61 protein-coding genes and 1 pseudogene (1 of these 62 cut by a window edge) are annotated in these 57,671 nt (G+C 38.2%); 41 read left to right on the top strand and 21 right to left on the bottom strand.

The annotated features are described in order from the left end of the window. Positions 1–74: 74 nt before the first annotated feature. Together E2K98_RS05960 and E2K98_RS05955 are read left to right on the top strand one after the other, a co-directional pair. Positions 75–405: pseudogene (locus tag E2K98_RS05960) on the top strand (YybH family protein); the annotation flags it as partial. 236 nt (positions 406–641) lie between these two features. Continuing rightward, positions 642–1,643 carry an MBL fold metallo-hydrolase gene (locus E2K98_RS05955; RefSeq protein WP_133333349.1) on the top strand — a complete coding sequence of 334 codons (1,002 nt, stop codon included), beginning with the start codon at positions 642–644 and terminating at the stop codon, positions 1,641–1,643. Between the two features lie 101 nt (positions 1,644–1,744). On the opposite strand, the gene E2K98_RS05950 is transcribed toward E2K98_RS05955, so the two are convergent. From E2K98_RS05950 to E2K98_RS05940, 3 genes are all read right to left on the bottom strand, one after another. Further along, the gene (locus E2K98_RS05950; RefSeq protein WP_026575435.1) at positions 1,745–2,491 is read right to left on the bottom strand and encodes a LysM peptidoglycan-binding and 3D domain-containing protein; all 747 of its coding nucleotides are present in this window, start codon (positions 2,489–2,491) and stop codon (positions 1,745–1,747) included. Positions 2,492–2,820: 329 nt separating this feature from the next. After that, entirely contained in the window at positions 2,821–4,245 is a 1,425-nt protein-coding gene (locus E2K98_RS05945; protein WP_133333348.1) for a Na+/H+ antiporter NhaC family protein, read from the bottom strand. A gap of 205 nt (positions 4,246–4,450) precedes the next feature. Then, positions 4,451–5,419, bottom strand: a complete 969-nt coding sequence (locus E2K98_RS05940) for an NAD(P)-dependent alcohol dehydrogenase (RefSeq protein WP_133333347.1) — start codon at positions 5,417–5,419, stop codon at positions 4,451–4,453. Positions 5,420–5,736: 317 nt separating this feature from the next. On the opposite strand from E2K98_RS05940, the gene glnA reads away from it, so the two are divergent. Beyond that, positions 5,737–7,101, top strand: a complete 1,365-nt coding sequence (glnA, locus tag E2K98_RS05935) for a type I glutamate--ammonia ligase (protein WP_133333346.1) — start codon at positions 5,737–5,739, stop codon at positions 7,099–7,101. A gap of 99 nt (positions 7,102–7,200) precedes the next feature. Here glnA and E2K98_RS05930 read toward each other — a convergent pair whose 3' ends face one another. Further along, positions 7,201–7,428, bottom strand: coding sequence for a hypothetical protein (locus tag E2K98_RS05930; RefSeq protein WP_133333345.1), 228 nt, complete (start codon positions 7,426–7,428; stop codon positions 7,201–7,203). A gap of 730 nt (positions 7,429–8,158) precedes the next feature. Between E2K98_RS05930 and E2K98_RS05925 the strand changes: the two genes are divergently transcribed. From E2K98_RS05925 to narI, 13 genes are all read left to right on the top strand, one after another. Continuing rightward, positions 8,159–8,269 (top strand): YjcZ family sporulation protein, encoded by a 111-nt coding sequence (locus tag E2K98_RS05925; protein WP_081810792.1) that lies wholly within the window; start codon positions 8,159–8,161, stop codon positions 8,267–8,269. A 31-nt stretch (positions 8,270–8,300) separates the two neighbouring features. After that, the gene (locus E2K98_RS05920; protein ID WP_133333344.1) at positions 8,301–8,444 is read left to right on the top strand and encodes a YjcZ family sporulation protein; all 144 of its coding nucleotides are present in this window, start codon (positions 8,301–8,303) and stop codon (positions 8,442–8,444) included. Positions 8,445–8,901: 457 nt separating this feature from the next. Beyond that, on the top strand, positions 8,902–9,366 hold the full coding sequence (locus tag E2K98_RS05915) for a hypothetical protein (protein WP_133333343.1): 465 nt from the start codon (positions 8,902–8,904) through the stop codon (positions 9,364–9,366). Positions 9,367–9,473: 107 nt separating this feature from the next. Beyond that, complete coding sequence (locus E2K98_RS05910; RefSeq protein ID WP_235824732.1) at positions 9,474–10,169, top strand: DUF2294 domain-containing protein; 696 nt, start codon at positions 9,474–9,476, stop codon at positions 10,167–10,169. Positions 10,170–10,274: 105 nt separating this feature from the next. After that, the gene (locus E2K98_RS05905) at positions 10,275–12,128 is read left to right on the top strand and encodes a PAS domain S-box protein (RefSeq protein ID WP_133333342.1); all 1,854 of its coding nucleotides are present in this window, start codon (positions 10,275–10,277) and stop codon (positions 12,126–12,128) included. A gap of 121 nt (positions 12,129–12,249) precedes the next feature. After that, positions 12,250–12,630: a VOC family protein gene (locus tag E2K98_RS05900; RefSeq protein ID WP_133333341.1), complete on the top strand. Its 381-nt coding sequence runs from the start codon at positions 12,250–12,252 to the stop codon at positions 12,628–12,630. A gap of 152 nt (positions 12,631–12,782) precedes the next feature. Beyond that, positions 12,783–13,247 (top strand): hemerythrin domain-containing protein, encoded by a 465-nt coding sequence (locus E2K98_RS05895; protein ID WP_133333340.1) that lies wholly within the window; start codon positions 12,783–12,785, stop codon positions 13,245–13,247. Further along, the gene (locus E2K98_RS05890) at positions 13,231–13,536 is read left to right on the top strand and encodes a hypothetical protein (protein ID WP_133333339.1); all 306 of its coding nucleotides are present in this window, start codon (positions 13,231–13,233) and stop codon (positions 13,534–13,536) included. The genes E2K98_RS05895 and E2K98_RS05890 overlap by 17 nt, the downstream gene beginning before the upstream one ends. A gap of 15 nt (positions 13,537–13,551) precedes the next feature. Next, positions 13,552–13,842: a hypothetical protein gene (locus tag E2K98_RS05885; RefSeq protein WP_133333338.1), complete on the top strand. Its 291-nt coding sequence runs from the start codon at positions 13,552–13,554 to the stop codon at positions 13,840–13,842. Then, positions 13,829–17,494 carry a nitrate reductase subunit alpha gene (locus E2K98_RS05880; RefSeq protein WP_133333337.1) on the top strand — a complete coding sequence of 1,222 codons (3,666 nt, stop codon included), beginning with the start codon at positions 13,829–13,831 and terminating at the stop codon, positions 17,492–17,494. The genes E2K98_RS05885 and E2K98_RS05880 overlap by 14 nt, the downstream gene beginning before the upstream one ends. After that, positions 17,484–18,986, top strand: a complete 1,503-nt coding sequence (narH, locus tag E2K98_RS05875) for a nitrate reductase subunit beta (RefSeq protein ID WP_133333336.1) — start codon at positions 17,484–17,486, stop codon at positions 18,984–18,986. Before E2K98_RS05880 ends, narH begins: the two co-directional genes overlap by 11 nt. Then, positions 18,986–19,585: a nitrate reductase molybdenum cofactor assembly chaperone gene (gene narJ, locus E2K98_RS05870; protein ID WP_235824731.1), complete on the top strand. Its 600-nt coding sequence runs from the start codon at positions 18,986–18,988 to the stop codon at positions 19,583–19,585. Before narH ends, narJ begins: the two co-directional genes overlap by 1 nt. 12 nt (positions 19,586–19,597) lie before the next feature. Further along, a complete protein-coding gene (gene narI, locus E2K98_RS05865) occupies positions 19,598–20,287 on the top strand; it encodes a respiratory nitrate reductase subunit gamma (protein ID WP_133333335.1) in 690 nt (229 codons plus the stop codon). 55 nt (positions 20,288–20,342) lie between these two features. On the opposite strand, the gene E2K98_RS05860 is transcribed toward narI, so the two are convergent. From E2K98_RS05860 to E2K98_RS05850, 3 genes are all read right to left on the bottom strand, one after another. After that, on the bottom strand, positions 20,343–20,576 hold the full coding sequence (locus tag E2K98_RS05860) for an ABC transporter (RefSeq protein ID WP_133333334.1): 234 nt from the start codon (positions 20,574–20,576) through the stop codon (positions 20,343–20,345). Positions 20,577–20,717: 141 nt separating this feature from the next. Continuing rightward, the gene (locus E2K98_RS05855) at positions 20,718–21,254 is read right to left on the bottom strand and encodes an HXXEE domain-containing protein (RefSeq protein WP_133333333.1); all 537 of its coding nucleotides are present in this window, start codon (positions 21,252–21,254) and stop codon (positions 20,718–20,720) included. Positions 21,255–21,471: 217 nt separating this feature from the next. Beyond that, entirely contained in the window at positions 21,472–21,978 is a 507-nt protein-coding gene (locus tag E2K98_RS05850) for a hypothetical protein (protein WP_133333332.1), read from the bottom strand. A 250-nt stretch (positions 21,979–22,228) separates the two neighbouring features. Here E2K98_RS05850 and E2K98_RS05845 point away from each other — a divergent pair, with 250 nt between their 5' ends. The 6 genes from E2K98_RS05845 (at position 22,229) to E2K98_RS05820 (ending at position 29,864) form a co-directional block, all read left to right on the top strand. Beyond that, positions 22,229–23,710 (top strand): multicopper oxidase family protein, encoded by a 1,482-nt coding sequence (locus E2K98_RS05845; RefSeq protein WP_208025322.1) that lies wholly within the window; start codon positions 22,229–22,231, stop codon positions 23,708–23,710. A gap of 150 nt (positions 23,711–23,860) precedes the next feature. Continuing rightward, positions 23,861–25,993, top strand: a complete 2,133-nt coding sequence (locus E2K98_RS05840) for an outer membrane protein assembly factor BamB family protein (RefSeq protein ID WP_133333331.1) — start codon at positions 23,861–23,863, stop codon at positions 25,991–25,993. Positions 25,994–26,163: 170 nt separating this feature from the next. Next, positions 26,164–26,490 (top strand): antibiotic biosynthesis monooxygenase family protein, encoded by a 327-nt coding sequence (locus tag E2K98_RS05835; RefSeq protein ID WP_133333330.1) that lies wholly within the window; start codon positions 26,164–26,166, stop codon positions 26,488–26,490. A 33-nt stretch (positions 26,491–26,523) separates the two neighbouring features. Continuing rightward, positions 26,524–27,051, top strand: a complete 528-nt coding sequence (locus E2K98_RS05830; RefSeq protein ID WP_133333329.1) for a DinB family protein — start codon at positions 26,524–26,526, stop codon at positions 27,049–27,051. A 299-nt stretch (positions 27,052–27,350) separates the two neighbouring features. Next, entirely contained in the window at positions 27,351–29,093 is a 1,743-nt protein-coding gene (locus tag E2K98_RS05825; RefSeq protein ID WP_133333328.1) for a M6 family metalloprotease domain-containing protein, read from the top strand. 249 nt (positions 29,094–29,342) lie between these two features. Continuing rightward, positions 29,343–29,864: a ferric reductase-like transmembrane domain-containing protein gene (locus E2K98_RS05820; RefSeq protein ID WP_133333327.1), complete on the top strand. Its 522-nt coding sequence runs from the start codon at positions 29,343–29,345 to the stop codon at positions 29,862–29,864. 351 nt (positions 29,865–30,215) lie between these two features. Here E2K98_RS05820 and E2K98_RS32530 read toward each other — a convergent pair whose 3' ends face one another. Both E2K98_RS32530 and E2K98_RS32525 read right to left on the bottom strand, forming a co-directional pair. Beyond that, positions 30,216–30,992 carry a DMT family transporter gene (locus tag E2K98_RS32530; protein ID WP_268884046.1) on the bottom strand — a complete coding sequence of 259 codons (777 nt, stop codon included), beginning with the start codon at positions 30,990–30,992 and terminating at the stop codon, positions 30,216–30,218. Positions 30,993–31,004: 12 nt separating this feature from the next. Then, on the bottom strand, positions 31,005–31,139 hold the full coding sequence (locus tag E2K98_RS32525) for an EamA family transporter (protein WP_235824730.1): 135 nt from the start codon (positions 31,137–31,139) through the stop codon (positions 31,005–31,007). 157 nt (positions 31,140–31,296) lie between these two features. On the opposite strand from E2K98_RS32525, the gene E2K98_RS05810 reads away from it, so the two are divergent. Together E2K98_RS05810 and E2K98_RS05805 are read left to right on the top strand one after the other, a co-directional pair. After that, positions 31,297–31,749, top strand: coding sequence for a MarR family winged helix-turn-helix transcriptional regulator (locus E2K98_RS05810; RefSeq protein WP_133333326.1), 453 nt, complete (start codon positions 31,297–31,299; stop codon positions 31,747–31,749). 230 nt (positions 31,750–31,979) lie between these two features. Beyond that, on the top strand, positions 31,980–33,356 hold the full coding sequence (locus E2K98_RS05805) for an amino acid permease (protein WP_133333325.1): 1,377 nt from the start codon (positions 31,980–31,982) through the stop codon (positions 33,354–33,356). A gap of 44 nt (positions 33,357–33,400) precedes the next feature. Here the strand turns inward: E2K98_RS05805 and E2K98_RS05800 are convergent, their stop codons facing one another. After that, the gene (locus E2K98_RS05800; protein WP_133333324.1) at positions 33,401–34,033 is read right to left on the bottom strand and encodes a LysE family transporter; all 633 of its coding nucleotides are present in this window, start codon (positions 34,031–34,033) and stop codon (positions 33,401–33,403) included. Positions 34,034–34,224: 191 nt separating this feature from the next. Here E2K98_RS05800 and E2K98_RS05795 point away from each other — a divergent pair, with 191 nt between their 5' ends. Then, the gene (locus tag E2K98_RS05795) at positions 34,225–34,566 is read left to right on the top strand and encodes a hypothetical protein (protein WP_133333323.1); all 342 of its coding nucleotides are present in this window, start codon (positions 34,225–34,227) and stop codon (positions 34,564–34,566) included. A 98-nt stretch (positions 34,567–34,664) separates the two neighbouring features. Beyond that, entirely contained in the window at positions 34,665–35,177 is a 513-nt protein-coding gene (locus tag E2K98_RS05790; RefSeq protein ID WP_133333322.1) for a DUF3231 family protein, read from the top strand. 109 nt (positions 35,178–35,286) lie between these two features. Here E2K98_RS05790 and E2K98_RS05785 read toward each other — a convergent pair whose 3' ends face one another. Together E2K98_RS05785 and E2K98_RS05780 are read right to left on the bottom strand one after the other, a co-directional pair. Beyond that, a complete protein-coding gene (locus E2K98_RS05785; RefSeq protein ID WP_407921206.1) occupies positions 35,287–35,655 on the bottom strand; it encodes a carboxymuconolactone decarboxylase family protein in 369 nt (122 codons plus the stop codon). 41 nt (positions 35,656–35,696) lie between these two features. After that, positions 35,697–35,870: an asparagine synthase gene (locus tag E2K98_RS05780; protein ID WP_133333321.1), complete on the bottom strand. Its 174-nt coding sequence runs from the start codon at positions 35,868–35,870 to the stop codon at positions 35,697–35,699. A gap of 266 nt (positions 35,871–36,136) precedes the next feature. On the opposite strand from E2K98_RS05780, the gene E2K98_RS30805 reads away from it, so the two are divergent. Next, positions 36,137–36,307: a hypothetical protein gene (locus E2K98_RS30805; RefSeq protein WP_165976188.1), complete on the top strand. Its 171-nt coding sequence runs from the start codon at positions 36,137–36,139 to the stop codon at positions 36,305–36,307. A gap of 343 nt (positions 36,308–36,650) precedes the next feature. Then, entirely contained in the window at positions 36,651–37,616 is a 966-nt protein-coding gene (gene uvsE, locus E2K98_RS05775; protein WP_133333748.1) for a UV DNA damage repair endonuclease UvsE, read from the top strand. Between the two features lie 199 nt (positions 37,617–37,815). Here uvsE and E2K98_RS31585 read toward each other — a convergent pair whose 3' ends face one another. The 3 genes from E2K98_RS31585 to E2K98_RS05765 all read right to left on the bottom strand — a co-directional run bounded on the left by E2K98_RS31585 (position 37,816) and on the right by E2K98_RS05765 (position 39,587). Further along, on the bottom strand, positions 37,816–38,328 hold the full coding sequence (locus tag E2K98_RS31585) for an AEC family transporter (RefSeq protein ID WP_235824728.1): 513 nt from the start codon (positions 38,326–38,328) through the stop codon (positions 37,816–37,818). Then, positions 38,303–38,587: an AEC family transporter gene (locus tag E2K98_RS31580; RefSeq protein WP_235824727.1), complete on the bottom strand. Its 285-nt coding sequence runs from the start codon at positions 38,585–38,587 to the stop codon at positions 38,303–38,305. Before E2K98_RS31580 ends, E2K98_RS31585 begins: the two co-directional genes overlap by 26 nt. Before the next feature lie 127 nt (positions 38,588–38,714). Continuing rightward, entirely contained in the window at positions 38,715–39,587 is an 873-nt protein-coding gene (locus tag E2K98_RS05765) for an SDR family oxidoreductase (RefSeq protein ID WP_133333320.1), read from the bottom strand. Positions 39,588–39,814: 227 nt separating this feature from the next. On the opposite strand from E2K98_RS05765, the gene E2K98_RS05760 reads away from it, so the two are divergent. Further along, positions 39,815–40,885: a BMP family lipoprotein gene (locus E2K98_RS05760; protein ID WP_133333319.1), complete on the top strand. Its 1,071-nt coding sequence runs from the start codon at positions 39,815–39,817 to the stop codon at positions 40,883–40,885. Positions 40,886–41,173: 288 nt separating this feature from the next. Here E2K98_RS05760 and E2K98_RS05755 read toward each other — a convergent pair whose 3' ends face one another. Next, the gene (locus E2K98_RS05755) at positions 41,174–42,634 is read right to left on the bottom strand and encodes a flavin monoamine oxidase family protein (RefSeq protein ID WP_208025334.1); all 1,461 of its coding nucleotides are present in this window, start codon (positions 42,632–42,634) and stop codon (positions 41,174–41,176) included. A 213-nt stretch (positions 42,635–42,847) separates the two neighbouring features. Here E2K98_RS05755 and E2K98_RS05750 point away from each other — a divergent pair, with 213 nt between their 5' ends. Both E2K98_RS05750 and E2K98_RS05745 read left to right on the top strand, forming a co-directional pair. Beyond that, the gene (locus E2K98_RS05750) at positions 42,848–43,303 is read left to right on the top strand and encodes a C40 family peptidase (RefSeq protein ID WP_235824726.1); all 456 of its coding nucleotides are present in this window, start codon (positions 42,848–42,850) and stop codon (positions 43,301–43,303) included. 225 nt (positions 43,304–43,528) lie between these two features. Continuing rightward, complete coding sequence (locus E2K98_RS05745; RefSeq protein ID WP_133333317.1) at positions 43,529–43,897, top strand: Gp49 family protein; 369 nt, start codon at positions 43,529–43,531, stop codon at positions 43,895–43,897. A 55-nt stretch (positions 43,898–43,952) separates the two neighbouring features. Here E2K98_RS05745 and E2K98_RS05740 read toward each other — a convergent pair whose 3' ends face one another. Next, entirely contained in the window at positions 43,953–45,326 is a 1,374-nt protein-coding gene (locus E2K98_RS05740; RefSeq protein ID WP_133333316.1) for a dipeptidase, read from the bottom strand. A 190-nt stretch (positions 45,327–45,516) separates the two neighbouring features. On the opposite strand from E2K98_RS05740, the gene E2K98_RS05735 reads away from it, so the two are divergent. Then, positions 45,517–46,143, top strand: coding sequence for a fumarylacetoacetate hydrolase family protein (locus E2K98_RS05735; RefSeq protein WP_133333315.1), 627 nt, complete (start codon positions 45,517–45,519; stop codon positions 46,141–46,143). A 149-nt stretch (positions 46,144–46,292) separates the two neighbouring features. Here the strand turns inward: E2K98_RS05735 and E2K98_RS05730 are convergent, their stop codons facing one another. Continuing rightward, a complete protein-coding gene (locus tag E2K98_RS05730; RefSeq protein WP_133333314.1) occupies positions 46,293–46,859 on the bottom strand; it encodes an MOSC domain-containing protein in 567 nt (188 codons plus the stop codon). Positions 46,860–47,141: 282 nt separating this feature from the next. Here E2K98_RS05730 and E2K98_RS05725 point away from each other — a divergent pair, with 282 nt between their 5' ends. Both E2K98_RS05725 and E2K98_RS05720 read left to right on the top strand, forming a co-directional pair. Next, positions 47,142–48,251 carry an alpha/beta fold hydrolase gene (locus tag E2K98_RS05725; RefSeq protein ID WP_133333746.1) on the top strand — a complete coding sequence of 370 codons (1,110 nt, stop codon included), beginning with the start codon at positions 47,142–47,144 and terminating at the stop codon, positions 48,249–48,251. Between the two features lie 61 nt (positions 48,252–48,312). Then, positions 48,313–48,453, top strand: a complete 141-nt coding sequence (locus tag E2K98_RS05720) for a DUF3934 domain-containing protein (RefSeq protein ID WP_133333313.1) — start codon at positions 48,313–48,315, stop codon at positions 48,451–48,453. A gap of 178 nt (positions 48,454–48,631) precedes the next feature. Here the strand turns inward: E2K98_RS05720 and E2K98_RS05715 are convergent, their stop codons facing one another. Together E2K98_RS05715 and E2K98_RS05710 are read right to left on the bottom strand one after the other, a co-directional pair. Continuing rightward, positions 48,632–49,072 carry a YaiI/YqxD family protein gene (locus E2K98_RS05715; RefSeq protein WP_133333312.1) on the bottom strand — a complete coding sequence of 147 codons (441 nt, stop codon included), beginning with the start codon at positions 49,070–49,072 and terminating at the stop codon, positions 48,632–48,634. Between the two features lie 158 nt (positions 49,073–49,230). Beyond that, entirely contained in the window at positions 49,231–50,619 is a 1,389-nt protein-coding gene (locus E2K98_RS05710; RefSeq protein ID WP_133333311.1) for an aminotransferase-like domain-containing protein, read from the bottom strand. 260 nt (positions 50,620–50,879) lie between these two features. Here E2K98_RS05710 and azlC point away from each other — a divergent pair, with 260 nt between their 5' ends. The 3 genes from azlC (at position 50,880) to E2K98_RS05695 (ending at position 53,878) form a co-directional block, all read left to right on the top strand. Then, on the top strand, positions 50,880–51,593 hold the full coding sequence (gene azlC / locus E2K98_RS05705) for an azaleucine resistance protein AzlC (RefSeq protein WP_133333310.1): 714 nt from the start codon (positions 50,880–50,882) through the stop codon (positions 51,591–51,593). After that, positions 51,590–51,922, top strand: coding sequence for a branched-chain amino acid transporter permease (locus E2K98_RS05700; RefSeq protein ID WP_133333309.1), 333 nt, complete (start codon positions 51,590–51,592; stop codon positions 51,920–51,922). The genes azlC and E2K98_RS05700 overlap by 4 nt, the downstream gene beginning before the upstream one ends. Positions 51,923–52,195: 273 nt before the next feature. After that, positions 52,196–53,878: an Ig-like domain-containing protein gene (locus E2K98_RS05695; protein WP_133333308.1), complete on the top strand. Its 1,683-nt coding sequence runs from the start codon at positions 52,196–52,198 to the stop codon at positions 53,876–53,878. A 92-nt stretch (positions 53,879–53,970) separates the two neighbouring features. Here the strand turns inward: E2K98_RS05695 and E2K98_RS05690 are convergent, their stop codons facing one another. Further along, positions 53,971–54,273: a hypothetical protein gene (locus E2K98_RS05690; protein ID WP_133333307.1), complete on the bottom strand. Its 303-nt coding sequence runs from the start codon at positions 54,271–54,273 to the stop codon at positions 53,971–53,973. 395 nt (positions 54,274–54,668) lie between these two features. Here E2K98_RS05690 and E2K98_RS05685 point away from each other — a divergent pair, with 395 nt between their 5' ends. From E2K98_RS05685 to E2K98_RS05670, 4 genes are all read left to right on the top strand, one after another. After that, positions 54,669–54,803 carry a BA3454 family stress response protein gene (locus E2K98_RS05685; protein ID WP_133333306.1) on the top strand — a complete coding sequence of 45 codons (135 nt, stop codon included), beginning with the start codon at positions 54,669–54,671 and terminating at the stop codon, positions 54,801–54,803. Positions 54,804–55,082: 279 nt separating this feature from the next. Next, complete coding sequence (locus E2K98_RS05680) at positions 55,083–56,240, top strand: DUF4317 domain-containing protein (RefSeq protein ID WP_133333305.1); 1,158 nt, start codon at positions 55,083–55,085, stop codon at positions 56,238–56,240. Positions 56,241–56,458: 218 nt separating this feature from the next. Continuing rightward, entirely contained in the window at positions 56,459–56,734 is a 276-nt protein-coding gene (locus tag E2K98_RS05675; protein ID WP_133333304.1) for a hypothetical protein, read from the top strand. A 615-nt stretch (positions 56,735–57,349) separates the two neighbouring features. Continuing rightward, on the top strand, positions 57,350–57,671 hold the start of the coding sequence (locus tag E2K98_RS05670; RefSeq protein WP_165976187.1) for an aromatic acid exporter family protein. 641 nt of this gene lie beyond the right edge of the window; only the first 322 of its 963 coding nucleotides appear in the window; it begins with the start codon at positions 57,350–57,352; its stop codon lies beyond the right edge, outside the window.

The raw sequence follows: 57,671 nt of genomic DNA, 5'->3' as shown, positions 1-57,671 counted from the left end.
GTACATATATAAATATCGATCTCTGGGGAGGGAATAGAATGGAACATGAAATAAAAGAATTAATCAACAAATGAGATTTTGATACATCGATGAAATACTATATGGATGATGCTATTCTGGTTGTAAAACCTGGCATGATTGCACGAGGTAAAGAAGAAATCAAAAAAGCATTTATTGCCATATCAAAATACTTCAATAACAGCCTAGTACCAACTCAAGGTGAGATGATCATTTTAGAGGCAGGGGACTCTGCGTTAGTTATTTCCCAAACCCTGCTTGATGCCGATCAAAAAAATCGGAGTTTTCAATGGATAGAAGAGCAACCTATGTATTTAAGAAAAATACAAAGGGCTTTGGCTTTGTGCAATCGACAATTCCTATGGAACAGATCTAATTAAAAAGTAGAAAAGGATAAAGAAATAGATCCCTATTTAAAACCCGCAATTGCGGCTTTTTTTATTTGTGATAAAACTTCCAAAATGTAAATACCGTCAAAATATTCAGAATATAATCTTGACAGTGAAAATTTCCTCTTTTAAAATTGATTTATAGAATAAACCTAGTTTTATATATGAAACGCGGAAACTCTAAAGTACATCATGAACTTTCTTAAAATAAATACATAAGAATTGGGGGAAGAAATGTTGAAAAAGAAAAGGATCATCGGTTTACTCAGTATCTCTTTATCATTCCTTTTAGGTGTGGGCTTATTTTTATCACCACTACATTCAGCGGCTGATCAATCACAAAACAAAAAGGAAGAAGCTTCACAAGCGCAGATGACAAGTGATTTTAAGGTAACTCTTCTTGGAACTGGTTCTCCGCTATTAAGCATTGAGCGTTTCGGCCCATCCACATTAGTCGAGGTTGGAGAAGAAAAATTGTTATTTGATGCTGGTCGAGGGGCAGCCTTAAGGCTAAGTCAAGTGAATGTCATGCCAGGAAAAATTAACAAACTGTTTATTACCCATTTGCATTCTGATCATACAAATGGAATTCCTGATGTTTGGCTGACAGGATCATTGCCAACAGCCGGAAAGAGGGAAGTGCCTTTTGAGGTATGGGGTCCTAAAGGTACTAGGGATATGATGGATCACATGGGAGAAGCTTATGCCGCCGATATTCAAGGACGAAAAGAGACGCAGAACGAGAATCTCAAAGGACTAGATGCAATTGGTCATGATATTGACCAAGGAGTAGTTTATGAGAACAATGGTGTTCAGGTCATTGCTTTCTTGGTTGACCATGGTTCGATGAAACCAAGCTTCGGGTATAGAGTGAATTATAATGGGCATTCTGTTGTGATCTCAGGAGATACTCGATATAATAAAAACCTCATTCGCCATGCGAAGGGGACGGATTTACTAATACATGAAGTGGCTGCAGCTCGGCCAGAAGATGAAACACCGGCAATCCAAAAAATCCTTGATATCCATACCACACCTGAACAAGCTGGAAAAGTATTTAATAAGGTAAAGCCAAAACTAGCAGTTTATTCACATATAGTATTACTTGGTGGCTTAACAGATGCGGAAGCAAATTTGGCAATCAGAACGAATAAGACGTATAAAGGAAAAGTGGTCGTGGGAGAGGATCTCATGTCTTTTGAAATTGGTGATAAAATTAGAGTAATAGAGCCATAATTTATTTTAGAGAAATAGTATTTTATCTTATAAAACTTAACTTAATAGATATGTAAAAAAGCAAAGGGCTTCTCCAAAAAATGGAGAAGCCCTTTACATTGCTAGTTTAATATAGTTACTTTTAATTGTTTTACACCAAAATCAATAGCATCTGCTTCGGAAGGAATAAAGACATCAATCCGATTTCCTTTAATGGCACTTCCCGTATCGGCAGCTGTCGCTTCACCGAACCCCTCAACATAAACCTTACTACCCAAAGGGATAACATTTGGATCCACTGCGATGACTTTTGCATTCGGGTTTGCTTTAATGTTAACTCCAGTTTTTGTGATTCCAGAACATCCTTCACATGAAGCCGTATAAGCCGTGGCCTTCACGGTAATTTGCTTAGCAGCCTGTTTCTTAGGATGTGATGTTGCTTTATCTTTTGAATCCACTTGATCTTGTTTCGTCACTTCAGATGCTTCTTGCTTTTTTGATTTGGTTTCAGAAACATCCTCAAAGATGATTAAATCTAATCCAGGGTGGATAAGGTCCGAAATTAAATGGTTCCATTCTTTAATTTGTGAAACACTTACATGATGCCTTTTGGCAATATCCAATAAGGTTTCATCTTGTTTTACGATATAATGTTTTTCAGGTGCGATCTCTAATCTTTCACCTGGAAAAATAAGATCTGAAGTTAGATGATTCAACATTCGGATGTTTTCTACTTTTGTATGATTTACACTTGCTAGATTTGAAAGTGTATCTCCTTCTTGTACAGTAATCGTTGCAGCATGTACATTAGCACTCACAGTACCTGAGAGTACAACAGCTGCCATAAATGTTTTAATTTTGTTTAGCATTTTTTTACCCTCCGTGTTCTTTGTCCGCTAAGTTTTCATAAGCTTAACATGAATTTTGCTGATAAAAAGAACAGGAGGATGTTAAAACCATTACAAGCATGGCAAGTATATTGCGATAGTATTTCGAAATTGGCGGAATAATCTGAAATATAGTGTTTTTAAGGAATATTATCTAGAAAAAGCCCAATAGGATGTGCTTTAAATGCAACTTGTCATTATTACAGTAATGTTACAAGAATTTTGTCATATTTTTGTGAGATACTAACATTTTCCAACATAACCAACATTTTAAGCTAGCTAATTCCTTAAAATCTGCTCACAAAAACGGCTCAAGAAACAAAAAAGCCGCCAATCGTATATAAAACAATTGAAATGACTCCTCCAATGGCCGCCACCTTTAATTTAAAACGTGCATAGTCGATAAGTGACATATCTAAAATGGTAGCGGTTGTAATGGTGGTATCCCCTAGTGGTGAGGTTAGAGCGCCAAAAGCTCCACTTGCAAAAACAGCACCCACGGTTAATGGGATAGATGCACCGGTAGAAACCGCTAAGGACATTCCTAAAGGCATGAATAATCCCCATGTTCCCCAGGAGGAACCAATAAAGTAACCGACAATTGATCCCAGCACAAAGATCGTGACCGGGGTCAAAAAGGCGGGCAAGAAGGAACCCAAAGTAGAACTAATAAATTTTGAAAAACCAAGATCTTCCGCCAATAAGGTTAATGACCAGATGAGAACAAGCAACGTGACGGCCTCCATCATTTGGTTTCCACCATCAAAAAAATGGTACAAGATTTCGTCCAATTTCTGTCGTCTCACTATGTAAAAAACAAAGGATAAAACAAGGGTGATGAAAACGGCTAATAGCATTACAAAGGTCGCATCGGCCATCGAAAAAGCTTCAAAAATTGTATGAGCTCCTTTAGCTCTGCCATTTTGCCACAATAGAAATAATGATAATCCGAGAAGTAAAAAGACGGGGAAAATCAAATTCCAAGGTTGGGCTTTTACCATCGATAATTCTCTTTTAATACCACTCCGGTGTAGGTCATTCGCTTCTTCATCTAACTGCTTTTGATTTAGGTTAAGAAGAGAAGATTTGTCTGCTTTAGTCCAGAAGGTTAGGACAATCCCGATAACTAACATCACAATAGCAAAAAAATTAAACAAAATACTTAGCAAAAAAACATGGTAGGAGGACATACCTAAATGAAGTTTGCCTATACTGCTTTCAACTAATGACACCATGAATCCAACAAATGCCGTAGCAACCGGCAGAAGGACAATCACTGACTCTGTTGAAATATCCATCGTTAGTCCGACCTTTTGCTTTGGCAAATTCATTTTTTTAATCAAAGATTTAACAATCGGACCAATCATCATAATTCGAAACATCGGCATCATAAACGTAAAAAGGAGGGTAAACCAAATCAGTCCCAGCAGTCCGCGCTCTGTTTGAATTTTATTCCCAACCCACTCTGAAAAGCCCTTTATACCTCCAGAAATGTTCATCATCCCAACCAATCCGCCAAATAAATATAGAAATCCAATGATTTTAATATTATTTCCAGCGGTTAAAGTTGTCACAATATAGGATACCGTTTGATAGACTCCAGCTAATAAATCAGCTTTAAAAATCAATGACCCCACTAGTAAACCGAGGATAAGACCAGGCAGGATGTTTTTTAGCCAAATGGACATGGAAATGACGATAATAAATGGAAACAAAGAAAGCCAAGTATGATTCAAAGTATCTCCCCCAATCTGATCCTTATATATGAAGAACTTATTCCTTTATTATGACCACTCATTAGAAGAAAAATGAGGAACCGGAGAATTAGGTGGTCAAATAGGGGAAGGGTATCAACGCTTTGATAGTGCCTAGGTTAAAAACACAAAAACACTACAAATGAATTTGCAGTGTGAATTTTTTATAAATGAAACTACCTTTAATTTATACAGTAAGGACAATTTTTCCTTGAGCATGCCCTTCTGCAAAATACCTGAAAGCGTCATGCACATCATTTAATTTATAGCACCGATCAAGAACAGGTTTAACTTGGCCCGTTTCAAGAAGTTCTTTTAAATAAATCAAATCTTGTTGATTAGCCCTATGTAAGAAGGTACTCATTTTCTTTTTACCAAGCATTGAAATTAAAGGTCCCAGTACCATGGCTTGAAACATTTGAGCACCTGAACCACCTACATGTACAAAAATACCATTTGGAGTTAAGACTCGCTTATACGCAGTTATTGGATGAGATCCGTTCACACCCAAAATTAGGTCATAACGCTGATGGCTTTTGGTAAAATCCTCCTTCTTATAATCAATTGCATGGTCCGCCCCAAGCGAACGTAAAATCTCTAAGTTTTTCGTACTGCACACACCCGTAACCTCAGCCCCATATGCTTTGGCGAGCTGTACCGCGAAAGTTCCGACACCACCGGATGCGCCATTTATCAATACCTTTTGTCCTGATTGTATTTTACCTTTATTCCGTATGGCCTGAAGAGCTGTTACACCCGCCATTGGGACTGCAACAGCTTCTTCAAAGGACAAATTGGTTGGTTTTAATGCAATTGACTGCTCGGGGATCGCTGCATATTCTGCAAAGCCACCCCAGCCACAACCTGATAAGTCTCCGAATACATCATCACCAGGCTGAAAGTTCTTAACATTTTTTCCGACCGCTTCAATCCGCCCTGCTATGTCACCTCCAGGTATGGGGTATTTTGGTTTTAATAGCCCGAAGGCAAAGCGGGCTAAGAAAGGTTCGCCTTTTAAAAGAACCAAGTTTCCAAAATTAACAGATGTTGCATGAATTTTTACGAGTACCTCATTCTCCTTAGGAATTGGTATATCCACTTCCGTTACTTTAAGGACATCTGGCGGACCGTATTGGTCATAAACGATTGCCTTCATTGGAAACCCCCTTATTTTTTGAAATGATGATTACACAAAAATTGCGGAAAAAGAGTCCTTAAATAAGATATTACGAGTATGAGGAAATTAAGACTAAAATGATTTATATACGCGCGACTGTATATTTATTAAAATATTAATTGGAAACAAAGGTTGAAAATCCTTAATTAATCACTGTAGATGAAAACGCTTTCTAAAAAAATACTATAAATATTCAAAAAATATTCAAAAAAATATTGTCAAAGGATGATTTTTTCACTATAATCAAAAATATTAGATGTGAGGAAATATAACATGAGAATGAGGGGTAATGTGACATGACTGAAACGCTTATTTCAAAAACAACTGCTGCGGATACAACTCTTGAACAAATAAAAGAAACCATTTCAGAAAAATCTGTGGAACTATTACATTTACAATTTGTCGATATCGAAGGGATCTTAAAGCACGTAACCGTAACAACAGAACAACTCGAGGATGTAGTTGAAGGAAAAATGATGTTTGATGGATCTTCGATTAAAGGTTTTTCACCGATTAATAAATCCGACCTTTATCTTCAGCCAGATCTAAATACATTTGCAGTTCTTCCTTGGACAGTTGAAGAAGGGTATTCAGAAGCTCGTTTCTTATGCTCGGTAAAGAATCCAGATGGAACGCCTTATGAGGGAGATACAAGAAATGTTTTGAAGAAAACTGTTGATCGTGCAGCTGAAAAAGGGTACTCGATTTCAGTAGGACCGGAATTAGAATTTTTCCTTTTTAAAACAGATGAAAACGGATATGCTACCCAAGAGCTTGGGGATAAAGCAGGCTATTTTGAGCCATCTCCACACGATCTTGGCGAGCGCGTTCGTTTAGAAATCTACCGTGCTTTAAAAGCGATGGGCTTTACGATTGAAGCATCTCACCATGAAGTGGCGGAAGGGCAGCATGAAATCAATTTTAAATATGCAGATATTTTAACGGCTGCAGACCTTTCCACTACTTACAAATGGGTAGTCAAAACAGTGGCGAAGAAATTTGGTTTACACGCTACCTTTATGCCGAAACCAGTTTTTGGAATCAACGGTTCTGGAATGCATGTCAATATGTCCCTCTTCAATGAAAGCGGAAATGCCTTCTTTGATGAGACGGATGAGTTACAATTATCAGAAGAAGCATACCAATTTATTGCAGGTATTTTAGAAAACGTGAAGAGTTTTACTGCCGTGACTAACCCGCTTGTGAACTCCTACAAGCGCTTAGTTCCTGGTTATGAAGCACCTTGTTATATTGCCTGGTCTACTTCGAACCGTTCAGCATTGATTCGTATCCCAGCAAAAAGAGGTCTGGCCACACGGGTAGAACTGCGTTGTCCAGATCCATCTTCCAACCCTTACCTAACATTTGCGGTGATTGCTTCTGCAGGGTTAGACGGGGTAGAGAAGGAATTAGAAGTACCTGCTCCAATTAATGAAGATATTTTCCATATGGATGAAGAAACTAGAGCGTTCAAGGGAATTGACAGCCTTCCTGGCAGCTTGGCAGAAGCGGTCAGTGCATTAGAAGCTGGCGAAATTGCCGCTAATACCCTTGGTGAACATGTCTACAACGAATATGTCTCTATGAAAAAAGCCGAATGGGATAGCTACCGTACAGCAGTCCACACATGGGAAATCGAAAACTATCATACTAAATTTTAATGATTGATAAAGCGGGGATGCTCCCCGCTCAGGCTGTCGAAAATCTTTCGATAGCCTTTATTTTGTTTGCTCTCTTTAACAATTCACTGCGTTAATTAATTATAATGTTTTAACTGTGCCACAAGTCTGTTGATTTCCGCTCCAGGCACAAGCGGTTCGCGGGCGTGCCGGGGAGCCTCCTCGTCGCTTCGCTCCTGCGGGGTCTCCCCAGCCCCGTACTCCCGCAGGACATTGAATGCTCCTCGAAACCACCCACGCACGAAGGAAATGCGATAGCATTTCCGAGGAGTCTTCGTGCCTTCCGCTCCAATCAACAGGTGCATTCAATAAAGATTTAAACTCCTTAAGTGTCTAAAATAAGTGGATTTAATGTTTAAGCTAATATAGGTTACTCAAAGTGAGTATGAATTTGTAACTATGATGAATTAGTTTCAAATGACCCTCTTCTAGTCTTAATTGCAAATAATATTGATTTTTCGATTCTTCTTGAAAATGTTCATCCTTATTATAATGAGGATAATGGCCGCAACTAATCCCCTTTTTCTTTTTAAGATATGTATATTGGGTATCTTTTTGGGATATTTTTGATAGACAATATAGTTGGGTGACTTGTTTTATTTGCGGAATCAACCCATTTAAAAGCAAGCACAAATAAACAAAGTAAAGGTAGAGACTGGCGAATATATAGCAAATTAATAATTGATTTTGCCCCTCCTGTTGATTGGAGCGGAGGGCACTCGACTCCTGCGGGATAAAGAGGTCACTGGAGACCCCACAGGCGCAAGCGCCGAGGAGGCTTCAGGACCTCCCCGCGGAAAGCGAGTGACCTGAGCGGAAATCAACAGGCCCTTTTGTAGGGACTATCAATTAAAATTTGTATTTAGATCTAGCAAAAAATAAAATTGCCAAGAAAAATATCCTTTCTCGACAACCTAAGCGGGGATCCTCCCCGCTTTATTTCATTTTCAGCGAGAGATAAACACCAAAATAAACAAGCCCTGCCAAAATCATGACGTTTGCATAGTATATATGGAGTTAAAGAAGGGAGGTCTTAGTAATGGATGGTGCAGGTGCTGGTGGAGGTTTCGCATTGATCGTTGTATTGTTTATCCTTCTTATTATAATTGGAGCGTCGTTTATCGGCGGAGGATACGGCGGCTTTTATTAAAAAATAAAAATTAAAGAAAGGTGGAATAAATATGTTTGGATACGGTGGTTTCGGCGGTGGATTTGGAGGCTGCTGCGGTTATGGATATGGTGGGTTTGGAGCAGGCGGCGGCTTTGCTTTAATCGTTGTATTATTTATTCTTTTAATCATCATTGGAGCAGTTTGCTTTTATTAATTGAACACCCATAGATATTCAAATTAGAAAAAGGCCTGAATGGGCCTTTTTTTCTTGAATTGGATTTCACGTGCTTTTGGCGGAAGTTTGGCTGGACCTTCTGTTCCCCCATGTATGTAGCCCAAAGTTTCGCCATTCCAACTGTTGGTAAAGGGTGGGTCTCGTCGAGTTCGAATGTACTTAAATTTATTGGTATCATGCCATCCATTGGCTGTAAATCCATCAGGTATCCCCTTATTCCGTTTTTTGGTTTAGAATTATCATGAAAAATAATTTTATTCTCTTTGGATTTTAAGGAGAGTGACTCCCTCTATCGGTAAACATTATCCTTTATTTATTTACATATTTTAGGAGGTTGAGGGAGATAGTAATATCAAATAGTAATATCAAAAATGGCTGGCTTGAAAAACCACCTTTAGCACCAAATCGAAAAGAAATTGCAAGGGGTTAGAAGAATGTGGCGAATCCGAAAGAAGCGTTATTTTGGAGTATTGCCTTACCGGGCTTTGGGCAATTAATTAATGGCAAATACCTAAAAGGACTCCTTTTTATAGTTTTAGAATTTATCGTAAACGTAAAAGCTCATTTTAACGAAATTATTAGATTAAGTTTTCATGGTGACATCGAAAATGCAATTGCTCAAGCAGATTATCAATGGTTGTTGTTTTACCCCTGTCTGTACTTCTTTGCTATGTGGGATTCCTTTAGAGATGCTGGGGGAGGAACGGATAAACATTCGTTTTTCCCATTTGTAATGACAGCATATTTTGTAACGGTAGGGTGTATTTATTCCTCAAACTTTAAATTATTTGGAGAATTACTTGGGCCAGTTTGGTTACCTATACTATGTGTAATTCCTGGATTAATCGTGGGGATCGCATTAAGAGGTATATTGCAAAAAAGGGTTAGGTCGGAAATTTAAGATAGTTTATAGTAAATAAGTAGTATTGAACTTCAAGATTTGGAAATATAAAATAAAAATTAGGATAAAAGAAATAAAGCTTTTATCTTTATAAAGGATGAGCAGGTTTGGAAAACAAACAGGTACAAATGGAGTTGGCAAGTTATATTGGAAGATCTTTACGTGAAAATTTCGGAAAAGGACCTGAATCGGTATTTGTTTCCTATAATCAGTCGATATTGACGGTATATTTACGAAACTTCCTTACTCCATCTGAAAATGTTTTGTTAGCACAAGATCAGGAAGCGATTGTTCAAAAGACAAGAGATATGTTAATGCAAACACTCATTCCTGAGTTTAAGGCCTATATTAAAATTTTAACCGGGATGGAAATAAAGGAATTTTATTATGATTGGGGACTTCACAATAAAAGTGGTGTCTTCGTTGGCATAAATACTTCTTCAACAGAACCTGGTGAAACCATTAATGATTTATTTGTAGGAAAAGAGCTGCTTCACGAAGAAATTAAAAGAATCAGTCTTCAGGCTCAAAGAGAGCCAGAGGAAGTGGAATCGTTCCTTTTAAACCAAAGAACATTGGTGATCATACGAAAAGGGATACTCGTATCCATCGAAAGGGAATTAATTCGATTAGGGAGTTCAGAAACTTTAAGACTTGCTAAACGCAATCTTGAAAAAAGATTATTACATAATAGCAATCATTTTGAAACGATTCTCAAAACAAAAGTAAATGATATTTTTGTGGATTGGGATTTTAATCTAGATAAGAGCGCCATCGTGCTCATCTTAACACCAACAGCATAAAGGCGGTAGTGAGTTAGACAAAAGAGCTAAACACAAGCCAAGATGGGGATTTTACTCATCTTGGCTTTTTTATTTAAAAACAGGGAAAGGAACTGGTAGAGAGAGATGAGCAGTCCCATGGAAGCAATCAAAAGCGAAAAGAGGCAATTATTAATAAACCATGTAACCGAAAAAATGACCAGTAACCAAACCTTGTTTAAAGAGAATGAGGATGCAATTGTCATTTTTGATTTAGAAGGCCATATTGTCCAAGTAAATCCTGCCTTTGAAAAACTATTACTCTATACTTTCGCAGAATCGATTGAATTGAAGCTGCAAAAGCTGTTTCCGATTGAAAGTTTGGATATGGTTTTTCACTATTTTCATAAAGCTTCATTCGGTCAGGTCCAAAACTTTGATTGTGTAATGATCACGAAACAAGAGAAATTGATTGATTTAAATATAACCAATATACCTATATCTGCCGATGATAAAGTGGTTGGAGTTTGTGCATCCCTGAAAGATATAACCCAAGTAAAAAAGAAAAAATCTGAGGTTAGAAGAATAGAAGAATTTCACCGTGTCTTGACCGAGCATGTTCTAGATATCATCCTAACTACAAATATAATGGGAAAAATTCATTATGTATCTCCTTCCTGTGAAAAAATACTTGGGTATGAGGCGGATGAAATCATTGGTCAACATTTCTCGTTATTGTTACACCCTGAAGACAAGGAAAAGGCTTTTAAGGAACGTGAAAAAGTACTTACATTGCTTGAAGACAGCAGAGACTCATATCGGTACGTCAAAAAAGACGGCAGTTTTGTTTGGATTGAATCGATATGTAATCCCATCGTGGACCATGATACAAAAAATATCATTGAAATCGTCAGTGTGATCCGGGATATAACGGAGAGAAAGCAGGCAGAAGAAGAATTATGGAGCAGGAAAAGAGCCTTTCGGGATTTAGTAGAGCATTCACCAGATGCGGTGATTATCGCCAAGAATGAGAAAATCCTTTTTATAAATGAAACAGGTATTGATTTATTAGGACCTGAACGCATGGAGAACTTCATTTCGAGATTCATCTTAGACTTCATCCATCCAGAGGACCATCAGGAAGCGAAAAAAAGAATCAAAAGTATTATGGACGGGAATAGAACCGAATTTAAACCCTATCAAATCATCCGTTTTGATGGAAGTACCTTTGATGGGGAAGTAAAAGGCATTCCTACCTTTTTTCAAAAGCAGTCAGCTCAGCATATTATTATTCGGGATGTTACTGAAAAGAAAAAGACACAGGAACTCTTGCGGAATTCGGAAAAATTAACGATCGCGGGACAGTTAGCTGCTGGAATCGCTCATGAGGTTCGAAATCCTCTTACTGCCATAAAAGGATTTCTCCAGCTAATGGAGGCGCAGGTTAAGAATAAGACGTACTTTGAAATCATTCAATCTGAGATGGAAAGAATTGAACTAATCCTCAGCGAGTTATTGGTTCTCGCCAAACCACAAGATTTGAAATTTGAAATTGAGAATATACAGTCATTAATCAATGATGTGAAAACATTAATTGACACGCATGCCATTATGAATAATATTTTGATAAAAATTGTGAATGAATGTAAGGATCTAACCATTAATTGTGATAAGAACCAATTGAAGCAGGTTTTTATCAATTTTTTAAAAAATGCGATTGAAGCAATGCCTGATGGCGGAAGTATTACAATTGAAATTAAACAATATAGTGAGGAAAAGGTGAAGATCTTTTTTAAAGATACCGGGAGGGGGATCCCGCATCATATTTTAAAACGAATTGGGGAACCATTTTTTACTACAAAAGAGAATGGAACAGGACTCGGTATTATGATTTCGAAGCAAATTATCGAAAATCATAATGGAAGCGTTCATATTTGGAGCGATAACAAGGGAACCATTATTGAAGTCATTATCCCGGTTAATAATGGTTTGACAATATAATGAGATAGAGGTATATAGCTCCTCACTATTACTTTAGGATGAAAGAGAATACTATAGTGTTTTTTTTCCATCTAAGAAAGGTGGTATAATTCCATTAAATAATATTAAGGGAGTGATCTTGTTGATTAATACAGTCGGTCAAATTATGTTGTATGTAAATAATCAAGATGAGGCAGTGAATTTTTGGACAGAAAAGGTAGGGTTTACTGTCATTTCGGAGCAAGATAACGGTCAAGGGATGAGATGGATTGAAATCGCCCCGACAAATGTAGCGGAGACGAGTATTGTTCTCCATAATAAGGAACTAATTGCTAAAATGCAGCCTGAATTAAATCTTGGAACACCTTCTTTGATGTTTTTTACGAAAAATTTCGATCAATTACATAATGACTTAACAAATAAAAACGTTACAGTCGGTGAAATTGTAAATATGCCTACAGGCAGAGTATTCAATTTTGCAGATAGTGAAAATAAATACTTTGCGGTAATGGAAAAAAAGTAAATTTGACTAATAATGATAAAAAGGCACGAGTTTTATAAAAACTCGTGCCTTTTTATATTGGTGAATTTACCGCAGTGAATGATTAGAGAAAAATCGGTTGGAAAAACTTACTAATGGTAAGAATCGAATATAAAAAGAAAGGATGAATCAAATTGTCAGGACCTAGTTTAAGAAAACAGGATGCCCATACTTCCATTCATGAGTCAGCATTAAATGAGGCAAAAGAACTACGTGCTTTATTGAATAAATGCCTTAAAGAGGAACAAATCGAAAAAGCCCAAAAAGTTGCAGAGGTAACCATTGAACATTGGGAATCGCGGACATTACAGCATGCAGAATCCGAAGAAGAAGGGTTATATAAGGAAATGGCAGAGGAGAAGCCTTATTTACGCCAGCTTATCACCCAGCTCACTCGTGATCATGACCTTATGCGTAGAATCGTAGAACAAATGAGGAACCTGCTGATTCAGGATGAGATTGATTACAGAATGATCTCTTTACTTGATTCCTTAATTATCGTGGACTCCATTCATAATGAAGATGAAATGAATAAACTACTAACAAAAAACGAAAGCTACGACAAGAAAGTTATGGAAAAAGGTGAAGATATTGCTTGAAGAAAAATTATTACGTTATGCGGCACCAACATTATATACCAAAATGGTCGGAATTTTTTCAACCTATCATCTACATCCCTATGATGTACATGCTACCGCTTTAAAGGAAGAGAATGGGTATGAGGTTTCATTAAAGTATTCTACTGATTTTTCTCAATTCGTCACACAACATTTCACCTTTAAACAGGTGGCAGAACCTGATGAAGAGGTGACCCAATTTTTTGAAAGAGCTGCAGATCAATGTAAGTCTTTGTTAATTGCAGATTACTATAAAATGATAAAGCCCTAAGGAGTTGAAAGTCGTTTGTTTTCATTTCAAGATGATGCCCTACTCGTTGATGACCGAGAAGATTTAATTGCTGTGCTGCGGATGAGATTCGGATCTATTCCTGGTGAAATGATAGAGGACATTTACGGAATTGTTGATATGAATGCGCTGCAACGACTCATTCTATCAGCTGCAAATGCAGCAAATTGGGATGTTTTTTTGGAAGAATTTAATGAAGGTAGAGACTCTTTTCGATTATTGGGTGAAAAATTTAACCCGTTAAGAGATCGATTGAAAGGGAGAGATGGTCTCGATGGAACAGCATAAAAATAATTTGCTTCATTCACTTAAGCATCTTGTCCGAGGGGAGCGCATTAATGATGGATGGACAGAGGAAAACCCGCGGTCGCGTGATTGGGAATCGGCTTACCGTGGCCGTTGGGGTCATGATAAGGTAGTCCGGTCCACTCACGGAGTGAATTGTACAGGCTCGTGCAGTTGGAAAATCCATGTGAAAGACGGCATTATCACGTGGGAAACCCAACAAACCGACTACCCATCAACGGGTGATGATTTTCCTGAATATGAACCAAGAGGATGTCCGCGTGGTGCCAGCTTCTCCTGGTATACATATAGTCCAACACGGGTAAAGCATCCCTATATCCGCGGAGATCTCTATGCTTTATGGAAAGAAGAATTGGGCAAAGCAGAAAACCCTGTACAGGCGTGGGAAAATATCGTTTCGAATCCCGAAAAACGTGAACAATACGTAAAAGCACGTGGCAAGGGCGGGTTTGTCAGGGGAACATGGAAAGAGATTTGTGAAATGATTGCTGCCGCAAGTATTTATACGATTAAAAAATATGGTCCCGACCGAATTGTCGGATTCAGTCCAATACCGGCGATGTCGATGGTTAGCTATTCTGGTGGAACAAGATTTCTATCGTTAATTGGTGGGACTATTTTAAGCTTTTATGATTGGTATGCTGACCTGCCGCCTGCTTCTCCACAGGTTTGGGGCGACCAAACAGATGTACCGGAGAGTGGAGATTGGTATAACACGAAATATTTTATTATTTGGGGAACGAATATTCCTCAAACCAGAACACCAGATGCCCATTTTATGGTCGAGTCCAGATACAACGGAACAAAAGTTGTTGGTGTTAGCCCAGACTATGCGGAATATGAAAAGTTTGCAGATTTGTGGTTACCGGCGAAAGAAGGAACCGATGGGGCACTTGCGATGGCCATGACCCATGTGATTTTAAAGGAATTTTATGTGGATAAAGAAACTCCTTACTTTTTGGAGTATGCCAAACAATATACAGATTTACCTTTTTTAATTACGTTGAACAAAAAGAACGAAAATTACCGCTCTGACCGTTTCTTACGGGCATCAGATCTTTCTGACCAAGAGGAGCTTGGTGATTGGAAAACTGTTGTTTGGGATGAAACTACCGATAATTTTGCAATTCCAAACGGCAGCGAAGGATTTCGGTGGGATAAAGGAAATCAGTGGAATTTAGATTTATACAATATTAATCCAAGAATGAGTTTTTTAGAGGATTCTGAAGAAAGAGTCATGGTTGAATTTCCGTACTTTGGCGAAAAAGAAGGCGGATTGGTTATACGCGAAGTCCCTATTAAAAAAATAAAAGACAAATCTGGGAACGAATTAATCATTACAACTGTTTATGATTTGATGTTGGCCCATACTGGAATCAATCGAGGGTTAAAAGGTGAATACCCATCGGATTATAATGATGAACAAAGACCCTATACACCTGCATGGCAAGAGAGCATTACGGGTGTCAACCGGGCACATGTCATTCAAGTTGCCAGAGAATTTGCAGAAAATGCTGCGTTAACAAAAGGGAAATCGATGATTGCCATGGGTGGTGGCACGAATCATTGGTATCATAGTGATCAGATTTATCGATCGATCTTAAACCTTGTGCTGTTAACGGGTTCACAAGGGGTCAACGGCGGAGGCTGGGCACATTATGTCGGGCAGGAAAAGGTGCGCCCATTAGAAGGTTTTTCACAAATTGCATTTGCGAATGATTGGGTGAAAGCTCCAAGATTTATGAATGGAACTTCCTTTTTTTATTTTGCCACCGAACAATTCCGCTATGAGTATGTAAAAGGGGAAAGTGAAACAGAATGGGGCAGTCAATATTCGAATATGCACCCTGCTGATTTCAATGCGCTCTCTGCTCGATTAGGATGGCTGCCAAGCTTCCCTCAACTATCGCAAAATTCATTAGATGTAGTGAAAAATGCCCGGTCACACAATAACGATGACCAAGCGGTAATCAAAGATATTACGAAACAACTAGTTGAGGGGAAACTGGATTTTGCGATTGAAAATCCAAATGACCCTCGGAACTTCCCACGTGTCTTTTTCAATTGGCGCTCCAATCTATTAGGTGATAGCGGAAAGGGTCATGAGTATTTTGTCAAACATTTAATCGGCTCAAAGGATTCTGTTTTAGGAGATACTGAAAGCTCCTGGCAGCCTGAGGATATTAAGCTTTCCGAAACGCCCCCTGAAGGGAAAACGGATCTGTTTGTCAGCATGGATTTCAGAATGACTAGTTCAGGGCTTTTCTCCGATGTCATTTTACCGGCGGCTACCTGGTATGAAAAGTACGACATTAGCAGTACCGATTTACATCCATTTGTACATCCGTTTAATGCAGCGATCACTTCTCCATGGGAGACGAGAAGTGATTGGGATGCTTTCAGAGAAATTGCTAAAAGCTTTTCTGAGCTGGCCAAGAAACACCTCCCGGCCCAGGAAGATCTCGTCCTGTCACCACTGGCACACGATACGATTAATGAAATCGCTCAGCCTTTCGGAAAGGTAATGGACTGGCGAAAAGGGGAAGTCCAGGCGATTCCGGGTAAAACCCTTCCTAACTTTAAATTCGTTAAACGGGATTATCCAAATGTCTATGATATGTGGATTACCGTTGGACCGAATATTAAAAATGGTTACGGTACAAAAGGGGTGAAAATCCCTGGAGATAAAGTTTATAAAGAATTACTCGACCGGCTTGGACCTTCCAAACATATTGGCATTGGAAAAGGTTTTCCTGATCTTTATTCTGATAAAAAAGCGATCAACGCGATTCTTTTAATGTCAGGAGCGACGAATGGGAAAAGGGCGGTTGAAGGCTGGAAATCGATGGAGGAAAAGACAGGAAAAAAACTGAAGCACATCTCTGAAGGACGCGAGGAAGAGGATTATACCTTAGATGCCTTAACCGTCCAGCCAAGGCCAGCAATCTCTACACCTGTCTGGAGTGGATTGGAAAATGATAATCGCAGGTACTCTCCATTTACGGTTAATAAAGAATTTAATATTCCTTGGCATACCCTTACAGGGAGACAAAGTTTTTATCTCGATCATGAAGTCATGCTTGATTTTGGAGAGGGCTTTCCTTTATACATCCCTCCAATTAACAAAGGGGCTTTTATTAAAGGAGAAAAAGAAGTCGAAAACAACGGTAAATCGATTACGCTGCGTTATATGACACCTCACCAAAAATGGGGGATTCATACCATGTTTACGGACACGAATAATATGGTTCAGTTATTCCGCGGCTGGCAGGTAGTTTGGATGAATGAAGAAGATGCGGCTTCGATTGGGATTAAAGATAATGACTGGATTGAAATGTATAACCGTAATGGGGTTGTGGTGGCAAGAGCCGTGTTAACGTACCGGATGCCAAGAGGAGCGGTTTATATGTACCACGCACAAGACCGTCATATGGGAGTTCCGGGAAACACCATTAACAGAAATCGCGGAGGAACTCATAATAGTGTCACAAGAATTGTGCCAAAAGCGACCCATATGATTGGCGGATATTCACAATTAAGCTATGGATTTAACTATTACGGACCAACCGGGAGTCAAAGGGATACGATGACAATTATCCGACCGTTGAAGGAGGTCGATTGGCTTGAGGATTAAAGCACAAGTGGCGATGGTTATGCACCTTGATAAGTGTATTGGCTGCCATACTTGTTCTGTCACTTGTAAAAATGTTTGGACAAACCGGCCGGGAATGGAATATGTCTGGTTTAATAATGTTGAAACCAGACCTGGTGTGGGCTATCCAAAAGAATGGGAGAACACCGACCGCTATAAAGGCGGTTGGGTCCTCCGAAATGGGAAATTGCATTTAAGAGCCGGCGGGCCCCTTTCAAAGCTTGCAAATATTTTTTACAATCCGAACATGGCAGACCTAAACGAATTTTATGAACCGTGGACATATGATTTTCAACATCTTCATAAACGAAAAAAAGGGGAGAGTATTCCGGTTGCTCGTCCTCGGTCGATGGTTACAGGAAACTATATCGATAAACCCGTATGGGGTCCCAATTGGGATGATGATTTAGCCGGTGGCAGCGAATCCGTCCCAAATGACCCGAATGTTCGAAAACTTCAAGAGCATATCAAAACTGAATATGAAAAGACGTTTATGATGTACCTGCCGCGGATTTGTGAGCATTGCTTAAATCCGTCCTGTGTCGCTTCATGTCCTTCAGGTGCCTTATATAAGAGAGATGAAGACGGGATAGTATTGGTAGACCAAGATTCATGCCGGGGTTGGCGTTTTTGCATGAATGGGTGTCCTTATCATAAGGTGTACTATAACTGGAATACACATAAAGCGGAAAAATGTAATTTTTGCTATCCGCGTACAGAAGCAGGGCTGCCCACGGTTTGTTCGGAAACCTGTGTGGGAAGGATTCGTTATATTGGAGTAGTTTTATATGATGCAGACCGAGTCAAAGAGGCTGCCTCCGTTGAAGATCCAAAAGATCTGTATGAATCCCAGCTTTCCGTCTTCCTCGATCCGTTTGATCCGGAAGTAATTGAAAAAGCTCAGGAACAAGGCATCAATTATAATTGGATCCAAAGTGCACAAGAATCACCGGTTTATAAAATGGCGATTAAGTGGAAAATTGCATTGCCTCTGCATCCGGAGTATCGAACCATGCCAATGGTATGGTATGTGCCTCCACTTAGCCCGATCATGAATCATATCACCAATGAACAGGATTTAAGTGCAGAAGGTTATATTCCTGCTGTGGACCAAATGAGAATTCCAATGGAATATTTAGCTTCGCTATTAACTGCAGATGATACCACTGTCATCCGAAGGGTTCTGCTCAAAATGGCAGCTATGAGAGTTTATATGCGGTCCAAAACAGTAGGCGGGGTGGATCCGCAGAAAATGACGAAATTGATAGATGAAGCAAGCACGACAAAGGAAGAACTAGAAGATATGGCTAGGTTGCTTGCAGTTGCCAAATACAATGAACGATTTGTGATTCCAACAGGCCGCCGTGAAATGGACGATGATTTGCATTATAAACAGGGAGCATGCAGCATTGAAGACCTAGCACCACCTGAAGGAATGACAACCTACCCATTTGAAAGAAGTGAAAATGCATAATGAATGAAAAAAAGGCCATTCTAGCCATCTTGGCTCGGATGATGGATTACCCAGAGGAAACGTTTTTAAATGAACGAACGACTGTTGTATCCTTTATTCAAGAAGCAATTTCAACAGAAGAAATACAAAGGGAGGTAGTGGAGAGGCTTCATCCTCTTTACGAGATGCCTTTAAAGGAGTTACAGGAGTTATATGTATTAACCTTCGATTATAAGGACAAAACCAACCTGTACTTAACGGCCCACGAGTTAGGGGACAGCAGAAAACGCGGTTTTGCCCTAATCGAATTGCAAAAACTTATTTTTGAAGAAGGATTCGAGACAGTTGGAAAGGAATTGGCGGATTACATTCCAATGCTGTTAGAATTATTAGCGGTTGCCCCGGAAGATGAAAAATTCAACAAACTTTCACGAAGGGTTGCTTTCGCCATTAATCGGATACTATCAAATCTTACGGAAGATAATCCTTACAAACGAGCTATTGAAGTATTGATGATGTATGTATTCGAGGCTCCTGGGACGGACGAAATTTCTGCATTAGAGATACTCCGGGAGCAAGCAGATCTAGATGAATTGCCATATCCATTGATGTATCGCTAAGGAGGGGATGAGATGGAAGTTGTTTTTTGGTGGACCATTTTTCCTTATATATGCGGAACAATCCTAATCGTAGCAACCTTTTACCGCTTTGTGTTTCGAGGGAAAAGTTGGACAGCCCCGTCAACCGAAATTTTTGAAAAAAAAGGGTTAAGAGTGGCGTCGGTTGTTTTTCATTATGGGATTATTTTTGCTTTTGTAGGGCATGTAATGGGCGTATTAATCCCATTGGAGGTGTATAATGCACTTGGAGTTGAAGACCATGTGTACCATTTCTTTGCCACTGCAGGTGGTGGGATTGCTGGTCTAATGGTGGTAATTGGTTTAGTATTAATGCTCATTCGAAAATTTACAACTCCAAGGGTTCGCGTCCATACCACAGGCGGCTCCTACTTCACCATTATTTGGTTATTACTGGTGGCGGGATTAGGTACCTATATGACCCTCATTTACAATACAACAATCGGTGAATACGAATACCGTTTATCAATCGGGCCATGGTTTAGAAGCTTGTTTACTTTACACCCTAAGTCTGAATTGATGTTGGGAATCCCCACTCTATTTAAGGTCCATGTCATTTGTTCGTTTATCTTATTTGCTTCGATTCCTTTTACGAAACTCGTGCATATGTTCAGCTTTCCTTTACGGTATCGAACACGGGCGCCGCAGCAATACCGTTCAAGGAATGGTTATAATAAACAGTAAGCAATAAAGATAAAAAACAGTCACTAACTAGAGGGACTGTTTTTTATCTTTATTATCATCGGCAGCAGCTCCACGCTCGCTTGAATACATATAATCCAAAAACAAAGAAGGCAAGGAAGCCAATTACCGCAATAAGGATCGTGAAAAAATGACCAAGGTTCCCTAAGTCAATTAAACGAAAGAAATCAGTAATGAACCCCAATACTGCAAATAGCAGCCATATCACACCGGTAAAAAATCCAAGAAAAATTCCAAAAATGTGACAGTGGCCGTGACAATGATGACCCATTAAGTTCACCTCCTGTCAATGCTTGTTCAACATTATGGTATGCGGAAAATCAAAGCCTTGATTATAAAACGAACAAAAAGAGGCTTCTACACAAAAGGCACAATCTCCTAAAAAGATGAATTCCTAGATAGAATGGATGGATTAACGATTGAATCGTTGCCCTAAAAGATTCCCAATAAGAAAAATGGGTACCATTACCATACTGAAGGGAATACTTTTAAATAGTAAATGTCCATCTATGAGACCTAATTCAAACAAGCAAGAATAGGTGAGAAGAGAATATGGAATGACGATTATGAATGCAGTAATCACACCAGGCGTATACACACGCAAAATGAAGGTTTGGCCAATATGAGAAAAAGCCTGAAGGAAAAATATATTTAATACAGCAATAAAGAGAAGAAAGTTTCCCCCCATTGGAAGATGGAAAGCGGTTTTAAACGTGATAAAAGTTATAATAAGCAAAATCCATGCAACTGAGATAGAAAACTGGGTGGATTTCGTACCTAGCATTTTTTTTACCTTAAACGCAAATTTGGCTAGAAAAGACCTTGGGACATTGTTTTTGAATTTGGCCATAAAACTGTCCAATGTTATGATCTCTTCTAAAACATGGAACATAAAAATAATAGGGAAAAACCAAATAACTGCTTCAATAAAGAAAGGTGTATATGCCACTGGGGTTTTTTCCTCCTTTTTATTAGGAATAAATTGGATAGTTTAACAAGGCAAAACAGAGGTTTTGGTGCCTTATTATTAATCATATTTGTTCCTATCGCAGGGAAGAACCACAATAAAAGGTTTTAGGCGGGGGGCCAGGGGGATCTTAGTAGAATAGGGCTCCTCCTCAGGCTGCATACAATTGAGGGGAGCCAATACATTTATCGAATTAAAGTTAAGGAATATATTGTTCCGTAATTTTCGTAACAGCTCCTTTTCTAATTTCAATATGGAAAGGAACTTGATAGTCTTTATTCCGTTGTTTCAAAAATCGAAAAAACTGGCTTCTTGTCACTTTTTCATTCCATTTTACTTGATAGGAATTCCTTGTCTGTAAAACAAATTGAGCGTTTTTCGAAATTGTAAAGGTCCGTATCCTTGGATTTACATTTCGAATCCAGTAACCATCGGGAGCACCATCCATATCTTTGCTGCATTTACAGTCTTTTAAAAATTCCCTGTCAGCCGCTTTTCCAAAATACCATTGGATATAATCGAATTTTCCTACCCATTTACCATGAACCTTTTTGAAGGATGTGATATAGGTAGCGGCTTTTACTGTTTTAGAATGTTTGGTAGTCTTCATTTTTGCGTTTACTTGTGACATAGGTAAAGGCAGTAATAACATAGTAAAAATTAAGAATACAGGAAAAATTATTTTTATTAATCTTTTGAACTTCATTCGTCTTTCACCTCACTATATTTGTATCTATACCCAAAATATAATGGGTGAAACTTGAAAAAGATGTCGATATAAAGGATGTAGAAAAATATTCTTTCGTTCCGTTAATGGGAAGTTAAATACGTAAGGAAGCATATTGTATTGAATTTTTATTTTTTCATGTTTATGATAGATTCGGAGGAAGAAAACGAGTTAATTACTATATTCAAATATGAAGAGGTTTGAAGTAGAAAGGAAGTAAACGGAGAAGTTGAAATCATATACTAAATTAATGATCCCCTTGTTGGTGTTACTTGTTTTCGGTTTGGCTGGGTGTGGCGGAGATAAACCAATAACTAATGTTGGTCAACTACATTTTGACCATCCATTAAAAATTCCGCAACTTCTTAAACCAACCATTAGTTCGGACGGTACGAAACATTTTCAATTAACGATGCAATCAGGATCGACAGAATTTTTACCAGGGAAAAAGGCGAAAACATGGGGACTCAATGGTTCCTATCTTGGTCCTACAATAAAGGTTTCACGAGGTGACCACGTATCCTTTGATATAGTAAATCATTTGGAAGTGGCTTCAACTTTACACTGGCATGGGATGAAATTACCGGCAGTGATGGATGGGGGCCCACATCAGATGATTGAAGCAGGAGAGACGTGGTCGCCCCATTGGACTATTGATCAACCATCTGCAACTACTTGGTACCATCCTCATGTGCATGGTAAAACAGCACAACATGTGTACCGGGGACTTGCAGGAATGTTTATTATCGATGATAAGGATTCAAAAAAATTGCCATCTAATTATGGTGTCGATGATTTTCCGCTAATTGTGCAAGATAAAATGTTTACAAAAGATGGGCAGTTATCAGAGAAAGACGATACCACCTATGGTACACTTGGAAATGAAATCCTCGTGAATGGTACGTATGACCCATTTCTTAAGATAACTGCTAGTCAAGTGCGTTTTCGACTGCTCAATGCTTCCAATGCTAGAGCCTATAATTTTGGCTTTACGGATGGCAGGTCGTTTAAACTTGTAGCAAATGATGCCGGACTTTTACAGAAACCGGTCACATTAAAACGCTTTAAGTTAAGTCCGGGGGAGCGTGCAGAGATTGTTGTTGAATTTAAACCTGGTGAGAAAACCGTTCTCCACAGTTATAACAGTGGTGGGGAAATTGATCGTGGTGAATTTGATTTATTGAAAATGGATGCAGCTTCTAAATTAACAGAATCTGCTCCATTAGCCGGTCAACTTTCTACAGTACCGCCAATCGAGGTTCCAAAGAATGCGAAGCTACGTCAATTTAAAATGACGATGGATTCAAAGATTAACGACAAAAAGATGGTAATGGATCGAATTGATGAGATTGTGCCTGCGGGGGCGAAAGAAATATGGGAAATTGACAATTTTGGCTCTTCACACAACTTTCATATTCATGATGCAGCATTCCGAGTATTGGACATAAACGGTCAGAAACCACCAGAGTATGAAAGAGGAAGGAAAGATACCGTGTTTATTCCGAATGGAGCAACGGTGAGGCTTGCCGTGGAATTTGTGAACTTTGCCGACCCTAAGCACCCGCTTATGTATCACTGCCATCTTTTAAAACATGAGGATTCCGGGATGATGGGGCAATTTTTACTCGTAAAACCAGGTACAGAATCAAAAGTATCCAAAAAATTGCCTAAAAACGATATGGAATATGAACATAATGGTCACCATGAATAAACATATTTAAAGGGACTAGATTGTAGTAGGATGACCTCCAAACGGTCATCCTTTTAATTTTGTGTCTGAAACGTAACTAAGAATAACCTCACCATGTAGGCACCTATGCATAAAATGAATAGTGCCAAAAGGGAGGTGTGATGTTCAAAAATGATGCATTTCAATCAACATTATATAAATAGTTTAATAACCCAAAATCAGCAATTAAGGCAAAGAATAGCCGAATTAGAGAATCAAGTTAAGGTTCGGAACATAAGGGCTGATAACGGGAACTGGCCAATGCATTTGGCTGACCAGGGAAACACCAATTTTTCAACTGCAACTGTGCCTGTAGATTTGACATTAAAGAAAGATCCATTTAATAATGCTTCATCCCTGTTTAGTGTCGACCAGAATCAGCTCTATTCTGTTGAGCGGATTGAGAAAAAAATCCTTTCGGCAACCGACCTGGATACCTATAAAGAAAAATGGGATTTTTCAACCGAAAACAAGGATGCCTTTCTAGACCTCATCGCAAAAGATGGAGTAATCTATGCTTCAACAATGAATCAACTGTACGCCATTCAGGATACAGGGGCGGCTCCGCAAACACTTTGGACAATTGATACCTTTGCCAGCCGGCTTTTAATTGATCAAAATACCTTATATTACTACACCAGAGATGTTAACATGATTGAGGGAATTGTCGCAGTAGATGCAAAAACGGGACAAAGAAAATGGAACTATACGCTTAAAACCAATGAGAGAATAGATGGAGCATTCGCAGTTGGCGGTAACCGGATGTATGCTATTATCCGGAATCCAGTTCAAATGACCGTTCGCTTATACGCATTCGATTCTGCTAGCAGCACGGTTCTTTGGACATTCGATTTTTCTTCAAGTGCATCCATCTACGGAGCTCCGGTCTATAAAGACGAGAAGCTTTATGTGGATGCCAAAGATAATACAAGAAATTTATGGGCATTTGATCCGGCAACCGGTAGGACATTATGGAAATTTGGTCTTACCGGTATGTTTACACAGCCAATGTCCGTGACGAATGATTCTCTTATTGTTTTGGATGAAAAAAATATCTTTGGAATTGATAAAAATACAGGAACGCAAAAATGGAAGACAATGTACGGAGAGCAGTTTGTTGCTGGCGGGCTTCAGACTGTTGTTGGCTCAAGAGGAATGGTTGTCGCGTCGGACAAAATTATTTTGGAGAACTACAACAAAATTAAATTTTATAATTCAGCAACCGGCCAGCTAATTTCAGCATCCATCCAGCTGTCGACCACCACTGGCGGTCTTGGTGTACGACCAATTGGAGTCATCCAAGACACCATTTTTGTAACAGAATCCAATCAAATCCTTTATACGTATGCAGTACCAAAACCAACCCAGGCAGATACCGAAAAGCCAACCGCAACGATCGATTTGGCACCTGTTAATCAGCTTTCGGTTCAGGATGGGAAGAATCAAATTATTATCCCGGTGACCATAAGTGAAACGGCAGATATGAATGTTACCGTTGTCGACGAAAGCGGCCAGCTAGTACAGACGATCGGATGGGACCGCCATTTGAAGGGTACATCTTATTTTTATTGGGATGGAAAAAACAACCGCGGCTTTAACGTAACTCGGGGCAACTACTATCTTATTGTCAAGCTCACCGATCTTGCCGGAAACACGAATGTGTATAATAACCGTGAAAACATCATTCAGATAACAGAGGGTTTCGGTTTGACAGTGAAAAATTCAAACCTGCGTTCAGGACCAAGCACACAAAATCCAATCCTACTGACCATTCCTGCCGGTTCAGAAGTTACGATAACAGGGGAAACAGGTGATTGGTATCAGGTATCCTATAGTATGGTCACCTCGGTGCTGAAAGGATTTGTCTCCAAGCCATTAATCAAGGTTCCATCCAATCAGGAAATACTTCAGATAGACAGTGGAAAAACGCGGGTAAACGCCAATGTTCGGACTTATGCCGGGACACAGTATGATATAAAATTTATGCTTCCGATGAATACGGATATCAAAATTGTTTCAGCTATTGGAGACTGGTATGTAGTAGAATACAAGAAAGATGCCTATTATTCTGATCAAGGATATATAGCAAAATATATTGTAACCCTTCCAACTGTATCCACTGTTGTTTATACTGTTGTTGCGGGAGATTCGCTCTGGAAGATCGCTCAGAAGTTCGGGGTAACGATTGACTCTATCGTTAAAGCCAATAACCTCGATCCTAATCAACCGATTTATATCGGACAAAAATTGAACATTTTAAAATAATAATGTTTTATAAAGGGGCCTCGAGCCCTCTTTATATATCCATCTTGAATTTATCCAATCATTAGTACTTTAATAAACATTAAATATAGTAACAATGTTTAAGAATGATATTTTTTATTTTCAACGAATAAAATGATCGTAAATTAAAACCTTTTGTGAGGAGCATACGGATGAGTGGAATTGCAAAAACTCCCGAACCGCCATATTACGCAGTAATTTTTGCGTCGGAGAGAACGGATGGAGACAAGGGGTACGCAAAAATGGCGGACAAAATGGTAGAATTAGCTTCACAGCATTATGGATTCTTAGGAATGGAAAGTGCAAGAGATGAAGGATTAGGGATTACAGTTTCTTATTGGGATTCATTAGAATCTATTAGAGAATGGAAGGAAAATTCAGCCCATAAAATTGCACAAGATAAAGGGAAAACAGTGTGGTACAAAAATTTTGCTCTTAGAGTTTGCAAAGTAGAGAGACATAGCTTTTTTGAAATGTGAAAATCTAGTTAATCCTATTGAAAGGGGTAATTTATGAATTTTAATTTGAATGAAGCCATTGAAGTGCTGGAACGAACACCACAAACCTTAGAGTATTTTTTATCAGGTTTATCGAAAGAATGGCTGCAATCTAATGAGGGTGAAGGAACCTGGAATATCTCTGAAGTGGTCGGGCACCTCATTGAAGGTGAAAAACATGATTGGATTCCAAGGATGGAGATCATTCTTCAGGAGGGCGAGGGTAAACCATTTCCTCCATTTGACCGATATTCTCACTTAAAAGAAAATCCTAAAAGATCGATTGAGGAAAAGTTGCAAGAATTCAAAACAATGCGGACACAAAATGTTACGAAACTTAAGAATCTTATTGAAACTGAAAGGCATCTTGAATTAACCGGCATACATCCGGCATTAGGTAAGGTACAGATAAGAGAATTACTTTCAACATGGGTTGTTCATGATTTAACCCATATATCCCAAATTGTACGAGTAATGGCTGAAAGGTACAGGAAGGATGTTGGTCCTTGGATCGAGTATTTAGGAATATTGAAAAATAAATGATTTTTTTCAAAAATTAAGAGTTGCCCACGGCAGCTCTTTTTTAATGCTTTAATGTGGTGCTTAGTTGAGCAACTGAAAATAAATTGAGGGTGAAATGCACCTAAGGAATGGTTCCGCAATAGGCAATTGTTAGTTAATCTCCTGGCTCTATCTTTTTTCCTAGTTGTGCGAAGGTCATTTTTCTTATTTTTTAAAAAATACCGAAAATATAGATTTATCAGAAATTAATTGATGATATAATATTTTTGCAATCGAATTATTCGAGTTGAAACTTTTCAGAAATCGGAGGGTATGTGAATATGTGGAAAGTGTTATCTACAACTGCTTTATCTTTAGCTCTTCTAGGCGGGGCAGCATCCGGGATTTCGGCGAATCAATTATCTAAACCCTCGAAATACCAATTAAGTACCCCGGAAATGGTTTCTCCATCACCGGAATATGAAGCATATGCAAAAGCAAAGGGCTTGGATTTAACAAAACAAGCGAAAAAATTAAAAAACCTCCCAAACGGAAAAAAGTTTAATGCACCAGGCAATAACCACGTGACGTACTCACCTACAAAAAGCAACATTCCAATGTTAGTATTACTCGTAAAGTTTAAAGATGAACAACCTTTAGGAGCTCCTGCTGAACAGGTTCCTGCTAAATATTTTAATGACTTAATATTCGGGGATAGATACAATCCATATGAACTTCCTGAATTTAAGCAATATGACGGACCGAATGTTCCAAAAGACAAAACGATGCAAAACGCCTACAAAGAAAGCAGCTACGGAAAAGTCACTCTTACAACAGATGACGCTCCAACTGAATGGATTACGCTTCCACATAATGCCGATTTTTACTTAAGCCAGAAATTAGGTGACCTTGATAATACCAACGGATATGCTCATGTCGGACAGCTAGTTGCTGATACCCTTGAAGCAGCAGATGCTCAAGTGGACTTCTCGAAATATGCGGTAGATGGGGTCGTTCCAAACGTATTTATCGTACACGCCGGAACAGGAGCAGAATGGTCCGGGGATCCTCAACAAATTTGGTCACACAAGTGGGATATTCAATCTGCTCTTTATTATGGTAAGTACTACCAAGATGGGACCCTACTAGATGTAGACGAGTTTATGAACGATAATGCAGGCAAATGGACCAAGGACGGAGTGGAAATCGGAACCTACACCATTGAACCGGAAATCGGCGGAAACGTTGCTGGATATGATGATACAAATGGTAAATACAGTGATGCATTAAAAAGCGGTCCGTATCCAACTCAAGCAGGCGTTTTCTCACATGAATTCGGCCATGCTTTAGGTCTTCCTGATCTATATGATGTCGACTACTCCTCAGAAGGGGCTGGAAACTATACGATAATGGCCGGCGGTTCATGGATGAGTTATCCAAACGGAAATGCCTACATGGGTAACTCGCCAACTAGCTTTGATCCATTTTCCAAAATATTCTTAGGATGGGCAGAACCAATTAATGTCAAGCCTGCTGATGGGGCAAAAACAATTACGCTCAAGCCTGTTAACCAATCAAATTCAAATAACGCATTTGTAAAAATGGAGGTTCCTGGTTCGAACGGAACGGAATACTACTTATTCGAAAACATTCAGCAGGTTGGATTTAACCAAGGTTTAGGCCGTGAAGGTGCCAATGCGCATGGACTTGTTGCATGGCATGTAGACGAAAATACGCTGAGCCATTACCAGCAAGGGTATAATGATGTGAATAGCGTGGAGAGCTTCGGCAAAAAGCTATATAACGTAAGCACTCCTGTAAATGGTGTTTCGCACTATGGGTTATCGGTTGTACAAAAAGACGGTAACTTCGACCTTGAAAAAGGCGTCAACCGTGGAGATGAAAAGGATTTCTTCCAAACAGGAGATGTTCTGAAATCAAACGGTGCAAACGTTTACTCAGGATCCTTCTACTTTTATAAAGGTTATAGTGCAACGGGGTTATCTGGTATCAATGTAAAAGACATTAAAGAAAATCCAGACGGAAGCATAACCGCTACGTTCTTCTACCAAAACGATAAATAAAAACTAGGGCTGCCCCAATGTAAAATTTGGGGCAGCCCTTTTTGATCATCAACTCGTCTTCTTTTTTTGCACATCGTATTCTCTTAAATTCTCATACATTCTAAAAACTTTATGGAATTGAATTAAGGATAAATTAAGATAACTTTTATAAATTAAATCTGCAAGAGGAACCTGAAAGCAGGATTAAATCACAATTTAAACTAACCGAATGTAATGAATAAATAGAAATGTGGAGGGGAAGCGAATAATATGGAATCTCTTGAATGGTACTTAATACGAGCAACAGGAGTGGTGGCATATCTACTATTATATCTAGCAGCTTTAACTGGACTTTATTCTGCGTTTCAAAAGAAACGAAAAAAGAAAATTAGCGGCATTCTTCATTTTCATGAGGTGCTTTCCGATTGGTCCTTAATTGTGACGTGCGGACATTTAGGGGTTTTACTGATTGATTCGTACTTCCCATTTAAACTATCTGAAGTGCTGATCCCTTTTGCCAGCGGATATGAAACCATTTCAATGGCAATGGGGACGATTGGCTTTTATTTTTTCATATTAACCTTTTTAACATCAAAATTCCGGAAGAAAATTGGTTATAAAAGATGGCAAAAATTGCATGCACTAAATCCCATCTTGTATATCCTCGTGACTTTACATGGTCTAATAAGTGGTTCGGATTTTCCGGGAACTATTTTGGCTGCTGTTAATCTAGTTCCAATCATTTTTATGGCCGGAATGTTGCCTTTGAGTAAAAATAAACTAGAAGCTTAATTAAACCAAACTAGTAGGGTCAGAGTGTGATTTTTGTAATAGTTTTTAGTTTAATAGAATGTTATAATAATGGATGTTTTAGATGTAATTAAATATGGAATAGAAAGCGTACGGAGGTGAAAAAAATGGATTACGGTCTTTATGTTATCCTTGGATTGTTTGTTATTGCAATGGCAGCAACTTCTGTTATGTTTAGTAAAATGATGAACGAATAGATTAAAAACGGCATATGCCGTTTTTTTGTTTGATTCATGATTGGAAAATCTTGTTCAAACCAATGATGATGACTAAACTTTATAAGCGAAAAAGACCTCTAAAAAACCGCTCGAATTTCATGAACGGTTTTTTTTCTTACATATTAACCTTTTGGTTTTTTATTTTTAAAAATGGAAAATACTTCGAGAATGGGATTTCAGCTAATAACATACCAAATAGAATCAATAGGCATCCAAAAATGGAGCGGGTTCCCAAAGTTGTTCCATTCCAAAGATAATCAGCTAGTGCAGCAAAGACAGGTTCCATTGAAAAGATTAAAGCCACCTTTGAAGGACTGGTCGACTTTTGAAAAAAAGTCTGGGCAATGTACGCATAAGCTGTTGCAAAAATACTTGTGATCAATAACGCAATAATCACCGATGGATGTGACAAAATAGTTAGACTAAGCGTAGGTTCAAAGATCAACGCAAAAATTCCACTCAAAACCGAAACGGTAATTAATTGAGATAAAACAAGATATAAGACGGAGGCCTGAGAAGCAAACTTTCCTGTAAAAACCATCTGGAGACCAAACGCAAATGAACATAAAAGTGCTAACAAATCCCCGATATTTACTCCTGTCATGCCCGTGAACGCCAATAGGTAAAGTCCAAAAACAGCTAATAGAACGCCAATTATTCCTTGAAAGGTAGGTTTTTGCCGTAGAATGAAATATGAAATAATCGGCACAAGTGCAACGGCCAATCCTGTTAAAAATCCAGATTTCCCTGATGTCGTGAGTAATAAACTAAAGGTTTGCAAGGCATATCCTAAGAACAATAATAACCCAAGAAAAGAACCAATTTTAAATTCAGTGATGAGGGTTTTAAGAGAAAATTTTTCTTTCTGTGTAAAAAATAGAAAGAAAAAAATCAGTACGGCAGCTTAACCAAATCGTAGAAAGTTAAAGGAAAATGGATCGATGGTTGATATGGCTTCCTGGACCACAACAAACGTAATCCCCCAAATGAATGCGATACTCAACAATGCAGAATTAACAAGCCAACGATTATGAATCAATAAAAAACAACTCCCTTTTTTTAGTGGAAAAATCAGTGCAGAGTGTCACGAAATAGGTTTGCTCACTTTTCTATATTTCATTGTTAGGTCATAATGTAGTATATATGAAAAATATTTTGTTGTAAATACAACAAAATATTCTAAGGGGATTGTTTTTATGAGAGAAATACTAAGAGAAATTGGAATGATTGCCAGAGCGCTAGATTCGATTAGTAATATTGAATTTAAAGCATTCGACCTAACAAAAGGCCAATATTTGTACTTAATTCGCATATGTGAAAACCCTGGAATCATTCAAGAGAAAGTGGCGGAAATGATTAAAGTAGACCGAACAACCGCTGCTCGTGCCATTCAAAAGCTTGAACTCCAAGGCTTCATTGAAAAAAGAAACGATGAAGAAAATAAAAAAATAAAAAAGCTCTATGCTACAGAAAAAGGCCAGGAAGTGTATCCATTTCTAAAAAGAGAAGGGAATTATTCAAACAAGGTTGCATTAAATGGATTTTCTCCACAAGAAATAGAGACAATTTATCAGCTGCTTCAAAGGGTAAGATCCAATATTGATGTGGAATGGGAGTATGTTAAAAAAGGCAACAAGAGGGAATATTAAAGAGCATTGAAGATGCCTACATTTTAAGCAAATGTAGGCATTTCTAATTTCTTGATCATTCCTTTGTTTGATTTAAGATGACAAATAAAAATTATTCATACGAAGAAATACAATAATCCGGGATTGAACCCGAACGAATGAATATTTAGCCATTATAACGAAAACGATAGAGTGAGGAAACAAGGCTTTGAGGAATTTCCCTAGTTATCATTTATACGAGGAGATTAAGAATGGATTTTTTTATACCTAGCAGCAAAAAAAGTGAAAGCAAAGATAAAAATTTAAAGTGGTGGCAATTGTCGCTGATTGGTGTGGGCTGTACTATTGGCACTGGATTTTTTCTTGGATCTACGATTGGCATTGAAACAACAGGTCCATCAATTGTGTTTTCTTTTTTGTTAGCAGCGATTGGAACCTATATTGTCTATAGCTTATTAGCTAAAATGACTGCTAAGGATCCACAAGAAGGATCATTCTGTTATTATGCAAACAAAGCATACGGACGTTGGGCAGGATTTAGCTGTGGCTGGAATTATTGGTGTTCCAATATTTTAATCATGGGAAGTCAACTGACTGCACTCTCCATTCTTTCGAGATTTTGGTTCCCGAATATTCCTCTTTGGATCTTTGCGGCCGGATATGCGATTCTCTCGATTATTGTGGTCATAACGGGCAATAAGGGGTTCGACAAAGTTGAAAATCTTCTGGCCGTTATTAAAACAGCTGCGATTATTATGTTTATTATACTTGCCGCGGCTGCAGTATTTGGATGGCTCCATGGGGATGTAAAACATCCTGGGTTTCCACATTCATCTCAAGAATTTTTCCCAAAAGGTTGGAAAGGTTTTTGGTCCTCTTTAATTTATGCCTTTTACGCTTATGGGGGAATAGAGGTTATTGGCCTGATGGCGGTAAGGCTTAAAAAGAAAGAAGATGCTCCCAAAGCGGGAATTATCATGTTAATTGTCCTTGTCGTGATCTATATTATTTCACTGGGACTAGCTGTTTATATGGCTGCTCACGGGGCATTTAATGAAAAAGAAAGTCCTTTTGTAACGGCATTAGACAAATATCATTTTGGTTTTTTTCCACATGTATTTAATGCTGCTATTATTTTAGCCGGATTTTCAACGATGACAGCGTCCTTATTTGGGGTAACTACACTTCTTGTGACCCTAGCAGATGGCGGGGACGCTCCAAAGTTTTTTTCAAACAAACTAAAAAATTTTAAGCAGCTTCCTTTACCTTCTTTGGGACTAGCGACAATTGGATTGATAGCCTCAATCATAACAGCCTTATTGCTACCTGGTAAAATTTACGAATATATTACTACCGCCGCAGGCATCTTAATCTTATTTAACTGGTTGTTCATCATTATTTCTGCACTTCATATTTTAAAGATAAAAATATGGGGAAAGATTATGGCTTTTATCGGAATCGCGCTCATTTTAGCTGCGGTGAGCGGGACGTTGATGGAAAAAAATATTCGAATGGGTTTTTTTGTTAGTTTACTGTTTGTAGCGATTATTGGTATTGTTTCATTTATTATGCAAAAGATGGTTTGGAATAAGAAAGAAGGGCATAATCCTTTAGGAGAGTTCTCTTAATATAGTGTCCATCCAGGCCCCCAATCAATAGGGGGCTTTTTTTTTCAACCTAATAATGCAGTAATTCCCTGATAGCCAAAATATAGGCCAAAAACAACTAAAGAAACACCAGAAACGATTGAGACCGCTATGAGACTTTTGACATTTAGCATTTTTCGGAAACCCGAGGTAAGTGCAGCAACAAAGACGTCCCAAAGAGTCAAACCAAGAAAGATCATACTACTGTAAATTAATAGAGATTCTGTACCGTTGGTTTGGACAGTCTTCGCTAAGACCGAGCCATAAATGCCTAACCAAAATAAGATGGATAAAGGACTGGTGATTGACATGATGAATCCGGTTAGAAAGCACTTTAATAACGATTCCTTGTTTCTAGTATAGTCCAAAGTAATCGTATTTGAATTCTTTATACCTTCTAATCCAGAATAGATAAGAATAAAGCCTCCAAATAGCCAAACGAAAATTTGAACGATTGGAATTCCAAGAAATTGAACCATTCCCAAATAAACCAGCAACATAAAGATTCCATCTGCTATCATGGATCCTACGCCTACAATCCAAGCATGCCAAAACCCGTTTTTAATCCCCTTATCCAATCGGGCTGAATTTACGGGCCCAATTGGAGCTGCTAATGTAAAGCCCAAAATTATGTAGCTAATTAATATACTTGTATTCAAAACACCACTCCAATTTGTACCTTACCAAGACTTGTACATTTTATGAAAAAAATCGTAGCTCAAGTCTAAAAAATAAAAAAAGATAAAATTTATGGTTTTAGTAGGATTCAAATGGATACATTTTCAGAATTTATTGTTTGATTAAGGGGGAAAATAATACAGCGCATGCAGAACTTTAAGGAGTGAAATCTATGTCCGTTTTAGTTTATCAAACATTTGAAATCAAACAGGATAAATATAAAGAGGCAATAAATAATTTAAGAGAGATTAAAAAATTTAGAAATGATCATTACGACCAGAAGGTTGAAATATTAACTCCCGTTACTGGGAAAGACCATACATATACCTTTCTAACGACTTATGAAGGATTAGCTGAAATGGAACTACAAGGGAAGAAGATGTTCGAAGATGAAGAGTATATAGAGCTGATTGGAGAATTTTTTTTAGAAAATATAGTCCAGGGCACGATGTATACTCAAATTTTTCGGACGTTAAGTGAGAAGGAGAGTGATAAAAAAGGCAATAAGAAATAATTCATAGTCGCACTGATAACTGGGAAAACTAAATTGGTAGTTCATGAAAGGTGTTTCTGTTAATGAATAAATTTGTTTACACGCTAAGGAGGGCAACAATGGGAATTTTAAGCGGGAATCCGAAGGAAGAGCCTTTACATTATGGAGAAGTTTTTGATCTTTGGGCTTCAGTATTAGCGGGAAATGGAATGATTGCAGGGTATCAAACGATGATCAATCATGCAGGAGACGAGGATTTAAAAAAGTTATTATTAGAAGCCGTCGATACATGTCAGCAGGAAAAAAAGCAAGTGGAGGAGTTATTAAAAGAGAATGGAATCGGGTTACCCCCAGCTTCACCTGAACCACCTGAAGTTTGTTTAGAGGATATTCCAGTAGGAGCTAGGATTCCTGATCCCGCCATTGCTGCGACGCTTTCCGCTGATATTGCTGTTGGTTTAGTGGCGTGCAGTCAAATTATAGGAAAATCAATCAGGGAAGATGTTGCTTTAATGTATGGCCAAATCCATATCCAAAAAGCAGCACTGGGCGCTAAGGTACTCCGATTAAATAAGGAGAAAGGCTGGCTCATTCCTCCTCCATTACACCTAAATAAGCATGGGGATTGTTAAAATTGGGGCTTTCCACTTAGGAAGCCCTTGAATACTTTTTAGACAGGGTTCGAGAAATGGTTGTAACTAAATAACCCCGGGGTATAGAACCCTCGGGGACAAAAGGATTTTATTGTTTTATTTGATTAAAGTCATCCATTACTTGTTGTACTAATGTGACCGCCTGGCTCATCACTGCTCCACCGCCAAACGCTGCTGTAACACCTATCGCTTCAAGTATTTCTTCCTCAGAACACCCTTGGTCTAGGCAGCCCTTCATGTGATAAATGATGCAATATTCATCTTGAGCATGAAGACTAATGCCTAAGGCAATTAATTGCTTTTCCTTTTGACTTAATGTCCCTTCCTGAAAACAAATTTCTGTAAATTCATTGTACGCCCTTGCCAAATTCGGCATTTTCTTAGTAAAGTTGCCAATTCCTTCTTTGTAATCAAGTAACGAGGATACTGATTGATTTTGTAAGTCCAATTGGCTCACTCCTTATTTTGAATTTGTTCCAAAGATGCACTTGATTATTGCTAACGACGATGCTGGATAAGGTCAATTGGTCCTAAAACGATGTGAGCTAACCCAAAACCAAATACAGTATTCGCAATCATTTTATTGGTTCCTCGTTTCTGTTTTAGCGCATAACCAGTTGCAGTAACAGCTGTGCCTAAGACAGTAGGAATGACACCTTCCTTAATATTCATACTGATTTACCCCCAGTATTGTAATCGTACCCTTGAACATTCTTATTTGAGCGTTCAGGAATAGTATTTTTCCGATACATAGGTTAGATACGAGAGAAAAAATCCCTGTATATTTTCTTAAAGGGTTTTACGTGCAAACAACTTCCGATGAATACGTAATGGTAAAAATGAAAAATATAAAGAGTGGATAGCTTTTAGAATATATCCAAATCATTAATAATCAATTGCTAAAATCTTCAGAATACCTTTGATAGGAGAACAAGTATATGTCTGATAAACAAGCCCTTAATAATCAAAAACAAAGCGGGAAGTATCAGCAAGGATCAGGGTCCCGATATCATGAAGAGCATGCAAGCCATGTCCCAGATTACGGAGCAAATATTGTAGACCCAAATGCACAAGGTTTAAGCAACAACACAAATAAAACTAGCCAATAATTGGTTTTAATGATAAAAAAGGTCATCATTGATTGATGGCCTTACTTTTTAGTGTAAGGCTATGTTAAAGGACAATGTTGATTATTGAACAGCAGTTGATTGGAGCGGAAGGCACGAAGACTCTTCGAAAATGCTAACGCATTTTCTTCGTGCGTGGGCGGATTCAAGGAAGCAATTCAGTGTCCTGTGGGAGTACGGGACAGGGGAGACCCCTCAGGAGCATAGCGACGAGGAGGATCCCCGAACCGCCAACGAACCGCTTGTGCCTGGAGCGGAAATCAACATCAAGTTTAGCAGAAGATATCAACGATTTATTCAGATGAGTGAGAAGAGGTGGAAGAAAGTGACGATTGTACGCCTTGGCTTTGTTGCGATGAGCATGGAACTAAAAAATGCTTCCCCCTCTCAAACGATGACCTATGCGCAATTCCAGAAAATAGCAGATAGGGAAGCGGCGATTCGCAAATTAGAACGGATTTCCATATCAAATTTACAGCATACATTTAGGATTTTAAAGCATGCTGCAGCTTCTGAGATTCATTTTTATCGGTTAACCTCACGCCTCATACCTTTGGCGAACCATGAGGAGCTTTCTGATTGGGATTATATGGATCCTTTAAAAGCAAATTTGAAGGAGATAGGAGATTTTGTCAAAAAACATAACATAAGAATTGACTTTCATCCCGATCACTTTGTCCTGATTAATTCACCCAATAAGGATATTTTGAAAAATTCAATAAGGACTTTAAAAATGCATTACTTATTATTAAAGGGGATGAAAATAGACCCGACACATCGTTGTGTCATGCATGTGGGGGGAAACTATAAGGAAACAGAAACATCCCTTGAACGCTTTATCGATAATTGGATGGAGGTCCCGAGATTCATACAAAAAACGATCATGCTTGAAAATGATGATACTTCTTTTACATTAGAAGATACACTTTTTCTATGTGAAAAATTAGGAATTCCACTTGTTTTCGATTATCATCACCATCTTGTACATCATAAAAATCCAAATTGGGAAGAGAACTGGAGTCAAGTTGTACACACATGGGTGGATTCTCCTCTCCCTATAAAAATGCATATATCAAGTCCCAAAAGCGATAAAGAAATTCGCCACCATTCAGATTACATAAATATCGATATGTTTTTCAAGTTCCTAAAAGAGATCAAAGGCAGCATTCCGCAAATTGATTGTATGATTGAGGCAAAAAGAAAAGATGATTCTTTATTTAAATTAATGGAAGAGATTAAAACGAGAGGCGACATCGAAATGATTGACGGCTCTTCATTTTACTTGAAGTAATTAAGAAGAGCCAATATAAAATAATTTAGATTAATATTCTAAAAAAGCGTTAAGACGAAATAAAGAAATGGAAGGGTAATAATACATAGAATGGTGGTAAGTAAGACTCCTGACGATGCAAAGCTTGAATCAGCCCCAAATTTTTCAGAATAAAGTGATATAGTTGGAGCAGAAGGCATTCCGGACACAAGGACGGCGATTACCAGTAGGGGGGGAACGGTACGGATAGTGTTACAAAAGGAAGGAGGAGTATGGGAATGATGAGTAGTTTGATCAACACCGATTTCCATAGGTAAATATTTTTTATAAATAAAATCATCTCTTTACTTTTAACATTCGCAATTAATATCCCGATCATCATCATAGAGAGGGGGATGGTCATTTTGCCAACGGTCTCTAGGCCGCTAGAAATTAGATGTGGCAAACGAATGGGTAGGAGAAAAATAATCAGTCCAGTGATTGTGGAGAGAATCCCGGGATTTAAAAAGATATTTTTCCAATTGATTTGCTCCTTGTTTTTACTAAACAAGTATACCCCATACGTCCAAATGAGAATTAAATAATATAAATTAAACATCGTTAAATAAACAATACCCTGCCCCCCTAATATAACATAACTAACTGCGTAACCAATAAAGCCTTGGGTGCCAAAAATAATGAGTCCCTCATAAACACTTTTTTGTTTCTCAGGAAGGTTTGCACATCTTCTCATCCAAATCGCCAAGAAAACAGACTGTTAGAATATATACTGACAATGATACGAGCCATAAAAATTCTTTTAATAATGTAAAAGAGAAGGAAATATCTAATGAGAATAAAATGAGGGCAGGTAAAGTTATATTTAATATCAGTTGTGTAAGCACATTATTAGCATTTTCATTTAGGATTCCTTTTTTTCTAACGATAAACCCTAAAATTGCCATTCCATATAGGACCAACATTTCCTGGATAAATGCCTCAACAGAATTCATTTTCATCCCTCCTCCTCTAAAGTATGACCTCTCGATTTGGATGGTTAATCATATTAAAACAAACTTTCCTTAATAGTGTAATGCAATAAAAAACCGATCTTTCATCCTTAGAAAGATCGGTTTTTCATTATTTTGTTTGAGAAAGTTCATGCACGATTTCAGTTAATGCCTCGTTAATTGGTGTTGCCGGACGGCCGATTAGTTTTTCAAAATCATTGCTTTCAACATCTAGTGTGCCTTCTCGAATGCTTCTTTGAATATCTACAAGCAGTGGAAGAAGGAATTCCGGTACGCCCGCACCCTTCATAATGTCGGCATAAGTGGCGTCATCGACCTGATGCACAGGTACTTCTCTACCTAGTACAGTTCCAAGAGCAGCTACTAGTTCTTCCTGGGTCAATACTTTACCTGAAAGTTCATAAATAGTATTTTCGTGACCGTTACCTGAGAGAACTGCTGCCGCAGCTTCAGCATAATCTAGCTGTGGTGCCCAACCAACCTTGCCGTTTCCGGCTGATGTCACCCATGGCGCTCCTGCAAGGACACCTTGAATGCTTGGTATTTCATTTTCTAAGTACCAATTATTGCGCAAGAAGGAGTAGGGAATACCTGTTTTCAGGATCGCTTCTTCGGTTGCCTGATGAGTTGGAGCGAACAGATTTTTACTCTCCATTGCATTTCCTAAACTAGTATAGGCAATAAATTTAACACCTGCACGCTCTGCCGCAGCGACGGCATTAGCATGCTGACGAATTCGTGTTTCATTGTCTTTATCGGCAGAAATAAGAAGTAAGCGGTCAATTCCAGCAAAAGCTGAATCTAAGCTCTCCGGCTGATCAAAATCTCCTTGGCGAACTTCTACTCCACAAGCCCGTAAATTTTCCGCTTTCTCGGGATTACGTACACTTACAACGAGTTGACTTGCTGGTACAGTTTTCAATAGAGTTTCTACAACCTTAGACCCCAATTTTCCTGTAGCACCCGTAACGAGCATTTTCATCATTATTTCCTCCAATTCTTAAGATATAATTAAACTAGTTACATGTAACTATAATAGTTACTTTATGTGTTTTTGTCAATAATTAAAACTATAATGTGGAAAAGATTTAAAGGTGAAATTGTGCCATTAAAGATTTATGGAATGAACCTGTCCTTTTTTGACAAACTAATTTATAAAAGACAGGTTAGTTTTTTGTATTTCATCAACTTTTTAGGAGGACTTTTAAGGTGATAAAGAGAAAAATGGCATTGCTATTAACGTTATTGCTAGCTGCAGGGACCATTCTGGGTGCATGTGGAAAGGGGAATAACAACTCAACTGGCGGTAACAAAAAGAATGGCTTCTCAGCTGGCATGGTTACGGACGTTGGTGGGGTGGATGATAAATCCTTCAACCAATCTTCTTGGGAAGGTCTTCAAGCCTTTGGTAAAGCAAATAACATGGAAAAAGGAAAAGGTGGATATGATTATCTGCAATCCACATCTGATGCTGATTATGTGACAAACTTAACGACACTTGCCCGCCAAGGCTTTAATTTAGTATTTGGTATAGGGTTCTTAATGCAAAACGCTGTAGATCAAGTGGCAAAGCAGCAGAAGGATACGAATTTTGCCATTATTGATTCGGAAGTGAAAGAGCCAAACGTTGTTAGCATTCTTTTTAAAGAGCAGGAAGCAGCATTCCTTGCAGGAGTTGCAGCAGGACTTACAACAAAAAGTAATCATATTGGTTTTATCGGCGGTATGAAAAATGCTGTAATTGAACGTTTCGAAGCTGGTTTTCTTGCTGGAGTAAAAGCAGCAAAACCAACGGCAAAGGTTGATGTCCAATACGCAGGTGCTTTCGATAAACCAGAGGCTGGTCAAGCAATTGCATCTAAAATGTATACTTCTGGAGCAGATGTGGTCTTTCATGCAGCTGGTGGTACTGGTAACGGTTTATTTAAAGAAGCGACAGACCGAAAGAAAAAGAATCCAAACAGTGAAATTTGGGCACTTGGTGTAGACCGTGATCAAAGCGACATGGGTCCTGATGTTGTTCTTACTTCTGCACTGAAACGTGTGGACGTAGCTGTAAAGGATACTGCTCAAAAAGCAAAAGATGGCAAATTCCCTGGAGGACAGGATATTCTTTACGGTCTAAATGAAGATGGTGTAGCTTTAGCTCCAATTAATGCCAAGGCTTCAAACAAAGCTGCTATTGAAAAGGCAGTAAAAGAGTGGACTGATAAAATTAAGTCCGGTGCTCTCAAAGTTCCTGGCACTCTTAATGAATTAAAAACATTTACTGTTAAATAGGAAAGCTAATCGTATATTTTGAATAAAAGCTGCACTCTGGCAGCTTTTATTCAATTTTTTTGGGATTTTTTTGCATAAAAAATCCACCCTTCCATTAGTGAAGGATGGATAAACAACAATTTCAAGAATTTAGGGGTATCCTTGAAGTAATTTTATTATGGACTAAATTAAGAAAGTTATAAGTTTTTTTTGAAGAACAAAGAAAATTTATGAAGGTTATTTTTTAAGGAAGACTGCCGAACACGTCCTTCTTGTTCGAATTAGGCAGAATGGACTGAATTCCTGGGTTTATTTCGGTAAGTCATTCACTTCATTCGCAACCCTAATTCCAGATTCAATCGCTCCTTGCATCCAACCGTGGGTAAGGGTTGTATGTTCACCTGCAAAATGAACTCTTCCCTCGGGCAAAGTGATATAAGGAAACAATTCATTTTCCTGGCCCGGATCAAATGCCACAACAGCTCCTGTAGAATAGGGGTTATCGATCCAACTAAAAGAAGTTCCTCCTATAAATTCAGAATAGACTTGGTCACCGAAAATTTCGGCTAGGTTTTTTAAGGCATATTGAATGCGATCTTCATCTGATAAACCATTCCATGTTAAAGCTTCATCTGACCATGTATAACTTGCCAAAACAACAGCAGGTCCTTCTGAGCCAATCCCTTGGCTTGGGTAATAGGTGAACCGAATCGGCAAATCCGTTATTGATTTACCACCATATTGACCATGCCTTTCCCAAAATCTACTTTTAAATTCAATTCCAACTTTTGTTGCTGCCATATAGTTGATTTCACGAATGGCTCTGCGTTTATAGTAAGTAAAAGAATGGAATGGTTCAATCTTCACAAATCGTAACACGGAAAAGGGGATTGTTATGATGGCAAGATCACTCGTAATAGAGGAATTTTCTAAGTTGCTCTGATTGGTGGAATGGATGGTGACACGATTGTTATGTTGGATCATTTTTGTCATCCTCTGATTGAGCCTGATATTCTCTTTTAATTGGGGAATAAATGCATCTGGGAGCAGATCCATACCACCAGTGATCTCATAGTAACGATTGGTACTAAAGGTCGATGCTTCACGCAAAACTTCAAGAAATGACATTCCCATATAGGCTTCATAGTCAAGGAGTACATCAATCATATCAATTGCGCCATCTGAAAAGGTAGTTCCGTATTGATAATGGTACGAATTTAAGAAAGAGCCAAGTGAGAAATTTTTAAATTCTTTTGCTATTAAAGGCCAATTTCTCTTTGGATTTTTTTTAATAAAATTAACAATAGGCTGGAAAGCTAAATTAAACAGCTCTTCTGCGCTTTTACCTCTTTCATTGGGACGAACCGGAAAGTTTAGAATACTTGGGTTTTGTTCATACATATTGAGACGTGTCCGGATTCCATTTATATAAAGAATATCTGTGGTTGTTCGGTTGATAAAAAGGTTTAAGGGTAAACCGAATTTTTTAATATATTCTAAAGTCAACAAATGAGTATCAGGAATTCGCATGGGTCCAGCGTTTAAGTAAAGTCCATTGCTAAAAGGGTCACGGATGGTATAGATACGGCCTCCAACAAGGCTGTTTGCTTCCAGGATGGTGACGTGATGCCCAGCCTCCTTCAAAAGCGACGCGGCAACAAGTCCTGCTATCCCTGCACCGACAATAGTAATCCTCTTGGGGACTGTCGATTTTTTAAGACCATTCCGAATAAAGCTAATCATCTGTTGTATGGTTAAGGGCTCGTTTATATTTTCAGGCATTTCATCTCTCCTATTGGAAAAGGAATAATACATTGTATTCACTTGGAGAGAAGCCTATGTGTTAAAGAGTTGTATGAAGACGTTAAAGAGTAAAAATTATCTCAGAATAACTTTGTAACAAAACTGTAAATTTGCTGTGATGTCCCTGTTATACCTTCCTAGTATATTGGAACTATCAAATCACACGAGGAGGTAACCAATATGCTAAAAAAATTCATCATGGCATTTGTCATTCTTGCTTCTTGTGGCACTTTGTTTGCCAACATGGGTGATAAAGCGGAAGCGGCATCTTATAATTATCATATCAGAGCAATTCAAGTAGCAGAAAATCATATGGGAGTACCTTATCGATGGGGCGGAATGTCACCATATGGTTTTGATTGTTCAGGGCTTGTGAAATATTCTTATGGAAAAGCAGGAAGAACGTTAAACCGTACAGCTGCAACAATGTATTATGGAAACGGATATCATGTCTCATCACTAAAAACTGGCGATTTAATGTTCTTCGCACCATCAAAAGCAAGCAGACCAACACATGTTGCGATTTATATCGGATACGGTAAAATGATTATGGCTTCTTCTTCAAAAGGAGTTATGATTACAAAAACAAGCAACCCATATTGGCATGCTAGATATATTGGAGCAAAACGAGTGTAAAGATCATCGGGAACGTTGGTCTTTTTTTTCTGATTTTTATAACCAAAGACATCCATTGTTGAATTGTCAGAAAAATTAGAGAAAGTTTAATTTGACTGTGTATACTTTCCGTAATAAACTAAGGAAAATTTCATAAAGAAACTCCCATTTTTTGAACCTTTGTGAATAAACAAAGGGGTAAGTGGAAAGTCCGAAAACATTTATAACCTAAGGGAGAGAAACACTATGATGATTGAAAGTATTTGCCCAAAATGTGGAGAAATAAATAATGTTGAGCATAAAGGGGAAGACCTTCTATTTGTTACTTGTAAAAACAAACATATCTATGATCATATTGTCATTCCTTATTCCAGAATCGCTGGTATCAAAGATGATCGAAGGAAAAAATTAGAGGAAATGATTGTTGAGAAAAAATTTCATCGAATGAGTGATAAATCAACCATTTGTCTACTAATCTTTGAAAATGGTTATGAAATTGAAGGACGTTCAACGGTTCGCGATATGGCTGATTTTAGAACGATTATTGGTAAAGACAAAGCGTATGAACAAGCCTTAAAGAAGGCAATGGTTGCATTAGGAGCATTCTTAGTTTGATTTGAAAAAGTATAATCAAAAAGGGCTATTCCAATTGGAGTAGCCCTTTACATTTTTATAAAGATTGTTCCAGCTCATACCAATAATAACAAATGGTTTCCATCCCTTTATCGAAATTCTCAAGGTTGAAATGTTCATTCGGAGCGTGGAAATTTTCGTCTGGGAGTCCAAATCCCATTAACACAACCGGCTTTTCCAAAATTTGATCAAAGGTAGCTACGATTGGAATCGAGCCGCCTCCACGTGTATAGGAGGTAGGTACATTGTAGACTTTTTCATATGCTCTTCCAGCCGCTTGAATTGCTGGATGGTCAAATGGTGTAACAAATGCAGGGCCTTTGTCAAAAAGTGAAACATTTACTGTTACTCCAGGCGGTGTATACGTTTTGATATGTTTTTGCAGCAGCTCCACAATTTCATCCGGGTCCTGATCTGGAACAAGACGGCAAGTGATTTTCGCATGCGCTTCTGCTGGAAGAACCGTTTTAATGCCTTCGCCTTGGAACCCGCCATAAATCCCGTTCACTTCAAGCGTTGGACGAACCCAATTTCTTTCTAATGACGTAAAACCTTCTTCGCCAAACATTTCCGGAACCCCTAGTTGGTCAATAAATGACTGATCCGTAATCCCTAGTGATGCATAGGCAGCTTTTTCATCCGCTGTTAACTCGGCAACTTTATCGTAAAAGCCTTCAACGGTGATTTGTCCTTTTTCGTTATGGAAGGACTTTACAATCTCGACTAAAGCATGAATGGGATTTTGAACCATGCCGCCGTATAATCCTGAATGAAGATCGCTTTTTGGTCCCTTAACATCAATTTGTACACCGCACAAACCTCTCAGACCATAGCAAATGGCCGGCTTTCCGCGCTCCATCATGCTAGTATCGGAAATCACAATCACATCGGATGACAATAATTCCTTATTTTCTTTTACAAAAAGTGGGAGATTAGGGCTGCCTATTTCTTCTTCGCCCTCGATCAGGAATTTTACATTGATGGGAAGGGTTCCAGTGGTTTCAAAAATCGCTTGCAGCGCTTTGAGATGCATAAACACTTGGCCTTTGTCATCGCTAGCCCCGCGAGCATAGATCTTCTCATCACGGATTTCTGCTTCAAAAGGAGGGCTGTCCCATAATTCAACCGGGTCAACGGGCTGGACATCATAGTGGCCATAAATCATTACAGTTGGTTTTCCTTCTGCCTTCAACCACTCCCCATAAACAACAGGGTGACCTTTTGTTTCGTAGATTTCAATCTTTTCCATCCCGATTTCTTGAAGGGCATTGGACACCCATTTTGCAGCCTTTTGAACATCCTCTTTATGCTCAGGGAGAGAGCTGATACTTGGAATCGCCAAAAATTCCTTTAATTCCGTTAAATGCTTATCTCTGTTTTTTGTAAGGTATGTAATAACAGCTTGTTCCAAAAATATAACCTCCTAAAAATCTAGTTTTTACCGATAAGTTAATTTTGAATCATAATGTTAAATGTTTCAAGTTGAAAACATGGGCGAACTAGATAAATTCATATGAAAGTGAAGTTTAGATAAAGCAGAAGAAGCTCAATATGGTAGAATAAAATGGGAAACAATATATGGAAAAGAAGAGGGATTGGATATGAAGGAGATTAAAAATATTTATTGTGTGGGAAGAAATTACGCAGCACATGCAAAGGAATTAAACAATCAAGTTCCAACTTCACCATTTCTTTTTTCAAAACCTACTCATGCCTTGGTAGAAGCGGAAGGACAGGAAATCCGCCTGCCAGGGAATCGTGGTTCTATCCATTTTGAAACAGAGCTTGTTGTAAGAGTTGGTAAACGATATGAGATGGGCATGGGTGTAGAGGAAGCGATCGACAGTATGGCAATCGGGCTTGACCTTACTTTACGGGATGTTCAAACGGAACTGAAGAAGAAAGGCCACCCATGGCTGCTTGCAAAGGGGTTTCCAGAATCGGCAGTTGTAAGTGAGTTCATTGATTTTCCTGGGCTTGAAAAAGTAGAGAAAGCGGATTTCATCCTGATGAAAAATGGGGAGAAGGTTCAGCAAGGAAATATAAAAAATATGCTTTTTGATTTGCAAACGATCTTAGATTTTACAGCCCAGAACTTCGGATTGGGGGAAGGGGACATCATCTTTACCGGAACACCAGAAGGGGTTGGACAAGTTTCGGACGGAGATCAGCTTTCACTGATATGGGATAATAAGGTTCTTGGTGAGTGTTTGATTAAATTAACTTAAGAACTTCAGATTTGGCATATATAGGAATACTAATTAAAAATAGAAAAAGCCTCTAGTCTATTCGTTAGAGGCTTAAAAATATTTACATTATTGAGGTAAATTTATCGTGGTCTGGGCGCATGGTTGCCAATAAGTCGAATAACAACCTCTTATTGCATCGGATTTGAAAAGTTATTAATTAGAATCTGTACCTGATCTCCTTGACGAATCTTACCTGGTCGTTCTACTGCACAAACAATACCTCTTCGCTTAAAGGCCGCACGGACAAAATCTGTTGCTATTTTTGGACGATCCTCATATTGCTGTTGAATAATTTGGCCAGGAAACACGCACGGCAGGTTTTGGCCCATACAAATCAAGCCTGTACCATTAGGGAAGAGAATTCGTGAACCCAAAGTGAGACTTGTAAGCTCAGGGAATCCACTCAACAATAGATTTGCCCCAAGCCATTCAGGCAGCACCTTCTCAATACCTAATTGTTCAGAAATCTGCCGGCAATCTTCTTCAGCCAAAATGGTAATCTGACGGCGATTGAGGATTTCTGTACCTCTAGGATACATGGGCTGGCGTGAATCCGCCGGGAAAGTAACTCCAAAGTGCCGATCCCCCGGTATTCCGCCAAATTCTAGATTAACCTCAGGAATCCGGCGTGTAACAAACGTTTCTGGACTATCCGCTATCAGGATTGCACGGACCTCTGCCTCTGCAGTTTTCATTTTTAAGCACCTCTTTGAATATATCGTTATACTGGTATGAACTCCTAGTAAATTGTAAATTTACCATTTCAAGAGTATTGTAGCACTTAATGGAAGGTTACTCCACACCAAGAGAGCTAGAAATTCCGGAATGGTGGCTTCCATCTCGCTTTAAAGCACCAGGGGAAGGCACTTTTTTTTCATCGGATGTTATCCAATCAAAGGGGAAAGCGAATATATCTAATGATGAGCTCGTACTTGGTCGGAAAAAGGGAGAAACATAGGAGGCGAAGGATAATGGATATGAATTATGTAAAGAAACAACAATTTACGATTGAAAACTATACGTTGGAAAATGGGAAAAGCATTCCAGTTACACTTGGGTATGAAACCTATGGGGAATTAAATGAAGAAAAATCGAATGTGATTTTAGTTCCTCATTATTTTAGCGGTACAAGCCATGCCGCAGGAAAATACACACCGGAGGACCCGAATCCAGGATATTGGAATGATTTAATTGGCCCTGGAAAAGCAGTAGATACCAATAAATTTTTTGTCATAAGCACTGATAACCTTGCCAATGTCCAGGTGAAAAACCCCAATGTGATTACGACAGGACCAAGATCCATCAACCCGAAGACAGGTAAAATATGGGGACTTGATTTTCCGGCTTTCACGTACCGTGATATGGCAGGCATTCAACATGAATTTTTAACAAAACAATTAGGCATCAACAAATTATATGGCGTGATGGGGGCTTCTGCCGGTGGATTTATTTCGCTTCATTGGGCCGTGAATTACCCTGAAAAAGTGGAACGGATGATTGGCGTAATCACCAATCCGCAAAATCCAATTCTAACCTCATTAAATGTAACTCAACAGGGGATGCGTGCAATTGCCCTTGATCCCAATTGGAAGGAGGGGTTTTATCAGGACGGACAAGAACCTACAGAAGGTCTTCATCTAGCTGTTCAAATGATGAATACAGGGGCATTTACTCCGGAATTCTATGAAACAACCTATCCAAGAGATAGTAAAGAGCAAGGACCTTATCAGGATTATAAGGTGCCAACTTCTTATGAAAAACAAGTTGCAAAGGCGATTGAATCTGGTTCGGCATTTGTTGATGCCAGTCATTGGTATTACACGTGCAGGGCAACGATGATGCATGATATCGCACACGGGCAGGAATCGTTGGAAACTGCTTTGGAGAAAATCACCGCAAAGGTATTAATGGTATCCTGTACCAGTGATTTATTGCAGCCTACCGTTTATAATCGAGAAATGATCGAAATCATGAAAACGCAAGAGAAACAAGTGGAACTATATGAATTTGATAGTTTAAAAGGACATTTGGCCGGCATATTAGAAACACATTTGTTTCGTGAGAAAATTGCTGAATTTTTAATATAAAGGAGAATTGCTTGTGTTTTGGTGGAACTAATAGAAAAATAGATGAGAATGAGGTGATCTTATGAGTAAAGCTAAAGGAAAAGGCGGAACAGGAAGAGGAACAGACAAGAAGGGGTGGAACCGTTGGCAGGCAAGTGCAAACAAAAAAAAGAGTGCAAAACCTTATATAAGTAAAGGGACAAAAAAGACGGATGTGGAATGACCCACGGGCAATAGTTAAGTCATTTATGCTAAATAAATCCATTTTTTATGATCCAACTTGTGGCGAGCTCCTTTAAAGGAGTTCGCTTTTTAATTTTCCAGCTAACGGGGGCAGGTTAGGTTAAATATTTGTCACCATTTATTTTTCTAGGTTTTTCTTAAAAATGACCGGTTCTTTTTTAACGTGAAATCGCTCTTATAAAAAGCTCTTTAAATTTTTCCCTATCTTCTGCTGTAAATGGTTTTGGCCCCTTTGTGCGCTTTCCACTTTTTCGAGCCATGGCACTCAAATAACGTGTTTGTAATAATTGGTCAATGTTTTCATTCGTATAAGTATACCCAGTATGATGAAGTACGGTACACCCTTTTGCTAAGCCTAGCGAAGCTAGACCATAGTCTTGCGTAACGATTAAATCTCCTTTTTCAACTAACTTCATAATCCGATAATCCGCAGCATCTGCTCCAGAATCAACATAAATGGTTTCTACTCCTGATGGTTGTTCCGCATTCGAAAAATGAGAAAAGCTAGTAACAAGGATAATAGGAATTTTAGCCTTGGTACCTTCAGAAATAATGATATCTTTCACCGGACAAGCATCTGCATCAACATAAATTTTCATCTTTCTTTCTCCTGTCAATAAGTTTGAGTTGATGATAATGGCAAATTTAGCGGTTGTCAAACGATAAAGATAGTTTACCTATAATTATTAAAAATAAAAGGGGCTTTTCTCTAATTCATAACTGTTGATGATTTTACATGAATTTTCATTGCTTTAAATTAGTTGAGATACTGTGTTAAAATTTTTAATCCTGTTTTTAACTCATCTAATGAATTTGTAGAAGAAAGTGCAATCCGTAAATACTTTTCAGGGGTAGTCTGACCGCTTAAAAAACGATCAGAATGAAAGACTCGAATCCCTTGCCCTTTCAAATGCATTTCTAATTGGAAAGCATCATTATGACCCTGAATGGGGAGCCATCGATAAAAACTAAGGGGATGTCCAACAGTCGTTTTTAAAGGGAAATACTCCGAATAAATATCATTTGCCGTTTGTGCAAGCTGTTTCTTTTGAGAAACAATTTCATGAGCTTTCCCTGATAATATAAGCTCTGTGATGACCTCTGCATCTAAAGAAGAAGTTTTTACATTGATATTAAAAATCGCCCGCAAAATTTTTTCACGCAATGCATCCCCATAGACCATATAGGCAACTCTTAATCCAGAACATATTGATTTGGAGGTACCACAAATATAAACACTCTGTTGTGGAAGTAAATTGAACATGGGCTGCTGGTAATCAGGAATCATACCAGCTGTCAGAAAGGCATGCATATCATCCTCAATCAAAATTAATCGATGTTTGCGGATGACAGCAGCTAATTCTTGCTTTCTTATATCTGAAATCATAACGGTGGTAGGGTTAGAGCAGGAAGGCATGAGAAAAATGCCATGAATATTTGTTTGGCTACACTGCTTTTCAAGTTCATCTGGCAGCATCCCAAACTGGTCTCCTTTAATCGGGACTAACTGTATATGGAAGATTTTTGCTAACTCGATAAAATTTGAATACGTATATAAATCGGTTGCAATTCTATTACCAGGCTCAAACAATGCAGCCAAGGTAATGGCCAACGCATTTTGGGCACCAGAAACAATAGCGATATGCTCCGGGTCCGTGTGAATACCGAAGGATTCCATCCAGTTAAGCGCTGCCGATTTTTGATACGGAATACCTGTCGGATCGTTATAATTTAGCAGCTGTTCTAAGTATCTTTTGTCCACAACTTTTTGAATCGTGTCTTTTACAATTGCATTGGTTTGCTCAAAAGATGACACAAGTCCAAACTCAATAAGGTTTGCCGTTTTATCCCTGGAAATAGTGATGGAACGAGCAGCATTAGGGGCTACAAAGGTTCCGCTTCCCGTAACGGCATAGATCAACCCCTTAACTTCACATATTTTGTAGGCACGAGTAATAGTAGTGAAATTGATGTCAAGAAAATCTGCCAATTCTCGTTGTGGCGGTAACTTGGTCCCAGGTGCTAAAAAGCCACTTACTATATCCTGTTCAAGTAATGATGCAAGAGATTTATATAATGGACGTTTTAACGCTTTGCTATCAGGTTTCCAAGACATTGGATAATGTTCAAAAGAATTAACTGGCATATTACACCTCTACGATCTTTTTCCATACAATCATATCATTTTTTGTATGGAATTATAAAATTGGAACAGTATACTTTTGTGATAGCTTTTAAATGAAACCCTTTTATTTCAAAAGAGTAAATCTATAAGTACCTCTATTCAATAGAATGAGGGTACTTTTTTAGATATAAGGATAATTGTATTCCATACAATTATGTTGTTTTTTGTATGGATTTAATGTGCTAAATTAAAATAAATTTAGTTAATCAGGATGTGATTCAATGATAAAAAGGAAGGACCTATGGTGTGCATTGCGTACCGCTTTTCCGTATACCGTTCCTATTTTTGCAGGATTTGTATTCTTGGGAATCGCTTATGGAATCTTTATGAATTCCTTGGGCTTCAAGGCCATTTACCCAATTATGATGAGTCTTACCATATTCGCAGGCTCAATGGAGTTTGTTGCAGCAAATTTATTGCTTGTCTCTTTCAATCCAATAAACGCTCTTTTTCTAACATTAATGGTGAATGCAAGGCATTTATTTTACGGCATTTCCATGTTGGATAAATATAGGGGAATAGGGAAGAAAAAGCTCTACATGATATTTGGGCTTTGCGACGAGTCTTTTTCGATTAATTGTACTGTTGATATACCGAAGAATGTGGATAGGGGCTGGTTTATGTTCTTTGTGACATTACTCAATCATTGCTATTGGGTCTTAGGAGCCGCAATTGGCGGCATTTTTGGATCTCTTGTTCAGTTCAACACAGAAGGGCTCGATTTTGTTATGACCGCTCTCTTTGTTGTCATTTTCATTGAACAATGGATGAAAGCGAAGAGGCACCAAAGTGCTCTTGTAGGTCTTGGGATTTCGACTGTCTCACTTATTATTTTTGGTGGAAACAATTTTATGATCCCAGCGATGTTTGCCATTTTGGGTGTACTCACCCTGCTCAGAAAACCAATGGAGAAAGTGGAGGTTAGCGCCATATGACAATGAATGTAACACAGCAGATCATTACCATTGCCATGGTTGTTTTAGGCACAATGCTTACCAGATTTCTTCCGTTCATGGTTTTCCCATCAGGTAAACCCACACCAAATTATATACAGTACCTTGGCAAAGTGCTTCCATCAGCGGTAATTGGACTTTTGGTTATCTATTGTTTTAAGAATGTTCATTTACTATCTGGAAGTCATGGTTTCCCTGAACTTATTGGAGTGGCAGTGGTTACTCTGCTTCACATTTGGAAGAGAAATATGCTCCTCTCAATAGCAGGGGGAACGATTGTCTATATGCTCTTGGTTCAATTGGTTTTTTAAATCATATTAAAAACAATGTACCAATCAAAGGGATAGGTATAGTTGAAGAAAAAAATAGATAAATATCAAATCTATGAAAAATCAAGTTGAACTTAAGGAAAAAGATGAAAAATAATAAAGATTTTTTTCGCTGTAACGGGAGCGATTCTTCAATTTGGAGAATCGCTTTTCTTTCGTAAACTTTTTCAAGTACTCTCTCCCAAATAATAGAAAAATATCAATCTATCATGTAAAATGAATCTTATAAATTTTAAGAATGATAAGGAGAGAAGAATGAAATCAATGCTACTGAAAGCAGGGCTGATGACTTCTTTAATATTTCTAGGATGGTCTTATAAAGAGGCTTCTGCGGAGATGTTATGGCCTTCCAAATGTGCATCATACGAGAAGATAGTACCCAATAAAAATCCCTCTACTCAGCACATAAACTGCTTGTTGACCAGCGCTGCTCTAGATGCAAAAATTCCACCTGAGGTTTTAAAAGCTGTTGCTGCAACAGAAAGTGATTGGAGACAGTTTGACAGTAAGGGACAGCCATTTAAATCGCAAGATGGCGGCATTGGAATCATGCAAATTACGAATCAAACAGCCTATGATCAAGAAAAACTAAAAAATGATATTTTCTATAATATCCAGGTTGGCGTTAACATTCTTAACAGCATGTATAACCGTACAGATTTGCCTAAAATATATGGTGCAGGACGGGAAGTTATTGAAAATTGGTATTTCCCTGTAATGGCCTATAACGGTACGAAGCCAGTAAACAGCCCGGTCTACTGGGATAATGGAAAGAGAAATCCAAACGCTTATCAAGAAAAAGTCTTTGCCAGGATTAAACAAGACAGCTTTTTAAATGAAATAAATTTAGCATATTTCCCTTTCACTAGTGCTGATTTTGAGTATAATCCAGGCAGTGATACAAATATTATTTTTAAAAAGAAGCAATACACCATTACTTCACAAATGCATGCATCTAGATATTATTATCAAAAAGGAAACAAGGTAGTTGTGACGAAGGATGGGGTAAGGTTACGTTCACAACCAAGTACTAGTAGTAATAGTACTACCCTAAGAAAAGGCACCACTTTAATCATTGATGGTCATTTTACTTTTGACAAAACTTCATCTAGTCAAAATCAATTTGTTTGGTATCCGGTTAAATATAAGAGTACAGATATAAAGCTAGCAGGATATATTCCTTCTGTATATATCAGTAAAAAGTTAAATGCTCCAATCGTGAATCCTGTAGATGATCATGATCGAGATTTATCCGGAAAAGCACCTTCGAATGTCATGATTCAAATTATGAATGGCAAAATGCGGATTGGCCAACCAAAAAAGACTGATGCAACTGGGTACTATAAGATTACTATTCCTGTCCATAAGGCGGGGAAAACACTTACGGTAACGTATAAAGATTACCTGAACGAGGTAAGCCTATCCACAACAATCAAAGTAATTGATAAAACACCACCAGCAGTTCCAATCGTGAATAAAATAACAAATAAGGCAGCTATCATCTCCGGTAAAACGGAAGCATATGCAAAGGTGTATGTGAAAATTGCAAAGAAAACGTATAGTGCAAAAGCGGATCGGTACGGAAAATATAAGGTAGTATTTCCCGTGCAGAACACAGGAACTGTAATATCCGTAAAAGCAAAAGACCGTGCAAATAATGTAGGGGATGTAAGGAAGATTACGGTCAAACGGGTTGCGCCAAACCGGCCAACTGTGAATACGGTCAAATACTCTTCTAAGAAAGTGACGGGAAAAACAGAGAAACATGCGAAAGTAACGGTTAAAATTGGATCAAAGAAATATACAGCAAAAGCCAATGATTATGGGGCTTATAAAGTAAATATTCCGCAACAGCGGGCAGGTACAAAATTATATGTGAATGCAAAAGATGCAAAAGGAAAAGTAAGTGCAACAAAAAAAGTGAATGTTTCAAAATGAATCAAAAAAAGTCAATCTTAACTAGATTGGCTTTTTTGAATGGAACGGGGAAAGGTGGCATGTTAGATGTACCCCATGTCCCTAGGTCAAAATTAATCATAGCGAACTCGATCTTCTCCTTCAATGATTAGCTCAAGTTCTGTTAAAAAGTTGAGTTCTAGCGGGGCAGGTAAGAGTTTAATAATTTCCCTGATTTCGATAAGATCTTCTGCCTCTTCGATCGTTGATGGAGGTTGATCTAAATGCTGATACCAAATCTTTAATTGGTCAATAAACTCATAAAAATGCATCTCGAATCGTTCGGCGCATTCTTCACTTTCATCTTCAGAAGCTTTTTTCATCAACTCCCAATCTTCAAGGGCAGTTTCCAATTTTTCTCTCACATGATTTATCACATTATCACTCCTTGGTTATGGAACATGGGAAATTCGCCAAACAAACATCCAAAAAACCAATAACTATTCTAGTTTAAAGTATACAAAAGTTAACTCCATTAAGACAAAGGTTTTAGGACAATGCAATTTTATTTCGACAAGTTTCAGCATTTTTAGTAATGAACCAGTAATATATAAGCGATTAGAATCATAATAAGGTTGTTGATTTTATTGACTTTATGACTTCTTATCGTCGGCTAGTGAGTATCTTCATTTTTGTTAAGTTGAAAGTTTGTCAAATCTTGACCTTTTTTTTTGCTTTCATCACTTTCGTTTTATTTGTAAAATAAAAAAAAGTTAGAAAACAAAATGTGATTATGAACAAATTACTTGAAAGATATAAAGGGGTCGAAAACATGTACAAGTATACAATTTATGTAACACATAACGGTAAAGTTTATCAAACAAATGTAATTGCGGATAAAAACCAAACAGAAGAAGAAGTTCATCGTATAGCAAAAGAACAAGTTCTGAAGCAATGGGCAAATTAAATACGGAATCTCAGGCTTTTAAACGATCTAGCTGCCAATGGCGGCTTTTTTTATTGACCTAAATATTAATTAATTGTTCTTAGACGTTAAAAATTGTTAGGATATGTTAATCAACAGCCAAGCTCAACATTGCCAAATATTAAAAGTAAGTAGGGAATTATTTATTATTAAAATGGGATGGTCCAAACTTACTGCTTATCTGCTAATAATGTAGAAATAATATCAAGTATTACTATTTTCTTGTTTGAACAGTATAATCAGGAATGGGAGATGAGATATATGAATAAAAAAGACATCGCGAATATCCGAAAGCAATTTAAATTAGATAATTATCGTATGAACATCCGTGAAATCTTCAATGTGTATGTTCAGAAAGAATCGGGCGAGATTTACCATCAAGTTTGTCAGCCGTTTCAAATGTTGGAACAGGAAGCACAAGAATTGTTTTTAGCCAACTTTAAAAAGGTTTTAACAGGTAATCTTGATGCTAAATTGTTTGAATTGAAATTCCAGCGGGATGTGGAATACAGTACACAATCGATCCTTTTCGAAGGATTACAAGCGGACTCGGAAGATTGGCAAGATAACATGGTGGAAATCGTTGGGAAAATGCTGGCTCAAGGTACATATGACTTTGATATGGTGGTAACATTTATCCGGGGAGAATACCGAAAGCCTACCAAGAAGCGGAATCCTGAATCAGAAGAAGGTGGGGATGATGCAGTTTATTCCAATGAATTTATCCTTTGCAGCCTTAATAAAACCGATCACCCGAAAAAAGCCTTGATGTTTGACTATATCGAAAAAGAATATAAGTCCTATCATGTTGTGGATCCTATAATAAATTTAGAGTCTCCTATGTCAGGTTTTCTGTTCCCAACGTTTAATGATAATGCTGCAGATGTAAACCATATTCTTTATTGTGCCGGAAAAGCCAATGAACCGGATGTGAGATTTATTGAAGAGGTTCTAAATAGTGAAGAAATTATGACTGCTCAGGATGATAAGGATTGCTTCGATTTTATCTTAAAGGAAGTGATGGGAGACGAAGTTGAACCTCGGGTCATTTCCAATGTTTATGAAGAAATCGATAAGATGATCCAAGAGAATGCAGAAAAGGAAGAAAGTGAAATTCCTACGTTGGATACTCGGGATATTGAAAGAATCTTAACGGTCAGCGGGGTCGAAAATGTAGAACCGGCTAAAGTGGAACATGCCTTTAAAGCGATAATAGATGATGAAAAATATGAATTCAAAGCAAGCAACTTAGTACCAAAAACAATTAAAATCAATACAAAGCTGGCCGACGTCACGATCAATCCAAAAGACTTGAAATATGTAAAATATATCACATTCGAGGGAAAACGGTGTCTCTTGTTAGAGGTCGATGAAGAAGTGATGGTGGAAGGATTTAAACTGGAATCGGAGACACTCTAGATGTAATAACACTTTTTCACCATAAAGATTGGTCGAATTAAAGCGTAGTTCCTTGTAAGACCTTATTCGGTATCGAGTAAGGTCTTTTCTTTTTATATTGTGGAAGGAAGAATCAGTTTATGGTGTAGGTTCATCTAATTGTTTAAGCTACAATTTTATTCAATTTCTTCTCAAATCTTAAGGGTATTTGGTAAAATAAGTTAAATGGAGGTGCTATAATGATAAGTTTTAGTTTTTGGTCTTTCGTATTTGCAGTATTTGGTGTTTTGTTTTTTGGGTCCTCGTATATGTTTCCAGAATTTTTTGAGCCGCTAATGGCATCAGGATTTGGATTACTAATTGTTGGCTCGTTATTTTGTTTCGGAGCCATATTTAAAAGTGAAAAAGGAAATGCAAAGTTTTTATCCGTTGTCGCGTTATTTTTCTTAAGTTCTATTATAGTTTGGAGCGAACCAATTCAAATTGTAAGGCTCCTTACTTGGATGAAGAATTAAAGCAGATGGGATTGGTGTAGATAGCTTAATAAAGGGGGATAGTAATTATGTTTTTCTTCATTAGTAAACAAAGTCAGATATAGGAACATCGACTTTACGAGAGTATTCTTGGCTTATCCGAGAGTATTCAACGTTCATCCACGAGTATTGCGAGGTCATCCGAGAGTAGCATCCATTTTTGAGAGTTTTTATTGCTTATCCGAGAGTATTCAATGTTCATCCACGAGTATTGCGAGGTCATCCGAGAGTAGCATCCATTTTTGAGAGTTTTTATTGCTTATCCGAGAGTATTCAAAATTCATCCACGAGTATTGCGAGGTCATCCGAGAGTAGCATCCATTTTTGAGAGTATTTATTGCTTATCCGAGAGTATTCAAAATTCATCCACGAGTATTGCGAGGTCATCCGAGAGTAGCATCCATTTTTGAGAGTATTTATTGCTTATCCGAGAGTATTCAATGTTCATCCACGAGTATTTCCTGTAACTGCATATTTCATAATTCCATCCACTTGACCATCAAAGAAAGCGATGCCAAAAATTTTACAAATAAATAACCCAAAAATTTATGCTTATCATGGTAAACTAACATGAATAGAAATAACTGGGGTGTATTTATGAAAATTGGTTTAAGGACAATCAAAACAGCGTTGGGTGCGGGGGTTTCCATCTGGATTGCCGAATTGCTTCAGCTTCAGTTTGCTAGTTTCGCCGCCATTATTTGCATCCTCTGCATAGAAAAGACGAAAAAGCAGTCCATCCGGTCTTCACTGGAACGATTTGCTGCCTGTACGCTTTCTTTGGTTTTGAGTGGTCTTGTGTTTCGAATGCTGGGATTTAATCCTCTTGTATTTTCGTTATTCATTTTGATTCTCATTCCCTTGTTAGTTCGGCTTCGACTGCAAAAAGGGTTTGTGAATAGCGTAGTAATTGTTCTTC

This window comes from Bacillus salipaludis (assembly GCF_004358205.1).
The sequence above is the reverse complement of the archived record's forward strand: the minus strand, read 5'-3'. Positions and strand labels throughout refer to the sequence as shown.

Bases quoted from the DNA above. Each gene is read 5' to 3' on its own strand.
- E2K98_RS05955 (WP_133333349.1), top strand. From the start codon at position 642: ATGTTGAAAAAGAAAAGGATCATCGGTTTACTCAGTATCTCTTTATCA.
- E2K98_RS05950 (WP_026575435.1), bottom strand. From the start codon at position 2,491: ATGCTAAACAAAATTAAAACATTTATGGCAGCTGTTGTACTCTCAGGT.
- E2K98_RS05940 (WP_133333347.1), bottom strand. From the start codon at position 5,419: ATGAAGGCAATCGTTTATGACCAATACGGTCCGCCAGATGTCCTTAAA.
- glnA (WP_133333346.1), top strand. From the start codon at position 5,737: ATGACTGAAACGCTTATTTCAAAAACAACTGCTGCGGATACAACTCTT.
- E2K98_RS05925 (WP_081810792.1), top strand. From the start codon at position 8,159: ATGGATGGTGCAGGTGCTGGTGGAGGTTTCGCATTGATCGTTGTATTG.
- E2K98_RS05920 (WP_133333344.1), top strand. From the start codon at position 8,301: ATGTTTGGATACGGTGGTTTCGGCGGTGGATTTGGAGGCTGCTGCGGT.
- E2K98_RS05905 (WP_133333342.1), top strand. From the start codon at position 10,275: ATGAGCAGTCCCATGGAAGCAATCAAAAGCGAAAAGAGGCAATTATTA.
- E2K98_RS05880 (WP_133333337.1), top strand. From the start codon at position 13,829: ATGGAACAGCATAAAAATAATTTGCTTCATTCACTTAAGCATCTTGTC.
- narJ (WP_235824731.1), top strand. From the start codon at position 18,986: ATGAATGAAAAAAAGGCCATTCTAGCCATCTTGGCTCGGATGATGGAT.
- narI (WP_133333335.1), top strand. From the start codon at position 19,598: ATGGAAGTTGTTTTTTGGTGGACCATTTTTCCTTATATATGCGGAACA.
- E2K98_RS05860 (WP_133333334.1), bottom strand. From the start codon at position 20,576: ATGGGTCATCATTGTCACGGCCACTGTCACATTTTTGGAATTTTTCTT.
- E2K98_RS05850 (WP_133333332.1), bottom strand. From the start codon at position 21,978: ATGAAGTTCAAAAGATTAATAAAAATAATTTTTCCTGTATTCTTAATT.
- E2K98_RS05840 (WP_133333331.1), top strand. From the start codon at position 23,861: ATGATGCATTTCAATCAACATTATATAAATAGTTTAATAACCCAAAAT.
- E2K98_RS05835 (WP_133333330.1), top strand. From the start codon at position 26,164: ATGAGTGGAATTGCAAAAACTCCCGAACCGCCATATTACGCAGTAATT.
- E2K98_RS05830 (WP_133333329.1), top strand. From the start codon at position 26,524: ATGAATTTTAATTTGAATGAAGCCATTGAAGTGCTGGAACGAACACCA.
- E2K98_RS05825 (WP_133333328.1), top strand. From the start codon at position 27,351: ATGTGGAAAGTGTTATCTACAACTGCTTTATCTTTAGCTCTTCTAGGC.
- E2K98_RS05820 (WP_133333327.1), top strand. From the start codon at position 29,343: ATGGAATCTCTTGAATGGTACTTAATACGAGCAACAGGAGTGGTGGCA.
- E2K98_RS05810 (WP_133333326.1), top strand. From the start codon at position 31,297: ATGAGAGAAATACTAAGAGAAATTGGAATGATTGCCAGAGCGCTAGAT.
- E2K98_RS05805 (WP_133333325.1), top strand. From the start codon at position 31,980: ATGGATTTTTTTATACCTAGCAGCAAAAAAAGTGAAAGCAAAGATAAA.
- E2K98_RS05795 (WP_133333323.1), top strand. From the start codon at position 34,225: ATGTCCGTTTTAGTTTATCAAACATTTGAAATCAAACAGGATAAATAT.
- E2K98_RS05790 (WP_133333322.1), top strand. From the start codon at position 34,665: ATGGGAATTTTAAGCGGGAATCCGAAGGAAGAGCCTTTACATTATGGA.
- E2K98_RS05780 (WP_133333321.1), bottom strand. From the start codon at position 35,870: ATGAATATTAAGGAAGGTGTCATTCCTACTGTCTTAGGCACAGCTGTT.
- E2K98_RS30805 (WP_165976188.1), top strand. From the start codon at position 36,137: ATGTCTGATAAACAAGCCCTTAATAATCAAAAACAAAGCGGGAAGTAT.
- E2K98_RS31585 (WP_235824728.1), bottom strand. From the start codon at position 38,328: ATGAGAAGATGTGCAAACCTTCCTGAGAAACAAAAAAGTGTTTATGAG.
- E2K98_RS31580 (WP_235824727.1), bottom strand. From the start codon at position 38,587: ATGAATTCTGTTGAGGCATTTATCCAGGAAATGTTGGTCCTATATGGA.
- E2K98_RS05765 (WP_133333320.1), bottom strand. From the start codon at position 39,587: ATGAAAATGCTCGTTACGGGTGCTACAGGAAAATTGGGGTCTAAGGTT.
- E2K98_RS05750 (WP_235824726.1), top strand. From the start codon at position 42,848: ATGCTAAAAAAATTCATCATGGCATTTGTCATTCTTGCTTCTTGTGGC.
- E2K98_RS05745 (WP_133333317.1), top strand. From the start codon at position 43,529: ATGATGATTGAAAGTATTTGCCCAAAATGTGGAGAAATAAATAATGTT.
- E2K98_RS05735 (WP_133333315.1), top strand. From the start codon at position 45,517: ATGAAGGAGATTAAAAATATTTATTGTGTGGGAAGAAATTACGCAGCA.
- E2K98_RS05730 (WP_133333314.1), bottom strand. From the start codon at position 46,859: ATGAAAACTGCAGAGGCAGAGGTCCGTGCAATCCTGATAGCGGATAGT.
- E2K98_RS05725 (WP_133333746.1), top strand. From the start codon at position 47,142: ATGAATTATGTAAAGAAACAACAATTTACGATTGAAAACTATACGTTG.
- E2K98_RS05720 (WP_133333313.1), top strand. From the start codon at position 48,313: ATGAGTAAAGCTAAAGGAAAAGGCGGAACAGGAAGAGGAACAGACAAG.
- E2K98_RS05715 (WP_133333312.1), bottom strand. From the start codon at position 49,072: ATGAAAATTTATGTTGATGCAGATGCTTGTCCGGTGAAAGATATCATT.
- E2K98_RS05710 (WP_133333311.1), bottom strand. From the start codon at position 50,619: ATGCCAGTTAATTCTTTTGAACATTATCCAATGTCTTGGAAACCTGAT.
- azlC (WP_133333310.1), top strand. From the start codon at position 50,880: ATGATAAAAAGGAAGGACCTATGGTGTGCATTGCGTACCGCTTTTCCG.
- E2K98_RS05700 (WP_133333309.1), top strand. From the start codon at position 51,590: ATGACAATGAATGTAACACAGCAGATCATTACCATTGCCATGGTTGTT.
- E2K98_RS05695 (WP_133333308.1), top strand. From the start codon at position 52,196: ATGAAATCAATGCTACTGAAAGCAGGGCTGATGACTTCTTTAATATTT.
- E2K98_RS05685 (WP_133333306.1), top strand. From the start codon at position 54,669: ATGTACAAGTATACAATTTATGTAACACATAACGGTAAAGTTTATCAA.
- E2K98_RS05680 (WP_133333305.1), top strand. From the start codon at position 55,083: ATGAATAAAAAAGACATCGCGAATATCCGAAAGCAATTTAAATTAGAT.
- E2K98_RS05675 (WP_133333304.1), top strand. From the start codon at position 56,459: ATGATAAGTTTTAGTTTTTGGTCTTTCGTATTTGCAGTATTTGGTGTT.